Origin of the sequence: Bacillus sp. 2205SS5-2 (assembly GCF_037024155.1) — a bacterium.
GTDB lineage: Bacteria > Bacillota > Bacilli > Bacillales > Bacillaceae_K > Bacillus_CI.
Genome location: NZ_JAYKTS010000009.1, coordinates 57,672 through 115,342, shown reverse-complemented (window position 1 = coordinate 115,342; position 57,671 = coordinate 57,672). Strand labels below are relative to the sequence as shown.

The 57,671-nt window shown below is 38.6% G+C and carries 56 protein-coding genes and 2 pseudogenes (2 of these 58 cut by a window edge); all 58 read right to left on the bottom strand.

What is annotated here, in order from left to right; translation table 11 throughout:
* Positions 1-1,485 carry the 5' portion of a ribonuclease J gene (locus U8D43_RS08585; protein WP_335870772.1) on the bottom strand. The gene continues 183 nt to the left of window position 1, outside the view, so 1,485 of the gene's 1,668 nt are visible here — the first part of the coding sequence; its start codon is at positions 1,483-1,485; its stop codon lies beyond the left edge, outside the window.
* 414 nt (positions 1,486-1,899) lie between these two features.
* Entirely contained in the window at positions 1,900-2,760 is an 861-nt protein-coding gene (gene dapA, locus U8D43_RS08580) for a 4-hydroxy-tetrahydrodipicolinate synthase (RefSeq protein WP_335870771.1), read from the bottom strand.
* A 15-nt stretch (positions 2,761-2,775) separates the two neighbouring features.
* Entirely contained in the window at positions 2,776-4,026 is a 1,251-nt protein-coding gene (gene dapG, locus U8D43_RS08575) for an aspartate kinase (protein ID WP_335870770.1), read from the bottom strand.
* A gap of 113 nt (positions 4,027-4,139) precedes the next feature.
* Complete coding sequence (gene asd, locus U8D43_RS08570) at positions 4,140-5,183, bottom strand: aspartate-semialdehyde dehydrogenase (protein WP_335870769.1); 1,044 nt, start codon at positions 5,181-5,183, stop codon at positions 4,140-4,142.
* Between the two features lie 162 nt (positions 5,184-5,345).
* On the bottom strand, positions 5,346-5,939 hold the full coding sequence (dpaB, locus tag U8D43_RS08565; protein ID WP_335870768.1) for a dipicolinate synthase subunit B: 594 nt from the start codon (positions 5,937-5,939) through the stop codon (positions 5,346-5,348).
* A gap of 2 nt (positions 5,940-5,941) precedes the next feature.
* Entirely contained in the window at positions 5,942-6,829 is an 888-nt protein-coding gene (gene dpaA, locus U8D43_RS08560) for a dipicolinic acid synthetase subunit A (protein ID WP_335870767.1), read from the bottom strand.
* 550 nt (positions 6,830-7,379) lie between these two features.
* Positions 7,380-7,619, bottom strand: a complete 240-nt coding sequence (locus U8D43_RS08555; protein ID WP_335870766.1) for a YlmC/YmxH family sporulation protein — start codon at positions 7,617-7,619, stop codon at positions 7,380-7,382.
* A 242-nt stretch (positions 7,620-7,861) separates the two neighbouring features.
* Positions 7,862-9,094 (bottom strand): M16 family metallopeptidase, encoded by a 1,233-nt coding sequence (locus U8D43_RS08550; protein WP_335870765.1) that lies wholly within the window; start codon positions 9,092-9,094, stop codon positions 7,862-7,864.
* A 71-nt stretch (positions 9,095-9,165) separates the two neighbouring features.
* Complete coding sequence (locus U8D43_RS08545; RefSeq protein ID WP_335870764.1) at positions 9,166-10,128, bottom strand: polysaccharide deacetylase family protein; 963 nt, start codon at positions 10,126-10,128, stop codon at positions 9,166-9,168.
* 111 nt (positions 10,129-10,239) lie between these two features.
* On the bottom strand, positions 10,240-12,357 hold the full coding sequence (gene pnp, locus U8D43_RS08540) for a polyribonucleotide nucleotidyltransferase (protein WP_335870763.1): 2,118 nt from the start codon (positions 12,355-12,357) through the stop codon (positions 10,240-10,242).
* Between the two features lie 235 nt (positions 12,358-12,592).
* The gene (gene rpsO, locus U8D43_RS08535) at positions 12,593-12,862 is read right to left on the bottom strand and encodes a 30S ribosomal protein S15 (RefSeq protein WP_335870762.1); all 270 of its coding nucleotides are present in this window, start codon (positions 12,860-12,862) and stop codon (positions 12,593-12,595) included.
* A 128-nt stretch (positions 12,863-12,990) separates the two neighbouring features.
* Positions 12,991-13,941, bottom strand: a complete 951-nt coding sequence (gene ribF / locus U8D43_RS08530) for a bifunctional riboflavin kinase/FAD synthetase (protein ID WP_335870761.1) — start codon at positions 13,939-13,941, stop codon at positions 12,991-12,993.
* Between the two features lie 19 nt (positions 13,942-13,960).
* Positions 13,961-14,872, bottom strand: a complete 912-nt coding sequence (truB, locus tag U8D43_RS08525; protein WP_335870760.1) for a tRNA pseudouridine(55) synthase TruB — start codon at positions 14,870-14,872, stop codon at positions 13,961-13,963.
* A 129-nt stretch (positions 14,873-15,001) separates the two neighbouring features.
* Positions 15,002-15,358, bottom strand: coding sequence for a 30S ribosome-binding factor RbfA (rbfA, locus tag U8D43_RS08520; RefSeq protein WP_335870759.1), 357 nt, complete (start codon positions 15,356-15,358; stop codon positions 15,002-15,004).
* A gap of 21 nt (positions 15,359-15,379) precedes the next feature.
* Positions 15,380-15,658 (bottom strand): DUF503 domain-containing protein, encoded by a 279-nt coding sequence (locus U8D43_RS08515; protein WP_335870758.1) that lies wholly within the window; start codon positions 15,656-15,658, stop codon positions 15,380-15,382.
* Positions 15,658-17,757, bottom strand: coding sequence for a translation initiation factor IF-2 (gene infB, locus U8D43_RS08510; RefSeq protein WP_335870757.1), 2,100 nt, complete (start codon positions 17,755-17,757; stop codon positions 15,658-15,660). The genes U8D43_RS08515 and infB overlap by 1 nt, the downstream gene beginning before the upstream one ends.
* 19 nt (positions 17,758-17,776) lie before the next feature.
* On the bottom strand, positions 17,777-18,079 hold the full coding sequence (locus tag U8D43_RS08505; protein WP_335870756.1) for a YlxQ family RNA-binding protein: 303 nt from the start codon (positions 18,077-18,079) through the stop codon (positions 17,777-17,779).
* A gap of 10 nt (positions 18,080-18,089) precedes the next feature.
* Positions 18,090-18,359 (bottom strand): RNase P modulator RnpM, encoded by a 270-nt coding sequence (gene rnpM, locus U8D43_RS08500; RefSeq protein WP_335870755.1) that lies wholly within the window; start codon positions 18,357-18,359, stop codon positions 18,090-18,092.
* Positions 18,360-18,371: 12 nt separating this feature from the next.
* Positions 18,372-19,496 (bottom strand): transcription termination factor NusA, encoded by a 1,125-nt coding sequence (nusA, locus tag U8D43_RS08495; RefSeq protein WP_335870754.1) that lies wholly within the window; start codon positions 19,494-19,496, stop codon positions 18,372-18,374.
* 29 nt (positions 19,497-19,525) lie between these two features.
* A complete protein-coding gene (gene rimP / locus U8D43_RS08490; RefSeq protein ID WP_335870753.1) occupies positions 19,526-19,996 on the bottom strand; it encodes a ribosome maturation factor RimP in 471 nt (156 codons plus the stop codon).
* 160 nt (positions 19,997-20,156) lie between these two features.
* Positions 20,157-21,560 (bottom strand): annotated as a pseudogene (locus tag U8D43_RS08485) (PolC-type DNA polymerase III); the annotation flags it as partial.
* Between the two features lie 1,285 nt (positions 21,561-22,845).
* Positions 22,846-25,767 (bottom strand): annotated as a pseudogene (locus U8D43_RS08480) (PolC-type DNA polymerase III); the annotation flags it as partial.
* Positions 25,768-26,054: 287 nt separating this feature from the next.
* On the bottom strand, positions 26,055-27,749 hold the full coding sequence (locus U8D43_RS08475) for a proline--tRNA ligase (RefSeq protein ID WP_335870752.1): 1,695 nt from the start codon (positions 27,747-27,749) through the stop codon (positions 26,055-26,057).
* Between the two features lie 197 nt (positions 27,750-27,946).
* Entirely contained in the window at positions 27,947-29,206 is a 1,260-nt protein-coding gene (rseP, locus tag U8D43_RS08470; protein WP_335870751.1) for an RIP metalloprotease RseP, read from the bottom strand.
* Positions 29,207-29,224: 18 nt separating this feature from the next.
* Positions 29,225-30,370 carry a 1-deoxy-D-xylulose-5-phosphate reductoisomerase gene (dxr, locus tag U8D43_RS08465; RefSeq protein ID WP_335870750.1) on the bottom strand — a complete coding sequence of 382 codons (1,146 nt, stop codon included), beginning with the start codon at positions 30,368-30,370 and terminating at the stop codon, positions 29,225-29,227.
* A 12-nt stretch (positions 30,371-30,382) separates the two neighbouring features.
* Positions 30,383-31,171, bottom strand: a complete 789-nt coding sequence (locus U8D43_RS08460) for a phosphatidate cytidylyltransferase (RefSeq protein WP_335870749.1) — start codon at positions 31,169-31,171, stop codon at positions 30,383-30,385.
* Positions 31,172-31,966, bottom strand: a complete 795-nt coding sequence (gene uppS, locus U8D43_RS08455; RefSeq protein WP_335870748.1) for an undecaprenyl pyrophosphate synthase — start codon at positions 31,964-31,966, stop codon at positions 31,172-31,174.
* Positions 31,967-32,591: 625 nt separating this feature from the next.
* Positions 32,592-33,149 (bottom strand): ribosome recycling factor, encoded by a 558-nt coding sequence (frr, locus tag U8D43_RS08450; protein ID WP_335870747.1) that lies wholly within the window; start codon positions 33,147-33,149, stop codon positions 32,592-32,594.
* Positions 33,149-33,874 carry a UMP kinase gene (gene pyrH / locus U8D43_RS08445; RefSeq protein WP_335870746.1) on the bottom strand — a complete coding sequence of 242 codons (726 nt, stop codon included), beginning with the start codon at positions 33,872-33,874 and terminating at the stop codon, positions 33,149-33,151. The genes frr and pyrH overlap by 1 nt, the downstream gene beginning before the upstream one ends.
* A 251-nt stretch (positions 33,875-34,125) precedes the next feature.
* A complete protein-coding gene (gene tsf / locus U8D43_RS08440; RefSeq protein ID WP_335870745.1) occupies positions 34,126-35,007 on the bottom strand; it encodes a translation elongation factor Ts in 882 nt (293 codons plus the stop codon).
* Between the two features lie 117 nt (positions 35,008-35,124).
* Positions 35,125-35,832 (bottom strand): 30S ribosomal protein S2, encoded by a 708-nt coding sequence (gene rpsB, locus U8D43_RS08435; protein WP_335870744.1) that lies wholly within the window; start codon positions 35,830-35,832, stop codon positions 35,125-35,127.
* 149 nt (positions 35,833-35,981) lie between these two features.
* Positions 35,982-36,515 carry a hypothetical protein gene (locus U8D43_RS08430; protein WP_335870743.1) on the bottom strand — a complete coding sequence of 178 codons (534 nt, stop codon included), beginning with the start codon at positions 36,513-36,515 and terminating at the stop codon, positions 35,982-35,984.
* A gap of 8 nt (positions 36,516-36,523) precedes the next feature.
* Positions 36,524-36,823, bottom strand: coding sequence for a hypothetical protein (locus tag U8D43_RS08425; protein ID WP_335870742.1), 300 nt, complete (start codon positions 36,821-36,823; stop codon positions 36,524-36,526).
* 26 nt (positions 36,824-36,849) lie between these two features.
* Complete coding sequence (locus U8D43_RS08420) at positions 36,850-37,596, bottom strand: FliA/WhiG family RNA polymerase sigma factor (RefSeq protein WP_335870741.1); 747 nt, start codon at positions 37,594-37,596, stop codon at positions 36,850-36,852.
* A 312-nt stretch (positions 37,597-37,908) separates the two neighbouring features.
* Positions 37,909-38,166, bottom strand: coding sequence for a hypothetical protein (locus tag U8D43_RS08415; protein WP_335870740.1), 258 nt, complete (start codon positions 38,164-38,166; stop codon positions 37,909-37,911).
* A 14-nt stretch (positions 38,167-38,180) separates the two neighbouring features.
* Positions 38,181-38,666: a chemotaxis protein CheD gene (locus U8D43_RS08410; protein WP_335870739.1), complete on the bottom strand. Its 486-nt coding sequence runs from the start codon at positions 38,664-38,666 to the stop codon at positions 38,181-38,183.
* A 3-nt stretch (positions 38,667-38,669) separates the two neighbouring features.
* On the bottom strand, positions 38,670-39,302 hold the full coding sequence (locus U8D43_RS08405) for a chemotaxis protein CheC (protein WP_335870738.1): 633 nt from the start codon (positions 39,300-39,302) through the stop codon (positions 38,670-38,672).
* Positions 39,303-39,312: 10 nt separating this feature from the next.
* Positions 39,313-39,759 (bottom strand): chemotaxis protein CheW, encoded by a 447-nt coding sequence (locus tag U8D43_RS08400; protein WP_335870737.1) that lies wholly within the window; start codon positions 39,757-39,759, stop codon positions 39,313-39,315.
* Between the two features lie 258 nt (positions 39,760-40,017).
* A complete protein-coding gene (locus tag U8D43_RS08395) occupies positions 40,018-42,075 on the bottom strand; it encodes a chemotaxis protein CheW (RefSeq protein ID WP_335870736.1) in 2,058 nt (685 codons plus the stop codon).
* A 13-nt stretch (positions 42,076-42,088) separates the two neighbouring features.
* Entirely contained in the window at positions 42,089-43,180 is a 1,092-nt protein-coding gene (locus U8D43_RS08390; protein WP_335870735.1) for a protein-glutamate methylesterase/protein-glutamine glutaminase, read from the bottom strand.
* A 3-nt stretch (positions 43,181-43,183) separates the two neighbouring features.
* The gene (locus U8D43_RS08385; RefSeq protein WP_335870734.1) at positions 43,184-44,047 is read right to left on the bottom strand and encodes a MinD/ParA family protein; all 864 of its coding nucleotides are present in this window, start codon (positions 44,045-44,047) and stop codon (positions 43,184-43,186) included.
* Positions 44,044-45,180 carry a flagellar biosynthesis GTPase FlhF gene (flhF, locus tag U8D43_RS08380; RefSeq protein WP_335870733.1) on the bottom strand — a complete coding sequence of 379 codons (1,137 nt, stop codon included), beginning with the start codon at positions 45,178-45,180 and terminating at the stop codon, positions 44,044-44,046. Before flhF ends, U8D43_RS08385 begins: the two co-directional genes overlap by 4 nt.
* Positions 45,177-47,216 (bottom strand): flagellar biosynthesis protein FlhA, encoded by a 2,040-nt coding sequence (flhA, locus tag U8D43_RS08375; RefSeq protein ID WP_335870732.1) that lies wholly within the window; start codon positions 47,214-47,216, stop codon positions 45,177-45,179. Before flhA ends, flhF begins: the two co-directional genes overlap by 4 nt.
* 32 nt (positions 47,217-47,248) lie before the next feature.
* Positions 47,249-48,331, bottom strand: coding sequence for a flagellar biosynthesis protein FlhB (gene flhB, locus U8D43_RS08370; protein WP_335870731.1), 1,083 nt, complete (start codon positions 48,329-48,331; stop codon positions 47,249-47,251).
* Entirely contained in the window at positions 48,328-49,110 is a 783-nt protein-coding gene (gene fliR, locus U8D43_RS08365; protein ID WP_335870730.1) for a flagellar biosynthetic protein FliR, read from the bottom strand. Before fliR ends, flhB begins: the two co-directional genes overlap by 4 nt.
* Positions 49,111-49,114: 4 nt before the next feature.
* Positions 49,115-49,384: a flagellar biosynthesis protein FliQ gene (fliQ, locus tag U8D43_RS08360; RefSeq protein ID WP_335870729.1), complete on the bottom strand. Its 270-nt coding sequence runs from the start codon at positions 49,382-49,384 to the stop codon at positions 49,115-49,117.
* Positions 49,385-49,398: 14 nt separating this feature from the next.
* On the bottom strand, positions 49,399-50,064 hold the full coding sequence (fliP, locus tag U8D43_RS08355; RefSeq protein ID WP_335870728.1) for a flagellar type III secretion system pore protein FliP: 666 nt from the start codon (positions 50,062-50,064) through the stop codon (positions 49,399-49,401).
* Positions 50,057-50,731, bottom strand: a complete 675-nt coding sequence (gene fliO, locus U8D43_RS08350; protein WP_335870727.1) for a flagellar biosynthetic protein FliO — start codon at positions 50,729-50,731, stop codon at positions 50,057-50,059. Before fliO ends, fliP begins: the two co-directional genes overlap by 8 nt.
* A gap of 23 nt (positions 50,732-50,754) precedes the next feature.
* Positions 50,755-51,117 (bottom strand): chemotaxis protein CheY, encoded by a 363-nt coding sequence (gene cheY / locus U8D43_RS08345; protein WP_335870726.1) that lies wholly within the window; start codon positions 51,115-51,117, stop codon positions 50,755-50,757.
* 22 nt (positions 51,118-51,139) lie between these two features.
* Positions 51,140-52,330: a flagellar motor switch phosphatase FliY gene (gene fliY / locus U8D43_RS08340; protein ID WP_335870725.1), complete on the bottom strand. Its 1,191-nt coding sequence runs from the start codon at positions 52,328-52,330 to the stop codon at positions 51,140-51,142.
* Positions 52,317-53,315 carry a flagellar motor switch protein FliM gene (fliM, locus tag U8D43_RS08335; RefSeq protein WP_335870724.1) on the bottom strand — a complete coding sequence of 333 codons (999 nt, stop codon included), beginning with the start codon at positions 53,313-53,315 and terminating at the stop codon, positions 52,317-52,319. The genes fliY and fliM overlap by 14 nt, the downstream gene beginning before the upstream one ends.
* Before the next feature lie 37 nt (positions 53,316-53,352).
* Entirely contained in the window at positions 53,353-53,784 is a 432-nt protein-coding gene (gene fliL, locus U8D43_RS08330; protein ID WP_335870723.1) for a flagellar basal body-associated protein FliL, read from the bottom strand.
* The gene (locus tag U8D43_RS08325; RefSeq protein WP_335870722.1) at positions 53,774-53,992 is read right to left on the bottom strand and encodes a flagellar FlbD family protein; all 219 of its coding nucleotides are present in this window, start codon (positions 53,990-53,992) and stop codon (positions 53,774-53,776) included. The genes fliL and U8D43_RS08325 overlap by 11 nt, the downstream gene beginning before the upstream one ends.
* A gap of 42 nt (positions 53,993-54,034) precedes the next feature.
* Positions 54,035-55,252, bottom strand: a complete 1,218-nt coding sequence (locus U8D43_RS08320; RefSeq protein ID WP_335870721.1) for a flagellar hook protein FlgE — start codon at positions 55,250-55,252, stop codon at positions 54,035-54,037.
* A gap of 79 nt (positions 55,253-55,331) precedes the next feature.
* Positions 55,332-55,721 (bottom strand): TIGR02530 family flagellar biosynthesis protein, encoded by a 390-nt coding sequence (locus U8D43_RS08315; RefSeq protein ID WP_335870720.1) that lies wholly within the window; start codon positions 55,719-55,721, stop codon positions 55,332-55,334.
* A gap of 12 nt (positions 55,722-55,733) precedes the next feature.
* Positions 55,734-56,366, bottom strand: coding sequence for a flagellar hook assembly protein FlgD (gene flgD, locus U8D43_RS08310; protein WP_335870719.1), 633 nt, complete (start codon positions 56,364-56,366; stop codon positions 55,734-55,736).
* Between the two features lie 9 nt (positions 56,367-56,375).
* Positions 56,376-57,560, bottom strand: a complete 1,185-nt coding sequence (locus U8D43_RS08305) for a flagellar hook-length control protein FliK (protein WP_335870718.1) — start codon at positions 57,558-57,560, stop codon at positions 56,376-56,378.
* Positions 57,561-57,590: 30 nt separating this feature from the next.
* A protein-coding gene (locus U8D43_RS08300; protein ID WP_335870717.1) for a MotE family protein crosses the window boundary here: on the bottom strand, positions 57,591-57,671 show its final stretch. 510 nt of this gene lie beyond the right edge of the window; only the last 81 of its 591 coding nucleotides appear in the window; its start codon lies off the right edge, out of view — the gene reads right to left on this strand; it ends in the stop codon at positions 57,591-57,593.

Sequence of the window (57,671 nt, the reverse complement as noted above, 5' to 3'; positions counted from 1 at the left end):
TCTTACGTACACAAAACCTCGTGAAATAATTTCAGGACCTGATACCATTGATTTGTTTCTTCGGTTTAATGTGACCACAACAATGAAGATGCCATCTTGTGATAATAATTTTCGATCGCGAAGGACGATGTTTCCTACATCTCCTACACCTAAACCATCAATTAAGACATTCCCAGCAGGTACTTTTCCACTTACCCGCATTTTCTTTTCTTTGTATTCAACAATTTCACCTTTATCGACAAGATAAATACGGTTTTTAGGGATGCCAGTTTCTTCAGCTAGACGTGCATGACTTCGAAGCATGCGATATTCCCCTTGAATTGGGATAAAATATTCAGGCTTCATTAAATTAATCATCATTTTCAAATCTTCTTGACTTCCGTGACCAGATACATGAACTTTTCTAGAAGCAGTTAACACATTTGCACCAGCTCTGTACAACATATTAATCGTTTTAGAAAGAATGAGTTCCATGCTTGGTGATGGCGTAGCGGCAATAAAAACCGTATCGCCTTTCTCAATATTCACAAGTTTATGACTTTGTTTTGTCATTTTTTGGAGTGCCTCTAATGGTTCCCCTTGATTTCCGGTTGCTAAAATCACAATTTCTTCTTTTTGGTAGTGTTTCGCTTCTTCGATTGGAATAAGAATACCTTCAGCTACGTGTAGATACTCTAATTGAAGCGCAATTTCAAACACCCGTTTAATACTTCTTCCAACGACTGCTACTTTCCGTTGGTTGGCCGCCGCCGCATCGAACACTTGCTGAATACGAATCAAGTTACTTGCATAACACGAAACAATGATTCGTCCCTTTGACGAGTGAAAGGCATCGGATACTTCGCTTGCAATCACCGTTTCAGAAGTCGTGTAGCCAGGTCGTTCTGCTTCTGTGCTATCAGAAAGAAGACAAAGGACACCATTTTCTCCAATTTGTGCCATTTTCCCAATATCAGGCTTGTACAATCCTTGTGCTCCTTGATCAAATTTAAACTCTCCAGTGTGAACTATACTTCCTTCCGACGTGTGAATACATACGCCCACTGAATCTGGAATGCTATGAGTAGTTCTAAAAAACGTAACACTAACTCCATCAAAAAATAGCTCAGTTTCAGAATGAACGGTATAAAATTTTACATCATCTTGGAAAGCATCTTCTTTTAAACGTGCTTTTGCTAAAGCGACGGTTAATTTCGTCCCATATACAGGAGCCGACACTTTTTGAAGAACATAAGTTAGCGCACCAAGAGCGTCTTCATGCCCATGAGTTAAAAAGATTCCCTTTACTCGATCTTTATTTTCCTCTAGGTAGCGAATATCTGGAATGACAATATCAATCCCGAGCATTTCATTTTCTGGAAACATCAGCCCTGCATCCATCACAAATATCTCATCGTCTACCTCAATAACGTACATGTTTTTTCCGATTTCTCCTACTCCACCAAGAGGTATAATCTTAATGGAATCATTCTTTCTCTTTCTCACTCTGTTATCCTCCTCTGTTGACATCCCCGATCTATAATCAGTTGCTCTTATTATACTTGAAATTATTTTACCATTACAACCAAATTCAGCTAAGTATGGCAATTGACTGAACAATTGATTCATTCTTGACAGCAAAGAACATTGATTTTGCTAGTCTGAATAGGATTTTTTAATTCGCTTTAAAAAAAGGAATACTTAGGCATATAAATATTATATAGCTTATCCCTAAAAAATCTGTCATAAATCCTTAGTAGGATAAAAATAGCTTTTTTTATGGTAGACAATGGCGACAGGAAAACAGTCACTGTCTACATGTTGCTTTGTACTATAATAATCTTGGATATCTTCCGTTTAACGGATTATATACTGTTGTGAAAGCAGCCTTATAAAAAGCTTGGCATCGAAGCCAAGCTTTTAAAGCAATGATTGAAGTTTATTCCGTTCTGTTTCTGTTAGGGCAACAAGAGGCAACCTTACTGGGCCAACATCCATCCCTCTCAATTGAAGCGCCGTTTTGACTGGGGCTGGACTGGGTTGAGCAAACATTCCGTTCATTATCGGTAATAGCTGTTGATGAGATTTTGCGGCAGATAGATAATCCCCTTTCAAGAAAGAATCCATCATGTCTTGCATTTCATTTCCGATAATATGGGCTGCTACTGATACAACTCCCACTCCCCCTACAGCTAGCACGGGCAGTGTTAATCCATCGTCTCCACTATAGAGATGAAAATCATCAGCCGTTCCAGCGATAATTTCAGTCATCACACTCAAATCTCCACTTGCTTCTTTCACCGCAATAATATTCTCAATTTTAGAAAGGGCAATCACAGTTTCTGGGGAAAGATTCGCAACCGAGCGTCCTGGCACATTATACAACATTACAGGTAAACTGGTTTCCTTGGCAATGGCATTAAAATGTTCGTATAGCCCTTTTTGAGATGGCTTATTATAATACGGTGTGACGAGTAACACACTGTCAATTCCAGTTTTTTCTGCTTTTTTCGTGAATTCGATTGAGGCATACGTATTATTACTACCGGTTCCAGCAATGACAGGCACACGCCCCGCAACAACCTTTACGACATGTGAAAAAAGCGCTAGTTTTTCTTCTGCTGTTAACGTAGGAGATTCTCCGGTTGTACCTGCTATTACTAAAGAATCCGACCCATTCTCAATTAGGTAGTTGACTAGTGCTGTTGTTTTTTTAAAATCAATGTTTCCTCTGTGGTCAAACGGTGTGACCATTGCGGTTGAGATTCTACCATAGTTCATTCTCTTTACACTCTCCTATTCATCTTCCAATTGATCTGGCTGCATTATCAAAGTTTCTTGTAGTTGAAAAACATCATGAAGTGCATTTACCGCTTCAACAAGATCTTGATTCTTGACTAAAACCCAAATCGTTGAATGACTATCTGCGGATTGAAGGATACGAATGCCTTTTTCAGACAAAGCAGTGACGATAGTAGACGTTACTCCAGGTACACCTGTCATGCCAGCACCAACGACTGCAACCTTTGCGCATTCATATTCGATCAGCGGTTGATGATTCAGTTTGGTTAATATTTCTTCTGCTTTTTCAATCACTTCCGCAGCAACGGTGTACACCACTCCCGTTGGAGAAATATTAATAAAATCTACGGAAATATTGGCGGCAGCCATCGCTTTAAATACTTCCGATTGCAAGTTGTATTGATCTTTTTTAGCAAATACTTTAATTTGTGCGATATTTTTTACATGCGCGATACCTGTTACAGGTCTAATTTTTTGATCGACATCAATTTCACGCTTTTCCCAAGATGTTACGAGTGTTCCTGAATCGGCAGAAAATGTAGAACGAATTCTGATTGGAATCTGGGCTTTCATCGCGATCTCGACCGCCCGCGGGTGAATAATCTTCGCTCCTTGATAAGCCATATTACAGACCTCGTTATACGTAACGACGGAGAGGGCTCGAGCTTTTTTAGTTAAGCGTGGATCAGCTGTCATTAATCCGGTCACGTCTGTAAAAATATCAATATACTCAGCCTCTACCGCCACCCCAAGGGCAGACGCAGATGTATCACTTCCACCTCGTCCGATTGTTGTAACATCTCCACTCTCACATGCACCTTGAAAACCCGCTACAACAACCACATCATGTACGGTTAAAGCTTCTAATAGTCGTTCTGTTTTCATGTCAAGAATCTTGGCATTTGTGTGATCACTATTGGTATAAAAGCCAGCTTGTGCACCAGTTAATGCTTGTGCAGATATACCTTGGTCAATCAGCCGTTCCACGAACACTAAACTAGAAATGATTTCTCCACATGATAGAAGCAAGTCTTGTTCTCTTTTGGTTAATGTGGTGCTGTTTCCTCCAATAAGGGAGAGAAGAGTATCTGTAGCATATGGATCCCCTTTTCTTCCCATAGCGGAAACCACCACGACGACTTTATAGCCTTCATCTACCGCTTTTTTCACATGCAAACAAGCTCGTTGCCTTCCATCTTCCTCTTTAACCGAAGTTCCCCCAAATTTTTGTACAATCAGCTTCATTTTTCCACCTCTTTTTTGAGTATTATTTTCAATGGCAGCATGGCACATAGAGTAGGATAAATAAACTACAATAATTGGGTAATTACATCTTTATTAAAGACTGCCGAAAAAGATTATAGTAAGTCTAGTTTCACAAGACTCTCAGCGATTTGTACAGAATTAAACGCAGCTCCTTTTAATAAGTTATCCGAAACAATCCACAAATGAAAACCCGTTTCATCATCTAGGTCACGACGGATTCTACCAACAAACACTTCATTCTTGCCCACAGATTGAGCTGGCATTGGGTATACTTGCTGCTCTGGTTCATCCTCTAACACAATACCTGGAGAATGTTGTAGTAGTGTTTGGATGTCATTAAGGTTTACCCCTTTTTGTTCAAGTTCAATATATACTGATTCAGAATGACCTGTTTCAATAGGTAAACGAACACATGTCGCGGCTACTTTGAGGGAAGGCATATGCATAATTTTTTTCGTTTCATTAATCATTTTCATTTCTTCAAATGTGTAGCCATTTTCAGTAAAGGAGTCAATTTGAGGAATAGCATTAAACGCAATTTGGTGATGTTTATTCCCGTTCTTCACCGGTAGCACTGTTGCCATTACCTCTTCTTCATTTAATATATTCCTTGATTGATTATATAGTTCATCAACTGCCGCTTTCCCTGCACCTGAAACAGCTTGATACGTGCTTACAACTACTTTCTTAAGGCCATATTGACTGGATAAAGGACCCAGTGCAACGACCATTTGAATTGTGGAGCAATTCGGGTTCGCAATAATACCCTTGTGGTGATGTAAGTCCTCTTCGTTTACCTCCGGAACAACAAGCGGAACCCCTTCGTCCATCCGAAAAGCACTCGTGTTATCTACGACAATCGCCCCGCGTTTAACTGCTTCAGGAGCAAATTTTTTGGAAATTTCTCCTCCTGCACTAAATAATGCAAGATCGACACCGTCAAATTTTTCAGGTGTTGCTTCTTCTACAATCAATTCCTGCCCGCTAAATTCAATCCTCGATCCGGCTGACCGCGCCGAAGAGAGTAAGGTTAATTTTCTTATAGGGAAATTCCTCGCTTCAAGGGTTGCAATCATTTGTTGTCCTACCGCTCCAGTTGCGCCAAGTATGGCTACATGGAATCCTGCTGAATTCATATTTATTTTTCTCCTTTCAATTCCTAATTCAAACAAATAATCTAAATATTGCGCCAATATTTCAATATAATTGAACATAGTTTATCATAGTCTGTTAATTTAGGATAACACTTTTTTATTGTATTCGCAGGAAAGACGACCCATTATGAGTCGTCATTTATTCTAATCGAGATATTTTTCTACGATCACAGGTTGTAATTGTTTTCCTTCAAGAGCAGCCTCTACCGTATATTGAAGCGTAGTCATTCTAGCTACCATCGATTTGGGTTTATTCTCAGGTGCATCTTGACCGAATGGAATAAAGTAAATATCTTTTGTTGCCATTAATCTCATTAAATTGGGGCCATTTAGACCCAGTGCATCATTGGTTGAAATTCCCAATACGACCGGCCGATGGTTTCGAAGGGTCGCTTTTGCAGCCATCAATACAGGTGAATCGGTCATGGCATTCGCAAATTTACTCATTGAGTTTCCGGTAAGTGGAGCAATAATCATACAATCGAGTGGCAGTTTAGGTCCAAGTGGTTCAGCCTTTACGATTGTATCCACTACTTTATGACCGGTAACATCTTCAATTCGCTGAATCCAATCTTCTCCATCTCCAAATCGAGTAACCGTATTTTTCACAGTTGAAGAGACAACAGGTATCACCTCTACTCCTAAATTGACGAGATTTTCGATTTCTGGAAAAACTGCATCATACGTGCAATGTGACCCCGTTAAGCCGAATCCTATTCTTTTTCCTTTCAAATCCATTTTCATTCTCCTTTCCACTGCTCAAGAAGTAAGGTTGACAAGACATTCGCTAAAATTTGCCCTGCCGTTTTGGGTGCTACAATTCCCGGTAATCCAGGCGCTAACAACGCTTTGATACCTCTTTTATCCGCATAACGAAAATCGGTTCCACCTGGCTTTGAAGCAAGGTCAAGGATTAAGGTGTGGGTAGGCATCTTACTAATAGAGGTTGCCTTTACGACTGGAGCAGGAATCGTATTAATCACTATATCAGCAACACTTACCTCTTGATCAAGATCATCCAAGCGGAAAGGGATAAGACCCATTTCCGTAATTCTTGCTAGGTGCTCTGTTTTCCTCGCGCCGACCCGCACTTTGGCACCTAGGTGGTGAAACGTGCGTGCAACACTCATGCCAACTCTACCTAAACCTAACACTAAACAAGTTGATCCATGAATTGTAAAATCAGTATGCTGAATTGCCATCATAATGGCACCTTCTACGGTAGGAATGGAGTTGTATATGGCTACATCATCTCTTTCAAACAGTTGAACAAGATTTCGCTGAGTATTTAAGGTTAATTGGGTTAAATAATCATTTGAAATTCCAGAATATATTGTACAATGTGGTGGAGTTCGTTCTAAAAGCTCTTGGGTAAGCTGAGCTTTTTCATTGGAAAAGATCGTATCAACTTCTCCCGTTAAGTTTGTGCCTGGTACGGGTAAAATAATGGCATCAATGGCACTAAATTCTACTTCGTCTAACCTTTCTTTCACTGCTCCCGTAAAAGCATGGTCTAATTGCTCAAACCCTACTAACGAGAGCTTAGCATCCAATTCGGTGAGCTTACGAATGATCTCGAGTTGACGAGCATCTCCACCTATGACTGCGATTTGCATTCCAGTCAACATCAATGCATTCACCTTCTTTAAATGTAATCACTTCTTCCGAGTGCATATCACTTCAACATTGTATGTATTCTTCGATCAATGGGTGAATAGGATTTAGAGGAATTCTCTCGAAGCAAGCAAACATTTTATAGAGTTACTACCTTAACAATTAATAGGTTTTTGTCTTTTCTGAAGGTTATTTTCTAATGAAAAATTCTTCATTACTAGATGAAAAGTAAGAAATCCATCGAAAAAACCTTCCTGCCTGTATTTTCATTGTGTCAAGAGCAATAAAGAATACCAACATAACCTTTCTGAAAATTCACTAAATAATAGGATATTTACAGCGATAAATATACATTTTCTACAATGTTCTGTGTTTTTCAGAACAAAATCACAACCATAATGGAGGTTTCTAATTGATTGTTAAAACAAATTTCAAGATTGATACGATAAGATCCTAATTAAGTCAATAAATTTTGATAAACTCTTCAAAGAATATCTTCTTCCGCTTTCTCCTGACAGAAAAAAGTCCTTTCTATTTGAAAGGACTAAGAGATAGGTAATCTTTTTATTCATGTTCATTAATTTCTAATATGATCATATCCGTTCCGATTGTACGAATACGATGCCACGGTACACGAGTTTCGGCATTTTGCTTCCTAGCAAACCATTTGCCCGATGGAATGATTAACGAAGAGATTTGGCCAGTTTTATCATCAAATTCTAAATCAGTTTGCCCTAATATCCCCATTCGCTCAGCTTTCTTATAGTCGACAATCTCTTTTCCACTTAATTCACTCAGTCGCATACGTCTCCCTCCATTTTCACCTATAGTTTATATGTATACCGAAGGAAGCTAATTTAGACTATTCTCTATTTAGAAAATGGAAGGTTCCTGCCTAACTGCCACGACAAGCATCGAATTGAGGACTAACCTAAGGCGTTATTCCCACATGACAACTCTTATCTAGTCTGAAAAAAAACACCCATTTCGGGTGTTTTTACGAGTTTATGGACGCCATTAAGAGTTTCGATATTGAACTTAGCTCCTTACTGGACTGGTAATTCTCCTGTTGGTGAAATTAGAGCCAAGCAATAGTCTGTTGAAAAAATATCTATCGCCGTTTTATTTACAGACGCAATACTTACTGCATCAATTTCTTCCACTACTTCATCTAATGTTCGATGTTTTCTTAACAATAATTCGTTTTTTCCGTTACGACTCATTCGACTATTGGTGCTTTCGAGGCTTAGCATTAAATTTCCTTTTAGCTGTTCTTTGCTATTCACTAATTCTTTCTCAGTGATCCCCTCTTTTGTCAACGTCTCTGTGGTTAACCTAATCGTCTCATACAACTGCTGCAATTGCTTAGCGCCTGTGCCAGCATAAAGAGTAACCATCCCACTATCTTGGTATGAAGAATGGTACGAAAAGACTGAGTAGGCTAATCCCTTTTGCTCACGAACATCTTGAAAAAGTCTAGAACTCATACTTCCACCTAAAATATTATTAAGAACAACTAAACTGTAAATATCCTTATGACCGACTTTAAATCCTTCATACCCTAAACATAAATGGGCTTGCTCAGTTTCTTTTTTTCGTGAGAGATGATTTTTGTGGAACACAGGCTCCCCAATACTTTCCGACCGATTTCCTCCAGTATACTCCCCAAATAATGCTTCTACTTCCTTAATAAAGGACTCCTTAACATTACCTGCTATGGAAATAACCACATCTTCAGGTGTATACATATTATGTACATACTCTTTGAGCGTCTTGCTCGTAAAAGTCGCTAATGTTTCTTCCGTACCTAAAATAGGATAGCCTAGTGGATGATTTTGGTATATAGCTTTACTTAACAGGTCATGGACTATATCATCCGGCGTATCATCATACATTTTAATTTCTTCATACACAACATTTTTTTCTTTTTTTAGTTCTTCTTCATCGAAGGATGAATGAAAAAACATATCTGATAGGATGTCTAATGCGTAAGACGCATGGTTATCTAAAACCTTTGCATAGTAACAAGTATACTCTTTAGAAGTAAAGGCATTCACTTGACCACCTATGCTATCAAACGATTCCGCAATTTCTCGTGCAGTGCGATTTTTCGTTCCTTTAAAAAACATATGCTCTAAAAAATGAGAAACGCCATTATTATGTTCGTTCTCATTAATAGAGCCTGTACCAATCCAAATACCGATCGCTACTGATCTAACCGTCGGAATTTCTTCTAGTACAATTCTTAGTCCATTTTGGCAAGTATATCTCTTTATCAATTTCTTTCCTCCTGTTCTTGCTGAAAAAACTACGAAAACTCTTTAATATTCTTAAGTTCTCCAGAACGCGATTATTTATTTGTATTTAACTGGATAATTCTTTCTTCTTTCAGAAGCTGAGAAACCGTGCCCATTCGCAGGTTTTTCTTTTTTATAGCTAAAATTATCTCTTCTAGTGCATTAGCTGTTGGCTCAGTCGGATGCATTAGAATCATTGCGCCAGGATGTACTTTTTTCGCTACACGCTCTATAATAACGCTTACAGCGGGTTTTTGCCAATCAATCGTATCAACACTCCATAAAATCGTGCCCATATGCAGGTCAGAAGCAATCTCTACCACTTCATCGCGGAAGCTTCCGCTTGGAGGAGCAAACCATTTTACGCGTTTCCCCACCGTCGATTCAATAATTTCGTTGGTTTTAATTAACTCCTTTTTAATAGAAGCGGAGTTCAAAGTTTCCATTTTAGGATGACTATAAGAATGGTTGCCTACTTCATGGTCAGTATCCGCAATCATCTTCGCTAAATCTGGATTTTCTTTCACCCATCTTCCTTCTAAGAAAAAAGTGGCGGAAACATGGTGTTTATCTAGTATTGCTAACATTTTCGTCAAATGTTCATTTCCCCACGCTACATTTATTAAAAAGCTTACCATCGGCTTTTCGGGATTTCCTCGATAGATAGGTGCTGGGGGTAAATCAGTTAAGTGTACTTTCGGTGTAATTTGTTGGAACACAAGCAACTCTTCCTGATATTCTCCTTCTTTCTTCATTTTCTCAATGGAACCCTCAATATCTACTTTCATTCCATTGTATCCAGGGGTTTTCTTCCAAACGGGATCAATGAGTGCATCTTTCGGTGGAATATAGTAATTTTCTGCCTGATCTTCAATCAAGGACACTATACTATCTTGCTTTTGAACAGGTTCTTCAACTGTATTTAGCGTTGTTACATAGCTATCGGTCCATGGATTGGTTACCACCAACCAGCCTACAATGACAATAAGAAGCATACTAATCGATTTTCTCAACATTTTTATCCACTCACCTCCCCTAACACTTTATGTGAAAAAGGGACAAGGTAGAACTTATTTAAACTCATGACAAAAAAATCAGCCGAACTATTCGGCTGATTAATTATGTTGTTAGCTTTGTTGTTCTTCTTTTTCTTTTTGTTCTCGAATAACTGCTTTACGAGATAGATTCACTCTACCTTGGTTATCAATGTCGATAACTTTAACTAGTAATTCGTCACCAAGTGCCACAACATCTTCAACTTTGCGAACGCGTTCTTCAGCAAGTTCAGATACATGGACTAGGCCATCTTTTCCAGCAAAAATTTCAACGAAGGCTCCGAATTTCTCTATTCGTTTTACCTTACCTAAGTACATTTGTCCGACTTCCACTTCACGGACAATATCCTCGATGATTTTCTTTGCTTTCTTATTCATATCTTCATGAGTAGAAGATATAAATACTGTACCATCTTGTTCAATATCGATTTTTACTCCAGTTTCATCAATAATTTTATTGATTTGTTTTCCACTCGGTCCAATTACGTCGCGAATTTTATCTGGATTAATCGCCATCATCAAGATTTTTGGTGCATAAGCTGATAGTGACGTACGTGGATTTTCAATGGTAGCTAACATGGAATCCAGGATTTGCATACGTCCTATTTTAGCTTGTTGTAGGGCTTCTTCTAAAATATCACGACTTAATCCGTCAATTTTAATGTCCATTTGCAGAGCGGTCACACCTTTAGATGTACCAGCCACTTTAAAGTCCATGTCACCAAGATGATCTTCCATTCCTTGAATATCCGTTAAGATAGAATAATGTTCACCCGATTTGATAAGTCCCATTGCAATTCCAGCAACTGGTGCTTTAATCGGTACTCCTGCATCCATCATTGCCAAAGTACTCGCACAAATACTTGCTTGTGAAGTTGAGCCATTGGACTCTAATACTTCCGAAACAAGACGAATCGTGTAAGGAAAATCTTTTTCATTTGGAATTACGGGTTCTAGAGCACGCTCTCCTAGAGCACCATGTCCGATTTCACGACGGCCTGGCCCCCGTAGAAATCCTGTTTCTCCAACTGAGAACAGTGGAAAATTATAATGATGCATAAATCGCTTTGTTTCTTCAATTCCAAGACCATCAAGGATTTGGACATCACCAAGTGCACCTAACGTACATATACTTAATGCTTGGGTTTGACCACGAGTAAATAATCCAGATCCATGAGTTCTAGGAAGCAAGCCAATAGATGAGGATAAAGGTCGAATCACATCCAAGCCACGACCATCTGGACGGACTTTATCTTCTGTGATTAAGCGTCGAACTTCTTGCTTAGTTAGCTTGTCCAACACTTTTTTAACTAGTTTTAGGTCTTCATCAGTTGCTTCATTCTCTACAAACGCTGCAACAACTTCATCCTTAACAAGTTTAATGGCTGCATCTCGTGCATGTTTTTCTTGAACTTGGATAGCCGTAAGTAAATCCGCTTCACACATCGAGCGAACTTCTGCTTCTAAGTCTGCGTCAATTTCAAACAATTTGATGTCGATTTTTGCTTTGCCTACTTCATCACGAATTTGTTCTTGAAAGGCAATTAATTTTTTTATTTCTTCATGTCCAAACATTATCGCTTCAAGCATGGTTTCTTCCGGAACTTCATTTGCTCCTGCCTCAACCATGTTTATTGCGTCTTTTGTTCCAGCGACAATTAAGTTCATCGAACTATTTTCCATTTGATCTACTGATGGATTAATTACAAACTCTCCATCAATTTGTCCAACAACAACCCCTGCAATTGGTCCTTCAAAAGGAATATTCGAAAGTGTTAAGGATAGTGATGAACCAAACATTGCAGCCATTTCAGATGAGCAATCTTGATCCACACTCATTACCATACTAATAACTTGAACTTCATTCCGAAATCCATCTGCAAAGAGCGGACGAATCGGTCGATCGATTAAACGACTCGCTAAAATTGCTTTTTCACTCGGACGTCCTTCTCGTTTAATAAATCCACCTGGAATTTTTCCAACAGCATAAAGACGCTCTTCGTAATTAACGGTTAATGGGAAGAAATCAACTGGTTTGGCTTCCTTTGAAGCTGTGGCTGTGCTTAGAACAACCGTATCTCCATAACGCACAAGTGCAGCACCGTTCGCTTGCTTTGCCAATTGTCCTACTTCTACAGAAAGAGTTCTTCCAGCCCAATCTATTGAAAAGTGTTTCTTTTCTTGTTCCATTTACAAACCCCTCTCTTCAATTTTCACTTAATGTTAATAACATTTCAGTATACCATGTTTAAAGATACACGAATTTATTCTTATGTATAAGTAGTTTAATCAAAAGAAGTAGTAACTTATACCTTTACTTTTATCTTTTGGGAAAATCTATGAGAAAAACACCAAAAAACGGTAAAAAACCGTTCATTTTTTTTGCTAATAAAAAAGCGGGAAAAATCCCGCTTCTCTAAGTAGACTATCGGCGTAAACCAAGCTTGTTGATTAATTCACGATAGCGTTGTACTTCTTTATTACGTAGGTATGTCAATAAGTTACGACGACGACCTACCATTTTTAAAAGACCGCGACGTGAGTGGTGGTCCTTCTTATGAGTACGTAGATGCTCGTTCAAGCTGTTAATCTCTTCAGTAAGGATAGCAATTTGAACTTCTGGAGATCCAGTATCATTGTCGTGAATTTTGTATTCACCAATTAGTTCGTTTTTACGTTCTTGAGTGATAGCCATCCTGTTCACCTCCTATGTTTTCATTGTAATCCCCGATTACCTCGCAGGCGTTGGAGAAACGATCTGCCAAGCAATGGTTCAATATCATACGACTATTAGAATAACTCTTTTTGAAGAAAAAAGCAAGTCTAGTGCTTATATTTTTCAAAAAATTGATTTGCGGTCTCTTTGTCTTTTTCTATTTGATCAATAAGTTCATTGATTCCATTAAACTTCTGTTCTGATCGAATTCGATCATACCATTTCAGTTGAATTTCTTCACCATAGATCGAATGATCAAACGTAAATATGTGCACTTCGATCGTTAATTTTTTTTCATCTGGATGCTTAAATGTAGGCTTGTATCCAACATTACAAACTCCATTATACCATGTATCATGCACTTTTATTTGAACGGTATAAACTCCAGTATTGGGGAGGAGATAGTTATCCTCTTGTTCAATGTTGGCAGTAGGAAAACCAATTTTCCTTCCGCGTTTATCACCATGTACGACGGTTCCTTTTGTTCGGTACGGTCGACCCAATAAAATATTAACTTTTTCCATATCCCCTGAAGCTATACTCTTTCTAATCAAAGTGGAGCTTACCTTTTCCTCTTTTTCAGTCAATTTTGGAACAACGGTTTGGGAAAACGCTTGGCGAGAATGAAACGGAAGTGATTCCATTGTGCCTTTCCCTAAACGACCATATGTATAGTCAAAACCCGCCACAACATGCTGGACATGGAGAGAAATAATGTATTGATCTACATATTCTTGCGGGCTTAACCCTGCAAAATCTGATGTAAAACGAACAACAAACGCCAGATCGATTCCTAGCTGTTCAAACACTTCCAGTTTTTCATCTAGTGGTGTGATGTATCGTACATGTTGATGCTTTCTACCTAACACCACAGAAGGATGTGGGTCAAATGTCATCACGGCCGTTTTCAAGTAATGTTTCTCAGCATATTTTTTAGCTGATTCTATTACTTGTTGATGACCTTTATGCACCCCGTCAAAATAGCCAAGTGCCATCACAAGGGGTGGGAAATCCTCTTTCTTCATACTATGAGGATGATGAACCGTAATTGTTTTCAAGATTAATCACCTTACTTCACTAGTCATTAAAAAGAACTTTTATTGGTTTGATGAACGCTGGTTTGGTTGGATGTTTTTGGTAGATAGCCAACGCTCTACCTTCATACATTAGTGTGACTTTACTGTTATTTTCTGGCCATGCTTTTGGTACTTCTAACACGGCACCATTTTTTACTTTCTCTGCTAATGTATCACTTAATTCAAGATACGGCAAATGAACTATCCCTTCTTCAAGGGGTAGAAGAACCTGTTCAATCGTCTCTTCTTTCACCATTTCCTCTAATTTTTCAAGCGTGATACACATTTCTTTAGAAATTGAAGCCGAATTGGTTCTTACTAACTTAGACATATGAGCTGGATACCCTAATTTCTCTCCCATTTCTACTGCAAGAGTCCTGATGTAGGTTCCTTTACTACATGCTGCGCGAAAACGAAAGGTAATCGTTTCTCCCTCAAAATGTTCACGGTCGTCAAGTAGCTCTAGTTGATGAATTGTCACTTGTCGAGAAGGTCGATCTACTTGAATACCTTGCCGTGCGTATTCATATAAACGTTTTCCATTGACTTTGACAGCTGAAAACATCGGGGGAGTTTGCGAAATTTCTCCGGTTAAACTTTGAAGCACAGACAGAATTTCTATCCTTGAAATACTGTGGGTGATTTTTTTCTCTTCTACCTTATCACCAGATGCGTCCTCTGTTGTAGTAGACCAACCGATCGTCACTTCGCCTTCATAAACCTTCCCAGAATCTGTTATGTATTCAGCAATTTTCGTTGCTCTACCTAAACAGATTGGGAGAACCCCTGTGACATCGGGATCTAACGTGCCAGTATGGCCTACTTTTTTCATCTTCAAGATTTTCCGAACTTTATAAACACAATCATGGCTGGTAAGTCCTTTTGGCTTCCAGAGTGGTAAAATTCCATTCAATGAGATCACTCCTTCTGATAAATTCCTTATGAAAGTTTCTTCAAGATTAGGCATCCTTGAAGATCCTATCCCTACAAAAAAGGATGCCTCGATACAAAAACAACCTTTTGTAAGAGGAGCATCCTTTGTTTATTCTTCTACTTTTGGTTCAGTAGAAATTTCTTTTAAAATACTTTCAATCTTATTGCCATAAGTAATAGACTCATCAAATTCAAAAATAATCTCAGGCGCTCTCCGCAAACGAATTCGATTTCCTACTTCAGAACGGATAAATCCTTTTGCTTTTGTAAGTCCCTTTAACGTGTCTTCTCTTTGGTTTTCATCACCTAGTACCGTAATATATACTTTGGCTTGTTGTAAATCACCCGATACTTGTACATCCGTTACTGTGACAAAACCGATGCGAGGGTCCTTAATTTTACGACCGATAATCTCGCTGAGCTCTTTTTTCATTTGCTCGCCGACTCGATTGGCACGAAGGCTCATCACTGTCACCTCTTTTTTCAATTATAGCCATTCTGTTTTAGTCGTGGTTCTTTCCCATTCTGGAAAAGAGTCTAAAAAATGAAGGGCATGTTGAAGCTCACGCTCTGCTGCTTTTTGACTAGAAGCCACAGTTACAATGGCAATTTGTGTCCGTTGCCAGAGATCTTGAAAGCCAACTTCTGCGACAGAGACGTTTGCTTTTTGTTTAAGCCGTGTAAGCGTTCGCTGTAACACGGCTCTTTTTTCTTTCAGTGAATGCGTGTTATGAATCATAAATTCACATTCGGCAAAGCCGATCATTAACGCGTCACTTCCTCCATAATATAAGCTTCAAATACATCGCCTTCTTTAATATCGTGGAAATTTTTCACCGTAATTCCACACTCGTATCCACGAGCTACTTCTTTAGCATCATCTTTGAATCGTTTGAGTGCGTCTAATTCACCTTCAAAAATTACGATTCCATCACGAATCACACGAATTCCACTACTACGGGTGATTTTCCCTTCCGTAACATAGCTTCCTGCAATGGTACCGACTTTCGATACCTTAAAGGTTTGACGAACTTCTGCTTGACCGATGACTTTTTCTTCAAATTCAGGGTCTAGCATCCCTTTCATTGCCGCTTCGATCTCTTCTATCACTTTATAAATAATGCGGTGTAAACGAACATCAACGCCTTCAGCTTCAGCTGCACGTTTGGCATTAACATCTGGGCGGACATTAAATCCAATCACAACAGCATTAGATGCTGCTGCAAGAGTAATATCGGATTCATTGATCGCTCCAACGGCTGTGTGAATCACTTTAATATTGACACCTTCAACATCAATTTTGTGTAAAGCTGCTGCCACAGCCTCAAGCGAACCTTGAACATCTGCTTTTAACACGACGTTCAACTCTTTCATTTCGCCTTGCTTCATTTGTTCAAAAAGAGTATCAAGAGTCACACGTGATTTCTCGCTTCGTTGGGCTTGTAAAGCTTGTTGCGCACGAGTTTCCCCAATTTGACGAGCTTTTTTCTCATCTGTGATTACAGCAAAACGATCACCAGCGTGTGGGACATCATTTAACCCCGTAATTTCAACAGGAGTAGATGGTCCAACTTCTTTCACACGACGACCAATGTCATTTACCATTGCTCTTACACGTCCAAAGGTATTCCCTACTACAATTGGGTCACCAATCTTCAAGGTGCCATTTTGAACGAGTAATGTGGCCACTGATCCTTTACCTTTATCTAGCTCAGCTTCAATAACTGTACCGACAGCAAGACGGTTTGGATTAGCTTTCAATTCTTCAACTTCAGTAACAAGAAGTATCATTTCAAGTAAAGTGTCAATACCTTCACCTGTTAAGGCTGAAAGAGGGACAAATATAGTATCCCCGCCCCAAGCTTCTGCCAATAGTCCGTGTTCAGATAATTCCTGCATCACGCGATCTGGGTTAGCAGCTGGCTTATCCATCTTATTCACAGCGATAATAATTGGAACCTCTGCTGCTTTAGCATGATTGATGGCTTCAACCGTTTGAGGCATCACACCATCATCTGCTGCTACCACAATAATCGTAATATCGGTAATTTTCGCTCCACGTGCCCGCATAGTTGTAAATGCAGCATGACCAGGTGTATCAAGAAAAGTAATTTTTTTACCTTGTTCTTCCACTTGATAAGCACCAATATGCTGTGTGATACCACCAGCTTCGCCTTCTGTTACCTTCGTATTCCGAATAGAATCTAATAACGTCGTTTTCCCATGATCTACATGACCCATGATTGTGACAACCGATGGACGCTCAATGAGTGCTTCCTCATTATCTTCTGTAAAGTACGTTTCAAGGTCTGTTGTGTCAATTAAAATTTCTTCTTCAACCTCTACGCCGTATTCCGCACAGATTAGTTCGAGACCATCTTTATCTAACTGTTGGTTAATAGTTGCCATAACCCCAAGCATAAATAATTTCTTAATGATTTCTGCCGGGTCACGATGTAATTTCTTTCCTAATTCTGCAACCGAAAGTGATTCAGTAAATGTGATTTTTTCTGGAAGTTCTCTTTCTTTTCTTGGAGTAAGATTTGGTTTAGGTTGATTTCGCTGAACCGGTCGCTTGTTTTTTCTGTTTCGTTGATTGCGACCTTTATTATTATTTGAATTAGTTGGTTTGTTTTGAGTTGATTTATTGTCATTTTTCGGCATAGACATCACCTTTTCTTTCTTCGGTGCATCTTCCACCGGATTTACTTTAGTATATTTTTGATCAAGCTTTTGAACCATCGCATCATCTAATGTCGCCATATGGTTCGATACTTCAATGTTCATGTTTTTCAGGTTACTTATAATATCTTTACTAGATACATTATGTTTTTTTGCATATTCGTAAACACGTGTTTTACTCATATGTTCACCCCCAATGATATTAATCGAGCAAAGTGAATAGCTTGTTAGCAAACCCATTGTCGGAAAGGGCGACCACAACACGAGCTTCCTTGCCAATGGCGTGACCTAACGTTTCTCTATTATTGACAAGCTTTACAGGTACACCATATGTACGACATTTATCTTGCACTTTTTTAGCCGTATTTTCAGAAGCATCTTGTGACAAAATGACAAGCTTAGCCCGTCCGCTTCTTACTTCTTTTATGACCAACTCTTCCCCGGAAATCACTTTTCTTGCTCGATTGGCTAGTCCTAATAACGAAATCCATTGAGCTGTTTTCATATGTACGCCTCTACCCCTCTTCAACAGCTTGTAAAAGCTCATCATATACAGATTCTGGAATGTTCGTGCCTAGATGACTAGCTAAAACGTTTTTCTTTTTCGCTTTTAATATGGCTTGCGTATCTTTTGATACATAAGCCCCTCGTCCGGATTTTTTCCCGGTAAGATCAATTGATACTTCTCCTTCTTTTGAACGAACGATTCGTATCATCTCTTTCTTTGGCTTCATTTCACCTGTTGCCAAACATTTTCGCAACGGTATTTTTTTTCGAGAAGTCATTGTACTCACCTCTTACTCGGATTCATCAAAAAAGAAGTCTTCTTCATCGGATTCGGTACGATCGGATTGAAGTAAAGCTTCCTCTCGCGGATAGATTCCTAACTCACGCGCATCGGTTTCGCTTTTTATGTCGATTTTCCAGGCAGTAAGTTTGGCAGCTAATCTAGCATTTTGACCTCTTTTACCAATAGCAAGTGAAAGCTGGTAATCCGGAACTACAACAGTCGTTGCCTTTTCTTCTTCTTTCACTTGAACATCTAGTACTTTAGAAGGACTTAAAGCATTTGCCACAAAAACAACTGGGTCTTCAGACCATTCAACGATATCAATCTTTTCACCTTTTAGTTCATTGACAATCGCTTGAACTCGTGAACCTTTTGCTCCAACACATGCGCCTACTGGGTCCACTTCATCATTGTCTGCATGAACAGAAATTTTCGATCGGTCTCCCGCTTCACGCGCAACAGACTTTAGCTCCACAGTCCCATCAAAAATCTCTGGTACTTCTATCTCAAACAGTCGCTTAAGCAATCCAGGATGCGTTCGAGATACAAAAATTTGTGGTCCTTTGGTCGTTTTTTCTACCTTGGTTATAAACACCTTAATACGATCATGTGGTTTATATTTTTCATTTGGCATTTGTTCGCTCACAGGTAATAGGGCTTCAATCTTCCCTAAACCAACATAAATATAACGATGATCCAAGCGTTGGACAATACCTGTCATGATATCTTCTTCTCGGTCAATAAACTCGGCATAAACGATGCCCCGTTCTGCTTCACGGACACGCTGAGTCACCACTTGCTTAGCAGTTTGAGCGGCAATTCGACCAAAATCCTTTGGTGTTACTTCTAATTCGACAATATCATCTACTACATAGTTAGGATTCATACTTTTTGCCTCTTCAACTGAAATTTCCAATCGTGGATCAAATACTTCATCAACGACTTCTTTCCGAGCAAACACACGCATCGTACCATTGTCCATGTTTAGATCAACACGTACGTTTTGGGCCTGGTTGAAATTCCGCTTATAAGCTGACACTAATGCTGCTTCAATTGCATCAATAAGTACCTCTCGAGAAACCCCTTTATCCTTCTCTAAAATAGTAAGAGCATCTAAAAATTCTGTGCTCATTTGTTTGTTATCCCCCTTCTATACTTTCCTTAGGAGAAAACAATTGCAAATCTTGCTTTTGCAACTTTCGCCTTAGGGATTTGCACTTGTTTTTTTCTAGTTTTAATTGTAACTTCAATTGTAAGAGCTTCTTCACTGTACTCAAGAAGTTTACCTTCAAACGTTTTTTCTCCATCAATGGGTTCATATGTTTTAATATGAACGTTTTTTCCCACCGCTTTTTCAAAGTCAGCTGGGTTTTTTAACGGTCTTTCTGCACCCGGTGATGACACTTCAAGAAAATAATTGTGTTGAATAGGATCAAGTTCATCTAACTTTTCACTAAGCTTTTCACTAACTAGACCGCATTCTTCAATTTCTACACCTTGTTCTTTATCTATAAATACGCGAAGAAACCAATTGCTTCCTTCTTTTACGTATTCCGTGTCAACCAATTCTAAGTTCATTTCCGTTAAAATTGGTGATACGAGCTCTTCTACGATATCCGTAATTTTACTCATATTTACCTCCTGGTTAAATAATAGAACTGGAACCAAGAATAAAAAAGTCTCCCAGCAAACACGAAAGAGTGGGGGGACCCCACTCTTTCATTTAGAGTTATCTCTAGTATTTCCAATAAAACTATACCATATCCACTATTTTTATGCAAATAAGACCGCACTAGAAGAGGGAAAGCTGATTCTGATCTGGCAAGGATTCTAAGCAACCATGATTATCTAAATACTCAATGATGGTTTTCGATACTCGACCTCGTTGTTGCAAATCTTCTTTTGACAGAAATTCTCCTTCTTGACGGGATTTCACAATGTTAACAGCCGCATTTGTACCTAGTCCTGGTATCGAATTGAATGGAGGAATTAACGTATTGTCTTCAATCAAAAATTGGCTGGCGTCTGATTTATATAAGTCCACCCGTTGAAAACTGAATCCTCTTTCACTCATTTCAAGTGCTAGCTCTAGCACCGTTAATAAGCTCTTTTCTTTTGGTGCTGCGTCTAAGCCTTTTGCTAAAATCTCTTCTACGCGAGCGCGAATTGATTGGGACCCTCTGACCATCGCATCCACATCAAAATCTTCTGCTCTTACTGTGAAATAGGCTGCATAATATAGGAGAGGAAGATGTACTTTAAAGTAGGCAATCCTTACAGCCATTAACACATAGGCTGCAGCATGCGCTTTAGGGAACATGTACTTGATTTTTTTACAAGAATCAATATACCAATTCGGCACATTGTTTTGCTTCATTTCTTCCTCCATCTCTGGTTGTAGGCCTTTCCCTTTCCGAACAGATTCCATGATTTTAAAGGCCAAAGACGGTTCAAGTCCTTGATAAATTAAATACACCATAATATCATCTCGACATCCAATTACTTCACTAAGGTTACATGTTTTATTGTGAATTAGCTCTTGAGCATTTCCAAGCCAGACATCTGTCCCATGAGAGAGACCAGAAATTTGGACAAGCTCTGAAAAGGTGGTGGGCTTTGTGTCTTCTAACATTTGACGAACAAATCTCGTACCAAATTCAGGTATACCAAGGGTTCCTGTTTTACATAAAATTTGATTTTCGGTTACTCCGAGTGATTCTGGTCCACTAAAGATTTTCATTACTTCTGGATCATCTGTCGGTATGGTTTTTGGATCAATTCCCGATAGATCTTGGAGCATCCGTATAACAGTGGGGTCATCATGACCAAGAATATCTAGTTTCAATAAATTATCGTGTATAGAGTGAAAATCAAAATGAGTCGTTTTCCATTCACTGTTTTTGTCATCAGCTGGAAATTGAATAGGTGTAAAATCATAAATATCCATATAATCTGGAACTACAATGATTCCACCAGGATGTTGACCAGATGTTCGTTTCACACCGGTACATCCGCTAACTAGGCGATCAATTTCAGCCCCTCTAGGCTGCAAATTATGATCTGATGTATAACCTCTTACATAACCATAAGCAGTTTTATCAGCTACCGTTCCAATTGTTCCTGCACGATAGACATATTCTTCACCGAATAAAACCTTCGTATAATTATGAGCCCGAGGCTGATACTCACCAGAGAAATATGATGATAGGTAAGCATTTGAAGTAATCTCCAGCTTTTCCCCCACCTCACACCGTACGTGACCCTTTCAGTGTCATACGGCGTTCCATCGTTAACGTTGTCGTAGTTACTCAGCTAAGCATTGGATTTCCTACTTCCGTTCTTAACTGACTTAGTTTTTTATTGCTTTTAAATCAAAAATATCAAGTAATAATTAGCCTGTCCTCAATTGGTGGAATTCCAAGTGATCCCTATCGCCATTGGTTTTAGGTATTATTATCCTTCTTTTCAGAATGTAGTTCGTAGTTTTTAAGTCTTTTTCTTGCTATTGCTACAAGCTTTTTAGTATACATCCTTTGTAAATGTTTATTGGTATATCCATATGTACCTTTTGTTTTGCTCCCTGTTGTATTTTTGATATTTCGATATGCTAGTCTAATGTTCTCCTCCAATATGATAAGATCATATTGGTTTTTATCGAATCTACTATTAGCACTTTCTTCATATAAACTATCCAATTGGCCTTGCATACCAAAGTAATCCTTGTTTCTCAACTTTTTCATCATTAGGTCAGTTAACTAATCACTTTGCTCTCGAAAGCTTTCGTTTCTTTAAGTCTTACTAGAACCTGACTTTTGTAGGTTTGTTTCGACGTTAACGACTAATGCCCTTCCCTCAAGAACGTTTTATCCTCAGACTTATTGATTATTCAGTCTTCATAGGCATTCTTGTAAGCGGTACTACGGCATCACTGCCACTTCCGTAAATCTATGTTATTTCGGTTACTTTTCCATAGAAACACTTTTAACGAAGTGCAACCTTCTGATGTGTCGGAAGCTTCTCACGTTCCACTATTTCTATCTGTACATAATCTACTTAGGTCCCCCCTAAATCCCGTTGAGCTGGACTGTGCCTGTAACACAGTATGGATTTTCATAACCAAACGCTTACTCATCCACACTCAAAATTCCTAATAGGAACCAAACCATTTCTGGTATGTGACATTTACGAGAAGTCAATCGAGGGTTCGTCCCAGTTATTCTACTGATGCTAACCATATAGATTTTATAGACACCAGACCTATCGTCCACAGAAGCTTTATAGCTCCTTTTCCTCAACCTTGCTGTTAGGGTGGCCTTCAGCCTACTTTAGCGGGCTTCAAACAAAAGTTGTTTTTGCAATACTCCTTATGCCTGCCGCAGCTTCAGTGAGTGTGTTTCAGGGCGTTACTCCATCATTCCACACTTGGAAATAGCAGTTCTCCTAGCGTTAATGCTAGTGACTAATCTTTTCAATTAGCAACGTGACGCACTCAAATCAATATCCGGAACCTTATCTCCTTTGAAACCAAGAAACGTTTCAAAAGGGATGTCATGTCCGTCTTTTGTATAGGCAGTCCCACATTTTTCACAATCTTTATTCGGCAAATCAAATCCCGATCCCACTGAACCATCATTAAAGAAATGAGAATATTTGCAACTAGGACAAACGTAATGTGGTGGGAGTGGGTTCACTTCCGTAATTTCGGTCATAGTTGCGACAAACGAGGACCCTACCGACCCGCGCGATCCTACAAGATAGCCATCATTTAGCGATTTTTTCACGAGTTTGTGAGAAATCAAATAGATGACTGCGAAACCGTGGCCAATAATGCTTTTTAATTCTTTCTCAAGACGAGCTTCTACAAGTTCAGGCAACTCTTCTCCATAAATGTCTCTCGCCATTGAGTAACTCATTTCTCTAACCTCTTCATCTGCCCCTTCAATTTTCGGTGTATATAATTCATCTCTTATAGGTTTAATTTCTTGGATTAAGTCAGCCACTTTGTTCGGATTCGTTACAACAATTTCTTTAGCTACTTCTTTCCCTAAAAATGAAAAACAATTGATCATTTCATCAGTGGTTCGAAAATGAACCTGAGGAAGTGAGTGACGATTAAGCGGATTGGCTCCCCCTTGAGAGTTGATAAGAATTTTACGATAAATATGATCATTAGGGTCTAAATAGTGTACATTCCCGGTTGCCACAACTGGAATGTCTAACTTTTCACCCAGACTAACAATATTTTTAATGATATCTTCTAAATTTTGTTCACTTTGAACTAAATCTAGTTCAATCAAGTGTTGATACACTTCTTTTGGGTGAACTTCTAAGTAATCATAAAATCGAGCAGTCTCCTCTACTTCTTCAGGTGACTTTTGCATCATTCCTTCAAAAACTTCACCCTTATCACACGCCGACCCTATAATTAGGCCCTCACGATGCTTTTGTAAAAGTGAGCGAGGAATTCGAGGCACGCGAAAAAAGTAATCAATATGCGAGGTCGAAACAAGTTTGAATAGATTTTTTAATCCTACTTCATTTTGAGCAAGTATCGTACAATGATTGGGTCTTGATCGTTTAAAACTCTCGCCTTTTCCCATGTATTGATTCATCTCATCATGATAGTTGATTCCCATTTCATCCGCATCTTTTAGCATTCTCAACAAAAGATACCCTGTGGCCTCTGCATCATAAATCGCTCGGTGATGTTGGGTTAAGTCAATGTCGAATTTCTTGGCAAGCGTATTTAATCGATGATTTTTCATTTCTGGATAGAGTAATCGACCGAGCTCTAATGTATCAATAACTGGATTTGATGCTTTATCTATGCCTGCTTTTTGGTATCCTACGTTCAGGAAGCCCATATCGAAAGTGGCATTGTGAGCAACGAGAATGTTATCCTCTGTCCAAGCATGAAACTCTTTTAGAACTTGCTGTATTTCTGGAGCATCTCTTACCATATCATCTGTGATTCCGGTTAAATTAATGGTTGTAGCAGACAACGCGTGATGTGGATTAGCAAATCGTTCAAATGTATCAATTACTTCTCCGTCATGAATCTTAACGGCGGCAAGCTCTATAATTGTATTGTATACCGCAGACAAGCCTGTTGTTTCCACGTCAAATACGATATAAGTTCCCTCTGTTAAGCGTTGATGAGACTCATTATAGGCAATTGGAACTCCGTCATCTACGAGGTTCGCTTCTAAACCATATAATATCTTTATGTCATGCTTTTGACCCGCACTATATGCTTCTGGGAAGGATTGAACAACTGCATGATCAGTCACAGCAATCGCTTTATGTCCCCATTTTTTTGCTTGGGCGATCAATGAACTAACAGATGTAACGGCATCCATTTGACTCATAGGTGTATGAAGGTGAAGTTCTACCCGCTTCTCGTTTTGGGGAGCCGTATCTTGTCGAAGAACTGGGGTGATTTGATTTAGGTCATTCGCAATCATCACAAGGTCACGAACAAACGTATCATTTTGAATGCTTCCTCTTGCTCTAACCCACATTCCTTTTTTCAAATTACTCATTACCGCAGCGTCTTCTTTATCACGAGAGAACATTTTCACCATGATCGAACTCGTATAATCGGTCACTTTAAAGGTTAGAAGTGTTCTACCACTTCGTAATTCTTTCGTTTCTGCATCAAATACATACCCTTCAACAGCAATTCTTCGCTCTTCATCGTATATTTCTTCCAATTTGCGGAATTCGGCATCATCCTTAATCGTTAACCCTATCATCACAGGTCCTGAAGGTGCTGCTTGATTGGCATCTTGTTCTTCTCGTTTTTGCATATCCACCAGAGCTTGTTTCCCGCGCTCTTCATCTTCTATCTTTTTTTGCTTAAGAAAATTTTCGTATTCATCGTTCTGCTGCTCTTGAGCAATGGTAGTATCAATTGTCAAAGCAGGGAATCCATATTTTGTAAGAATGGATGTGATCATGTCAGCATACTTCTTTTTTACTTGGGTTGCCTCTAAATCATTGGAAGCTGTGATTAGCAACTTATTTCCATGAAGTTTCGGAATTTGTTTGCTTAATAATGAGAAAATCGGCGGTGAAATTCCTTGAATATCTTGTATACACTCTCTCCAATAATCCGAAAGAAGTTCTTCTTGAAACTTTTCATCTTTTACCTTCAATGAAAACCCAACAGACGTTGCGACATGTTTAAATGTATGTTGAAGCGAATCTGAGAATCGTGTAAATACATCAAACGGAAGAATCTTTTCGATTTGAAAATAAAAATGCATCGTTCTGGCTTTCTTTTCGACAATTAAACGGATAATTTCAGCTTGATTAAAATGCTTCACGATCGCATCTTCAGTAAGTTGCAATTGTTGCAATAACACTTGGAAGCGTTCTTTACCGGTAAGACTTGTGTTCATTCTTCACTCTCCTATCATTCACATTCTAGTTTTCATATTAAAGAAATCAACTCTATAAAGCAATTTCAAGCTAGATCATTGTCCCGAAAAAAAGCCAGACCTTATTAGTATTTTACATATACTAATAAGGTCTGGACCCTTTAATCAAGGTAGTTTTCGCAAAGATCGTTGCTGTATTTACTTTAATAGAGAATCTTTTCGTATACATGTTTGCAATTTAGTCTAATTTTAGATGGATTCTTCCATTGACTATTAAAGTTTATCACCGACAATGTATTCGAAAAAGTCTAAATCAATTTAGATAGAGCGGACATGAGTTCATTAGTGTGAACTTCTAGGGCCTCTCCCGTCTCTCTCACTTTCACTTCAACTATTCCTTCTGAAGCTCTCTTTCCAACCGTTACTCGTAAAGGGATGCCCAATAAATCTGAATCTGCAAATTTAACACCAGGTCGTTCTTGGCGGTCATCCATCAACACATCAAGCCGACTACCCTTCAGTTCAGCATAAAGCTGATTAGCCACAGTCTTTTGATCTTCATTTTTATAATTAATAGGGATCACATGGATTTGGTATGGAGCTAAATTCGCTGGCCATAGTAATCCTTTTTCATCATTAAATTGTTCAGCGACCGCTGCCAAAGTTCTTGAAACTCCTATGCCATAGCATCCCATTAACACCGCTTGAGAGCGACCATTTTCATCCAAAATATTCGCTTTCATTGCTTCACTGTAGCGTGTTCCTAGCTTAAACAAATGGCCAACTTCAATCCCTTTGGCAAACTTAATGATCCCTTCTCCGTCCGGTGAAGGATCACCCTCTTGAATAAAGCGTAGGTCTGCATATTGATCTATATTCAAATCTTGCTCCGGCTGAACATTCGTATAGTGGTAACCCTCTTCGTTAGCTCCACATACACCATTCACAATATTTTGAACAGCTGTATCTGCAATCACTTTTAAATTTGAAACGTTAACTGCACCGATAGAACCGACGGAACAACCCATAACTTTTTTCGTATCTTCTGCACTAGCTAATTCAACTACCGATGCACCAAGAGCGTTTTTCACTTTAATATCATTGATTTCGTGATCGCCTCTTGCTAAAACGAGGACAAATTCCTCATCCACATTAAACAAAAGCGATTTAATACACTTCGTTTCCTTAATATGAAGAAATGTGGAAACTGCTTGGATTGTTTTCACATCCGGAGTATGGATTTTCATCCGTTCTTTAGGCTGTTCATTACTTATTTCATAGGTCATGATGACCGGAGCCATTTCTACATTTGCTGCATAATTAGAGGAATCCGAATAAGCAATCGTGTCCTCTCCTACTTCGGAGAGCACCATAAATTCATGAGTATCTTTTCCACCCATCGCACCAGAATCAGCAATTACTGCTCGGTAATCAAGACCACAGCGCTCAAATATATTGCAATAAGCCTGGAACATGCGCTCATACACAATATCTAAACTCTCTGCTGAACCATGAAAAGAATAAGCGTCCTTCATTAAAAATTCTCTGCCTCTTAATAGTCCAAAGCGCGGACGTTTTTCATCTCTAAACTTGTTTTGAATTTGAAATAACGTTAGCGGAAGTTTTTTATAAGATTTGACTTCGTCCCTAATTATACTTGTAATCACTTCTTCATGTGTAGCTCCAAGTGCGAACTCTCTACCATGACGATCATGTAGCCGCATCAATTCAGGCCCATAAGTTTGCCAACGACCTGACTCTTGCCATAATTCCGCCTGTTGGAGTGCTGGCAAAAGCAGTTCCATGGCACCAGCGTCTTCCATTTCCTCACGGATAATTCCCTCTATTTTACGTAGAACTTTTCTTCCAAGTGGTAAGTAACTATACACACCGCTTGCGTTTTGGCGAATAAATCCAGCTCGTAAAAGAAGCTGGTGACTCGTAATTTCTGCATCCGCTGGTACTTCCCTTAATGTAGGGATTAGCGTCATACTTTGCTTCATATTATGTCCACCTCAATAGTTTGGTAAATTATTTGTAGGTTTTTTTTGCAAGAATGATTGCTTCTAGCGTAAATCTATATATAACGATAAAGATAGGTTTAGTGCCTCTTTCGTATGATTTTCATCAGAAATCATACGAAAGAAATTGTAGTCACTAAATTTCCGATTCAAAAGCAACATAATTTACGAAAAGAACTTTATTGTAAAAAGAAACGTTGAATATCATTCCATGTAACAACGAGCATTAATACCATGAGTAAAGCAAAGCCCACAAAATGAACCATTCCTTCTTTTTGACGATCAACTGGTCGTCCTCTTAATGCTTCGACCACAAAAAACATTAATCTTCCACCATCAAGTGCAGGTATCGGTAGTAAGTTCATGATACCAAGGTTAATGCTTAAGATTGCTCCCCATCTCATGAGGTTAAAAATTCCCGATTGAGCAACAATATCAGTTGAGTGATAGATGCCTACTGGACCAGATAAAGCATCAATTGAAAACTGTCCTGTCACTAGTTGACCTAATAACCGGAAGATTTCAATCGTCCATCCATAAGTTTGAGAGAAACCATTCGTAACGATGCCTATCGGATCCTTGGCTAAAGCAGGATACACTCCAATTTTCCCAACCGTCCCATTTTCATATTCCACACCTTCAGGAATAACAGGAATAGTCTCTGTTCCAGCATTACGTTGGATAACTAAAGATAATTCTTCACCTGGTTTATCTTCAACGATGGCCACAATATCTTTCCAAGAGGAAATTTCTGAACCATCTATGCTAATGACTTCATCACCTTGTTTCAACCCAGCTTCCTTCGCAGCACCATCAGAAGTAAGTTCACCTAGGATAGGTTCATCAACTGGGACCCCTTGTAATAATCCCAGTAATACAAAAATAACAAAAGCAAGGATGAAGTTAAATAATGGGCCCGCAAATATTGCCATCGCTCGTTCTGATAGTTTCTTAGATGCAAACTGACGATCCCAGGGGGCAATAATGGTCTCTACACCATCTTCTACTAAGACCGCTTTTCGAGAAAGAGTATAGGTTTTTCTCTCTTCGGAATCCTCTTCATAGCCGGTCACAAATAATTTATGCTCAATATCCGCATTCTCTACTTCCATCACAATTACATTCGAATAGCGATCTTTATTGTTTAAAATCACTTTTTCTACTTCTTCCTGTTCATTAAGAAGTAGTCCAACCCGGTGTCCTGGTTTAATCTCGATCATTTCGGGATCTTCGCCTGCCATACGAACAAATCCACCTAGTGGTAATAAACGAATGGTATAAACAGTTTCTTCTTTTTTATATGAGAACACTTTTGGTCCAAAACCTATCGCAAATTCCCTTACTAAAATGCCCGCTCTTTTTGCAAAGATGAAATGCCCTAATTCATGAAAGAACACAAGGGCTCCAAAGATGACAATAAAGGCTAATATAGTTTCCAAATAGAATACCACCTTTTCTTATAGAAGTGATTGTACAAAATCTCTCGTACGTTGATCGACATGTTCAATCGTCTGTAAATCCGGAGAGTTAATGTTTTCATGTTGATTTAATGCGCGTTCAATGACATCCTCAATTTGTAAAAACGATATTTTTCTTCCAAGAAAGGCTGCTACAGCCGCTTCATTGGCAGCATTTAAGACCGTAGGATACGTTCCACCTGCATTTCCAACATCATATGCAAATTGTAAGCAGCGAAAGCGGTCAAAATCCATTGTTTCAAAATGAAGCTGATGAAAATCTTCAAGTTTCAATCGCTTCCCAGTTAAGGGTAATCGATCTGGAAAGGTTAGTGCATATTGGATTGGTACACGCATATCAGGGGACCCTAATTGAGCCATCACCGATGTATCGTGAAATTCGACCATTGAATGTATCACACTTTCACGGTGTAATAGCACGTCAATATTCTCATAGGGCAAGTCGAAGAGCCAGTGTGCTTCAATCACTTCGAGTCCCTTGTTCATCATCGAAGCTGAATCAATCGTAATTTTCGCTCCCATTGACCAATTAGGATGTTTGAGTGCATCTTCAACAGTTACATGTTTCAATTCATCTCTTGATTTATCTCGAAAACTACCACCTGAAGCGGTAATTATAAGACGTTCAATGTTTTTTTCCCGCTCTCCTTGAAGACTCTGAAAAATGGCGGAATGCTCACTATCAACCGGGAGTAGGGTAACCTTGTTTTTTCTCGCTTCTTCCATGACAATATGGCCTGCTGTAACCAGCGTTTCTTTATTCGCTATCGCAACGGTTTTTTTCGCTCTAATCGCCTCAATTGTCGGTTTCAAGCCCACGCTTCCGAGGACGGCATTTACGACCATTTCACTTTGACTATGTAGGGCAACCTCAATTAATCCATCCAAGCCAGAAACGAACGTTACATTATCAAATTCACGTTTAAGCATTTCTGCATCTTCTTTACATTGAACGGAAACAAGAAGAGGACGAAATTCTTGAACCATTTCCTGAACACGTCGGATATTTCGCCCAGCTGATGCGGCGACCAATCGAAATTGTTCAGGATGGGCTCTAATAACCTCAAGCGTTTGATAGCCAATTGAACCTGTTGCTCCTAAAAGGCTTATATTTCGTTTATGCAAGGCCTGTTCCCCCTAAGAAATGATATTTAAAAAATGGAGTAGCGGAATGACAAAGAGCAAACTGTCAAATCGGTCTAAAATCCCTCCATGTCCAGGAAGAAGTTGTCCAGAATCTTTCACTTCATAATGACGCTTTAAAGCAGACTCTACTAGATCCCCAATTTGTCCAAAAAAGGAGAGAATGGCTGATAAAATCAGGATTTTTGGAAGCGGAATATCGAACACAACAAGGCCGAAGATTAAACCGACCAAAAGTGCACAAACCATTCCACCAATCGATCCTTCTATGGTTTTATTTGGAGAAATATCTGGCCATAATTTTCTTTTTCCGATACTCCTTCCAATTATATAGGCACCCGAATCAGTAGCCCACACGAGGATTAATGCAAAAAATACATATTCTACTCCTGCCAAACTGGTTTCAATTAAATAATAGAACCCAATCCCAACATACAAAATCGCCATCACAGAAAAGGCTACATCATCAAATGTAAATCGATTTCTTGTAACAACAGTGTAAGTTAAAAACAATAAAATCGCCAGGAGAGCGAGTTCAATTTTTGTATAGCCAAGTTCCTCGATTACTACAGTATATTTCGATGGGATTAAAAAAATCCATAAAAGAGCAATCGAAATAATTCCAGGGATGGATCCTATTCTAAGATTTCTCATTTTTAACGATTCGTACAAACCGATCGTTGCGATTAAATATGTTAACAAAATAAATGGCATTTTACCAATTACCACAAAGGGAATAAAAACACCCATGGCAATGATAGCCGTTATCGTTCTTTGCTTCATTTATGATTCCTCACTTTTAAGTCCGCCAAATTTTCTTGACCGTCCTTGAAAATCTTCAATAGCTTGATATAAGTGTTCTTCTTTGAAATCTGGCCACAGAATATCTGTAAACCAAAACTCAGTGTACGCAAGTTGCCATAACATAAAGTTACTGAGACGAATCTCTCCACTCGTACGAATTAATAAATCAGGATCAGGTAAGGTGCTTGTCATCATGTAATTAGATAAGACATCTTCCGTAAGATCTTCTTCCTTTATTATACCATCTTTCAAATCATTTAAGACATTCTTCATTGCAAGCATAATTTCAGCACGGCTACCATAATTCAAAGCAAAATTCAATTGTAATCCAGTATTTTTCTTTGTTTTTTCGATAGCATTTCTAACAGCTTTTAAGGTATGAGGTGGCAAATTATGATGCTCACCCATCATGGTTACTTTCACATTCTCCTCTATTAACTCAGGTAAAAACGTCCCTAAAAATTCTTCCGGAAGCTTCATTAAATAGTCTACTTCCATTTTCGGACGTTTCCAATTTTCTGTTGAAAAAGCATATAAAGTTAGAGCTCCAACTCCCAATTCATTGGAAAGTGAAGTGATTTTACGAACCACTTTCATTCCTTCATGATGACCGGCGATCCGGGGTAAAGCTCGTTTCTTTGCCCATCTTCCATTTCCGTCCATAATAATGGCGATATGCTGAGGAACCTGAAATTTTTTAATTTCGTTGAAACGATCCTCTGAGCGTTCTATGGATTTCTTTCCATAGTTCCACAGCTTAAATTTATCTAGCATATTAAATCCTCCAAGTAGTACTTCCTAATGTTTGCTGTTCATCTACCTTATCATATCAAAAATCCTTCAAGATATCTTTAAAAGTTCAATTTTCATGTCAGGAAATAGCTGCATCCTTACCAAAAGATCACTTAACGGATTCGATCTGAATTCTGAGAATGAAGGTTCACAACCAGAAATACAAAAGCCTTCTATTTATGAACAGAAGGCTTTTTCTAAATAAAAAGCGCAAGGCTCCCGCTTACCGGCGACCAGCATAAGACAAGGACTGACATGAGGCGCACTTTGCCTCCTGTCAGGGTTTGTCTTATGACCTCGAGCCGGTGGGTGCCTGGAGCTGGACAGATAAAAAGCGCAAGGACCCCGCTTACCGGCGACCAGCATAAGGCAAGGACTGACATGAGGCGCACTTTGCCTCCTGTCAGGGTTTGTCTTATGACCTCGAGCCGGTGGGTGCCTGGAGCTGGACAGATAAACCAATGTTCAACCATTGCAAAATATTTTTTTGCAAGAAACACTTTTCATATCCAATATATTATCAATTCTCAATGATCAGAGGATTCTTTCATGAATTATAGAGTAAATAAATGAAAACCCCCTACAGGTAGAGGGTTTTCATTGTTTGTTATACTTCTAGAATTTCTTTTTCTTTATCTTTAGTTATGCTGTCAATTTGCTCGATATGAGAATTGGTTAAATCTTGCACATCGTCCGAATAGCCGCGTAGATCATCTTCAGTTAACTCACCATTTTTTTGTAGTTTCTTAAGATCATCATTCGCATCACGACGCACGTTACGGACCGCCACTTTTGCTTCCTCTGATTCCTTTTTCACAAGCTTTACTAACTCTTTCCGACGTTCTTCCGTTAATGCAGGAATAGAGATCCGGATAATCGAGCCATCATTTGATGGGTTCAACCCTAAATCAGCTTTCAAAATCGCTTTTTCAATATCTCCCAGAATAGATTTATCATAAGGAGTTACAACAAGTAGTCTCGCTTCAGGTACTGAAATAGAAGCAACTTGATTGATCGGCGTCAGCGCACCATAGTAGTCTACGGATACTCCTTGTAATAAAGCAGCATTAGCACGTCCAGCACGAAAAGTTGATAATTCACGTGTATAAGCTTGAACTGCTTTGGTCATTTTTTCTTTAACGGATGTCATTACTGTTTTCGGCATTACTCTTTCCCCCTAACAATAGTTCCGATGGTATCACCCATGACGGCACGTTTAATATTTCCTTTTTCCATAATCGAGAAGACAATAAGTGGAATATCATTGTCCATACAAAGAGAGGAAGCAGTTGAATCCATCACTTCTAAGCCTTCTTTCAATACATCTAGATATGAAAGCTCATCATATTTGACAGCGTCTTTATCTTTTTTAGGATCTGCAGTATACACACCGTCTACGTTGTTTTTAGCCATTAATATGACTTCAGCTTCAACTTCTGCTGCACGTAATGCAGCCGTTGTATCTGTCGAAAAGTAGGGATTACCTGTACCCGCAGCAAAAATAACGACTCTTTTCTTTTCCAAGTGACGAATAGCTCTTCTACGGATATACGGCTCGGCAACTTGACGCATATCAATCGATGATTGCACTCTTGTTTCGATCCCAATTTGCTCAAGACTATCTTGAAGCGCTAGCGAGTTCATGACAGTCGCTAACATACCCATATAATCTGCATTGGCTCGATCCATGCCCATTTCGCTACCAATTTTACCTCGCCAGATGTTTCCACCACCAACGACAACAGCTACTTCCACGTTTAGTTCTGCAATTTCTTTAACCTGCTCGGCTATGGATTCTATCACAGCAGGATTGATTCCAAATCCATCTTCTCCTGCGAGTGCTTCACCACTTAATTTTAAAACGACCCTTTGAAATTTCGGAATGCTCATAGGAACCTCCAATATGTATTTTCTTCTTATACGACTCTCTTCGTAAACATTATCACGGTTTAGTCTAATATTAGCTAATATCCTTCATTTTGATGTTGATTCCCATCAAAAACAGACGAAATAATGTCCCAAATCAAAGCTAATTCACAGTGCACAGACAGGTTCAAAAAGCACCAAGGTTTGCGAAAACAGTTTCTTATAAAAGAGGGAACACCCCGTGTTCCCTACAATGTATCGATTTGATCGACGAATTATTTTTTCACTTGATTCATAACTTCTTCAGCGAAGTTATCTTGTCGTTTTTCGATTCCTTCTCCAACTTCATAACGAATGAAATCCGTTAAAGTAGCACCTTTAGATTCAACGAATTGGCGTACTTTTTGATCTGGGTTTTTAACAAATGATTGATCAAGGATACATACATCTTCGAAGTACTTACCAAGGCGACCTTCAACCATTTTCGCAACAATTTTTTCAGGTTTCCCTTCATTTAGAGCTTGTTGTGTTAACACTTCTCGTTCACGCTCAACTTCATCTTGAGAAACTTGATCGCGAGAAACATATTTAGGATTCAAAGCAGCAGCATGCATAGCAATGTCTTTTGCCGCGGCAGCGTCTGTAGAACCTTCAAGAACAGTTAATACACCAATACGTCCGCCCATGTGTAAGTACTCACCAAATGAATCGTTATCTGTTTTTGTACGAATAACAAAACGACGAAGCGTGATTTTTTCACCGATCTTCGAAATTGCTCCGTTAATATATTCTTTTACTAATGTGCCGTTTTCCATTGTTTGCTCAAGAGCCTCTTCTGCATTAGCAGGTTTTTGAGAAAGCACATGTTTCGCTAACTCTTTAACAAGAACTTGAAAGTTTTCGTTCTTTGCAACAAAGTCTGTTTCAGCATTTACTTCTAAAATGACAGCTTCATTGCCTTCGCTCAAAATGAAAGTAGTTCCTTCAGCCGCGATACGGTCTGCCTTTTTAGCTGCAGAAGCAATTCCTTTTTCTCTCAAGAAATCAATCGCTTTTTCCATATCACCATCTGTTTGAGTTAGAGCTTTTTTACAATCCATCATTCCAGCGCCTGTTTTTTCACGTAATTCTTTAACCATCTGTGCAGTAACTGCCATAATAATCGTCCTCCTTATTTTTCATATGTAGCACTATTTTCGCCTTTTTCTAACTAACCTATTCTTAAAAAAAGGTGATAAGGGCTAATCCCTCTTATCACCTTTTCAAATTCAGAATTACTCAGCTGTAACCGCTGCTTCTTCACCTTGTTTTGACTCAAGAATGGCATCTGCCATTTTACCAGTTAATAGTTTAACAGCACGAATCGCATCATCATTAGCCGGAATTACGTAATCAATTTCATCAGGATCACAGTTTGTATCAACGATACCTACGATTGGAATGTTTAATTTACGTGCTTCTGCAACTGCAATGCGTTCTTTGCGAGGGTCAATGATGAATAGTGCATCAGGAAGCCCTTTCATGTCGCGTACTCCACCCAAGAATTTCACTAAGCGTTCATGTTCTTTCTTCAATTGAACGACTTCTTTCTTTGGAAGTACTTCAAATGTACCGTCTTCTTCCATTTTTTCAATGTTTTTAAGACGTGTAACACGTTTTTGAATGGTTTCAAAGTTTGTTAACGTTCCGCCTAACCAACGTTGGTTAACAAAATACATACCAGAACGTTCAGCTTCATCTTTCACTGATTCTTGAGCTTGCTTTTTTGTACCAACGAAAAGAATTTTTCCATCGTTAGCCGCAACCTCTTTCACGAATTTGTATGCTTCTTCAACCTTTTTAACTGTTTTTTGAAGGTCGATGATATAAATGCCGTTACGCTCAGTGAAGATATATTTCTTCATTTTTGGGTTCCAACGGCGAGTTTGGTGTCCGAAATGTACACCAGCTTCTAGTAATTGTTTCATAGAGATTACTGACATGTGTGTGTTCCTCCTAATTGGTTTTAAATTTCCTCCGCTTAGTTCATATTTAAGTAGAACTATCGAAATAGCACCGACTACTTAAATCCCTAAACGTGTGTAGTCACACCATGGAATACTATAGCATAATTCGTCGCATTGAGCAAGAGCTATTTATCGTTCTTTCGAAATTTCAATAATAACTGAATTTCTGTTTGCCCTTTATTAAGAACTTTAGCAATTTTTGCGCTATCTAATCCTTTTTTATCTAAGAAGAGGACTTGACGTACAAATGGATCCTCTTCTTTTGGAATAGATTCCTCTATTTCTTCAACATTTGGACGTTTTTTCTCTTTTAATTCCATTTTTAGGGGGGATGGTTTATAAGCAGCTATCGCCTTGCTTCTCGGTGTGGCTTTTTTTATCAATGGATTTTCGATATCGGTAAAACTCCCTGGTTCTTCCTCTTTAAGTCTCTCTAGAGTTTTGACCCGATGAGTGGTTTGTACTCGCTCTATAAACGCTTCATTTTCTTCTTTCATTTCTAACAAATAGGAGGAAATCACATCCTCCATCTCTTTGACAATCTTTTTTTGTTCTCTTTCCAGTTCAATTAAACGATTTTGCCGAACGAACAACAGGATAATCAAAAAAAGACAAAAAACTATTAACATAAATAGAATTACAAACAAAATCTTGGTCATTTTTTCACCTATCCAGATAAATCTATTTGTTGACCTTTGAAGGGATGAGGAATGGCATCAACCGCCTCCTCTTCCCGAGCCTGCTCATGTGATTCCGCTTGTTCTTTCATTCCTTCACTATGAGTAGAAATGTGAGAAGGAGCTTGATTTTCATTCACTCTTTTTCGGTTTTGTTCTAGCTTTTTTCGTTCTTCCTCTTGCAGTTGGGATTGCATAATTTGCCCTTGTTGTTGGTGCTGCTCTACCACTTTTCCTGCCTCGAAGGTTTTCGGTAAGGCAATTTGCATTTCAAGCGCTTTTAAAGACATAATTATCTCCTCTTTTCAACCGAAAATCACATTATTAGTTTGCGTAACTTAACGATCGCCTTCGAATGAATTTGAGAGATTCTTGAAGTTGATAAAGACAGTACTTCTCCAATTTCGGTTAAGGTAAGTTCTTCTTTATAGAATAAACTTAATACAATCTGCTCTTTTTCAGTTAGTTGCTTAATAGTGTTAAGAAGTTCAACAATTTCTTCTTCTTTCACCATCGCATCTTCAGGTAATATAGTATCTTCATCTTGAATCACAAATGTCCTAGACTCGGAATCATCTTTTTGAATTTGTTCATCGATGGAAAGCACACTCGCAAAAAACTGTTCATGAAGGGTTGAATACACATCTTCTTCTGGTATTCCTAATTCATTTGCGATTTCTTCTGGTCTGACATGGCGCAACAACTTTTGTTCCATTTCAATCATCTTTGCTTCCATTTTCTTAGCTCTTTCCCTCGCACTTCTAGGTAGCCAATCCTCTTTTCTCAAACCGTCGATGATCGCACCACGAACACGAAAAGAGGCATATGTATCAAATTTCAAATCTCTGGTGGGGTCAAATTTATTGAGTGCATCTAAGAGGCCCATTAATCCTAAGCTCTTAAGGTCATCTTTGGAAACATTCTTTGGCAAACCCGTCGAAATGCGCTGAACATGATAGGAAACAAGAGGTATGTATTTTTTAATGAGAAAATCACCAGCTTGAGGATCCTTAGTTCCCTTCCACTGCCTCCAACAACGTTGCTCATCAGTGTCGTTTGTCATAAATCCGCCTCCTTGCCGATGTTCGTTTTGATAATCATTAGTATGTCTGAAGAAGCCATTGTCAAAGCAGGTAGTCTTTCCCACGATAGTAAAATATCTATGCTTCTTGATAACGAAAATCTCTTTTCTCATACTTTTTTGCTTAGCAAATAAACGAGGTTGGATTCAATTCTTTTTTATTTCGGGTTAGAAAAGATACGAAAAGAGCCTTACGAAAAGAAGACTCGAAATCAAGTTGCATCAAAATTATAGACTGACACGCAAAGCAACGACCTGTATGTAAACAGACTTAGTAAAAGAACTCTATTCATTTTAAAGGTGCTGAATTGATTCTGCAACTTGGTTACTCGTGAGGGATTCTCCGCTCTCTTTTCCTTCATTATTTTTAGATTCTAGATTATCGATATCTTTTTGACAATAAGAGATACACCAACGAAGAAAATAAACCAGTAGAAAAAATGCTAAAGCTGACAAAGTCGATTCCATTAATAATATTGTTGGATTTTTATGGTACAAACCACTTAAAAAGTAGACTGTAAAGGTGAATAACGAGACCCAACAATTCGCCAAGATGCTTCCCGCCATTAGATTTCCTTTACTCCTAGATTGACGGTCCTTATATGAAGGATACTTGTAGCAGGTGAAAACTCAATGGTTCGACCATTACTTCCTCCGACATCCTCCGCAAGTAGAGGAATATTTAGAGATCTTAAATTTTCTTTTACCGCTTCTACATTTCTTGGTCCAATTCTCATTAATTCTGTTTGAGCAGATAATTTAAACATTTGCGAACCACCTGCAATTTTCGCTTTCATTCTCGTTGATTTGGCACCTTTCAGTTTAAGTTGTTGGAGTAGTTCAGGAATCGCTGTATCAGCAAATTTCGCTTTATTGGTTGACGATCCAATGGACGATTGCGGAAGCATTATATGAGCTAATCCTGCGATTTTGCTGAGCTCATCATAAAGAATAATACCGACACACGATCCAAGTCCTGAGGTACGAATCACTTCATCCCCTTTAACGATATTCATATCTGCGATCCCTACTTTAATAATTTCTGTTTTCATGGATTACGATACTCCAAGCGCTTCAAATATAATTGAGAAGGAATTTGGATCTGGTAGGAGAAAGAAATGACCTCTAACCACTTCATTCTCTGCTAAATGATCTTCCTTTAAAGCCGTATCAATCACGATGGCATAATCACTCTCTTGAGATACTTCGATCAAGCCATACGAGATTAATGCACCAACCATGTCTATACTTAAGGCCGGTACCGTTGGATACAAATTTAAGTTTGTAAAGTCCGATAATGACGATAAATAGCTACCAGATAGAATATTTCCTAACTCCTGCATAGCAGATAATCCTAGTTCAGAGTAGGGAGGAGATTCAAAATTAAAGTTTGGATCTCCTGTCATTGATTGTATGTATCTTGAAGCTTCCTCCAAAGGTAGGATGAAAAACATACTTCCTGGAGCATCTCCTTCAATTCGTAAAAATATGCTCACGGCCACAGAATCTGCTCCCCCGGCCATATCCATCATTTCATCAAACGAAACGATTTTCACACTTGGTACCTTCATATCGATTTTTTTATTAAGTAATGTAGAGAGAGCCGTAGCTGCATGGCCTGCTCCAATATTCCCGACTTCTCTTAAAATGTCAAGGTGGAGAGGTGTGATTTTCTCTTCAAATCCCATCGAATCATCCTTATACAGTTGAATTTAGTACTTTTTCTAATTGCAATAAGATTAACAAGCGACGATCAATTTTTGCTACACCACTAATATAGTCTGTTTCTATCGTACCAACCACTTCAGGTTGCGGTTCAATGCAATCTAGAGCAATATCGAGTACATCATTGGCTGAATCCACGATAAAACCAACTTCATTTTCTACTAATGAAACGATGATGATTCTCGTGCTATCAGAGTATTCCTTAACTTCCAAGCCAAAATGCTCACCTAAATCAATGATTGGTGTAACGACCCCACGAAGATTAATAACGCCTTTAACATAACTTTTTGTTCTTGGAACCCTTGTAATATGGGTTAGCTTTTCAATAGACCGAACTTGCGAAACGGGAATGGCATATTCCTTTTCCATCAGCTGAAAAACAATTACTTTTATCTCTTTATGAATGGTTGCTTCACTCATGTAGATTCCTCCGATCGTTGTTTATCTAAGGTTTTTTCGTATTTAATGTTATTTTTGATCGAATAACTGAATGAAAAAGGTTATTTTCATTCAGCTGTTTTCGCAAAGATTGTGGCTTTTCGAATTAGCCCTCAATTCGTGATGAAAAGTGACTTCGGGCAGCATTTTTAACCCGAAATGAGGAATGAAAAATTTTTTTCATTCGTTTTTATATACTAGAGCATCAAAGTATGCGAAAACAAACTGACAAAAACAATCTTATTTAATTAGCGCATTGCAATCTACAATTAACGCTACTTGTCCATCACCCAATATAGTTGCACCTGAAATCGCAAATACATCATTTAGGTAATTGCCAAGAGATTTTAATACAATTTCTTGTTGCCCAATAAAAGAATCTACAACAAGCCCTGCCATTCTATCTCCTTTTCTTACAATGACTACGGAAAAGAATTCTTCTTCAATGCCTTCGGTTGGTACATCAAATACATCTTGTAAAAAGACCAGAGGAACAACCTTCCCTCTAAAATCTATTACTTTTTGATTGTGAGCATTTAGTATTTCGCCTCTTTTGACAATTGCAGTTTCAATAATCGATGAGAGCGGAATCGCATATTTTTCCTTCTCTAATTCCACTAACATAACTGAAATAATTGATAGGGTGAGAGGTAGCTGTATCGAGAAAATTGACCCTTCACCTTCTTTGGAATCAATAGCTATTGAACCACCTAACGACTCTATTGTTGTTTTCACAACATCAAGCCCCACCCCACGTCCTGAGATGTCAGAGATGGTTTCAGCAGTGGAGAAGCCTGAAGCCATAATGAGCTCATACACTTGTTTATCGGTTAAGGTTGAACCAGTTTCTTCTGACACGACTCCCTTTGCTATCGCTTTTTGCAACACCCGGTCACGGCTGATTCCTGCACCGTCATCAGTGATTTCAATAAAGACATGGTTACCACTATGATAGGCTTTTAGATTGACGGTTCCTACCTCTGATTTCCCATTTTTCTGACGAACTTCTGGTGTTTCAATACCATGATCAATCGCATTTCGTATTAAATGAACAAGTGGATCCCCAATCTCATCGATAACGGTTCGATCTAATTCTGTTTCCGCCCCGATAATATCTAAATCAATTTTTTTATTTAGATCTCTCGCTAATTGTCTAACCATGCGTGGAAAACGATTAAAGACTGTTTCTACAGGTACCATGCGCATATTCAAAATGATATTTTGTAAATCTCCTGAAATACGCGACATTCTCTCAACAGTCTCGTTTAATTCTGAATGATTTAAATCATTTGAGATTTGTTCAAGTCGACCTCGATCAATCACAAGCTCTTCAAATAAATTCATCAATATATCCAGTCGCTCAATATTCACGCGGATAGTCTTATTGCCTCCAGCTGCCTGTTTTTTATTTGAAACAGGTGTATCCTCTTGTTTTTTGAGATTAGAAGATTGTGTATCTTTGACAGACATCGCAGGAACATCGTGAATTTTTTCATTGGATGTTTTTCCACCGTCAACATCTAAGGCCAAGTCTTTAGGGGTAACAAGATGAATATTCACTTTCTCAACTTCTGACACTTTCATGACTTTTTGTTGTAAATCCTCTGGTGAGTCCTTAGTTACAACAGTCACGATGAATTGATGATCAAATTGCTCTTCTTCTAATTGATCAACAGTAGGGTTAGCTTTTATGACATCGCCAAACTTTTCAAGCACCTCAAACACCATATAAACTCGAGCGGCCTTTAATAGGCAATCCTCACGTAATGAAACAGTTAATTCAATACACTGAAATCCTTGATCTAGGCTTTGTTGAATGACGGTTTGTTCAAATTGATCGTATTCATTTTTCACGGTTGGTTCCACGTTATCCGCAAGAGCTACTGAAGTCTGGGCTTTTGTGATGACCTGAGGCTGTTCTCCGTTTTCAATAGCATGAAGCCGCTGAACAATTTCATATACATCTCTTTTTCCATCTCCACCTTCAGCAATGGACATCACCATCGCTTCTAGGTCGTCCGTTGCGACGAAAACAACATCAAATATTTCAGGAGTCACATGAATTTTTTCATTTCGAATACCATCCAACACATTTTCCATATTATGAGTTAAACTTGCTAAGTCTTCGTACCCCATTGTAGCTGACATCCCTTTTAAGGTATGAGCGGAACGAAAGATTTCATTTACTATACTTAAATCAGTGGGGTTTTTTTCTAACAATAATAATTGTTGATTACAATTTTGTAAGTGTTCTTTGCTTTCTTCAATAAAGACTTCCAGATATTGATTCATTTCCATGAGTTCCTCACCCCTATGGCATATACTTCATAATTGCATCTGCAATATGATTTAATGGCTCTATGTCGTCTATCATGTTCGTGGATACTGCTGCTTTTGGCATTCCGTAGACAATACTTGTTGCTTGTGATTCAGCAATTGCTTTCACAGAACCACTTCTCTTCAATTTTATCAGACCTTGCGCTCCATCTGAACCCATTCCTGTCATAATTACTGCAATTTTGTCGAAATTTCTAATCTCGCTAATAGATTCAAACATAACATCTACTGATGGTCGATGCCCGTTTCGTTGCGCTTCTATTTTATCTAGACTCACAGCTAACCGTGATTCCATCTTTCTCACTTTAAGATGATACCCACCAGGCGCAATATAGGCGATTCCTTGTTGTAGTACCTCTCCATCTTCTGCCTCTTTTATTTCTATTTGTGACAAAGAATCTAGGCGTTGAGCTAAAGAACGAGTAAAACCAGCAGGCATATGTTGGACAACGACAATCGGTGCAGGTATTCCTTTAGGTAAAGAGGTTAATACTTGTTGCAATGCTCTAGGTCCACCTGTACTTGTTCCAATGCAAATGATTTTTTGGGTTTTAGATTGACGAGTGGTTGGTTTCAATTTATTATATACTTTTCGATCCGTACTCACGTTTTGGTTAAGGATCTTTTTAGGTAGTAAAGAAGAATGATTTGCATGTAATTTTGAGATTTGTATCTTGCTTGCCTCTACTAGTTTGGCAACGATTTCTTCTTTCACTTTGTATAAATCTAGAGAAATGGTTCCAGACGGCTTAGCGATAAAATCAACTGCTCCGTGGCTCATCGCGAGCACTGTGTTTTCAGTCCCAGTGGTTGTAGTGCTTGAGAGCATGATAACCGGAACAGGGCATTCCTTCATGATTTGTTTAAGGGCGTCAATCCCATTTAATATAGGCATTTCTACATCCATCGAAACTACATCTGGTTGTAACAGTTTAATTTTTTCAATAGCATCCATTCCGTTCCTCGCAAAACCAACAGGTTCAAGTAGAGGATGCTCTGAAATAAAATCATGAATCAATTTGCGCATGAAAGCAGAATCATCGACGATAAGTACTTTTTTTCTCATCCTTTACTCCCCGCCTCTAGAAAAAAGTATTTTAAGTTTTTCAACGAAGGATGGCTTATTTGGCAGAAGATGATGAGCGATGGGATCATTTACATAGAGCGTTACGATTCGCTCTATCCCTAATGATGCAGCACTTTTAGGGTATTGTAGACAAAAAGGAACTTGCTCCCTAACAGCTCTCCCAACATTTGGATCTTCTACAATCGTCCCTAAAATTGAGACATGTTTTCGTAAAAATTTATCTATGACATTTTGAAAACGACGGAGTGTTTCATTCCCCTGAGATATTTGCTGTGCTCTATTACATATAACGCTCACCTTTTGCTTACCCTCTCGAAAGAAAATAAACTTCATAAGTGAATAGGCATCTGTAATAGAGGTTGGCTCAGGTGTGGTAATAAGTAGGATTTCATCCATCGTCATGATTAAGTCAACACTTTCTTTTGATGCGCCCGCTCCCATGTCAAATAAGATAAAGTCATACGTTTCTTGTAACAACCGCATCCCATCTGTGAATATTTCGAATTTATCTTCAGACCATTCCACAAAAGATCGCAACCCTGTTCCACCAGCAATATACGAGATGCCTTCTGGTCCTTCGGTTACGATGTCTTTAATATCGGCTGTTCCGTCCAACAAATCCATAATGGTTTTATTGGTGTTTTTCCCCATTAATATATGAATATTTCCCATCCCTATATCTAAATCCATTAGAAGGACCTTCTTGTTTTTTTTCGCAAGATGAGTACTAAAGTTTAATGCGATGTTTGACTTTCCAACACCACCCTTACCGCTCACAACTGCAATTGTACGAGCCCTCGATTGCAGCTTAAGTTTCGCTCTCAATCCTTGTGCTTGATCCTTCATTTTGGAAACCCCTTAAAAAGAAGTTGAATAACTTTTTCAGCGTCCGCTTGTACAATGTCATCTGGTACATCTTGCCCGTTCGTTAAATACGCCGCGCCCTTCTGATATTTTTTGAGGAGATTGAAGCTGGATCCATAGGATGAGGTCTCATCCACTTTTGTGAAAATAAATTTTTGAATGTTCAATTCGGAAAAATTCTCAATGATTGCTTCCAAGTCAGATTCTTTTGAGGTTAAGGATAAAACCAAAATGGTCTCCATATCCGCTGCAAAATCAATTATTTTTGTAAGATCTTGAATATATTGGATTTCTCGATAATTTCTGCCAGCCGTATCGATAAAAACCATATCCGCATCTTGATGCTTTTCGACCGATTTTGCATAATCTGCTCGGTCATAAACTACCTCCACCGGTACGTTCAACAACTGTGCGTAAGTTTTCAACTGCTCAATGGCAGCAATACGGTAGGTATCCGTGGTCATAAAGGCAATCATTTTCCCATGTGCCAAAACAGCCTCTGCAGCAATCTTGGCTAATGTTGTCGTTTTTCCAACTCCAGTAGGACCAATAACGTTTATATATTTTTTGGAATAATCAATTCCTCCAAAGTCAAATGATGACATTTGTAAACGAAACCATTCTTTCGACAAGGATTCTACCTCTTTGGGAATCTCAGACGTATTCTCCAATTTGCTAAGAAGAAAATCTCCAAGTTCATTCAGTGAATCTTGGTGAATCCCTTGGGATTGAAGGTACATTAACATTTCTTGAATTCCCTTCGGGTACTCTGCGTCCGTTGTTGCAGGGAGATGAGATAAATGTTGAATCATTTGTTTTAATTCAGTGAATTCTTTTTGAAAAGAGTCGGTTTGAACCTTCTCTTCCTTGAATTCTACAGCCGGGGTAAGTTTGGTAGCAACGTCCCTACCCTCCGTTTGCTTTGGTTTAATTCTTTTCTCAAGATTCGTATCTAAGGCCGCAATAACCTCTATGTTTTTCTTTTTAAATAGACCTAAAAATCCTCCTGTATAGGCCACCTTTGAATTAATAATAACAGCATCATTTCCCAGTTCCATGCGGATTTTTTTCATGGCTTCAGGCATTGTTGGCGCAATAATTTTTGTTACTTTCATTCCATATTCACCACCCCTAGGCTCTGGACCTCTACGTTTGCTTCTAATTCATTATAAGAAAGAATAGGTACTTGCGGGAAATATCGTTCTGATAGCTGCCTCATATACATACGAATCGCTGGCGAGCATAGTACAATGGGAGACTGTTCAATTAAGGATAACTGTTCAACTTGATGAGCAAGTGCTTCAAGTATTTTTTGTGAATCATTCGGGTCTACCGATAAATAATTGCCATGGTCTGTTTGCTGGATACTATCTGCAATCACTTTCTCGACTCTTCCGGAAAGAGTAACTACTTTCAATGATGTTGACGATTGATCCATGTACTGAGTAGTAATTTGACGTGCCAACGCTTGACGAACATATTCCGTTATTAAGTCGGTATCCGATGACAGTTTGCTATAATCCGCTAATGTTTCAAAAATGATAGGCAAGTTTCGAATGCTTACATTTTCTTTTAGTAATTTGGCTAATACCTTTTGAATTTCGCCTACTGATAGAGGCGTAGGTGTAACCTCTTCTACCAAAATTGGATACGATTCTTGCAAATGATCAATAAGCTGTTTTGTTTCTTGTCGACCCAATAATTCATGAGCATTCATTTTAATCATTTCTGTAATATGCGTCGAAACAACAGAAGGTGGATCTACGACTGTATAGCCCATGATTTCAGCTTGCTCTTTCTGATCTTCAGAAATCCACTTGGCCGGCAATCCAAAAGAAGGTTCGACTGTATCAATTCCATCTATCAGATCTTCTTCTCCACTTGGACTCATGGCTAAGTAATGATCTAGTAAGACTTCCCCTCGAGCCATTTCATTTCCTTTAATCTTCAAACGGTATTCATTAGGTTGAAGTTGGATATTGTCTCGTATTCGTACTACTGGAATGACAAGCCCTAGCTCAATCGCTAATTGTCTTCGAATCATTACGATTCGGTCCAGTAAGTCCCCTCCTTGGTTAGTGTCTGCTAATGGGATTAACCCATAACCAAATTCAAACTCGATCGGATCAACATTTAATAAGGAAACCACACTCTCAGGGTTTTTCAATTCTTCTGTTTCTTGCATTTGTTCTTTTTCTTCTTCTAATTCTTGAACAGGAGAGGCTGGTCTTCCTACCATATATCCGCCAAATCCTAGTATACCTGCGATTGGTATCGTTAATAGATCATTTATTGGGGTAGCAATCCCTAATAATAAGATTGTAATCCCTGCTACATACATCATAATAGGCTGCGACAGGAGTTGTTCCATGATATCTTGTCCAAGGTTTCCATCGGATGCTGCTCTCGTTACTACAATTCCTGTAGCCGTCGAAATCAAAAGGGCGGGTATTTGGCTAACTATCCCGTCGCCCACTGTAAGTAGGGAGTACTTCGTAGCTGCTTCCATAATCGGAAGCCCCTCTTGAACAGCACCAATGATAATACCGAAGATCAAATTGATTAAAACAATGATAATTCCTGCAATCGCATCACCTTTGACGAATTTACTAGCACCATCCATGGCTCCGTAAAAGTCCGCTTCACGACCCACTTTTTCACGACGCTCTTTTGCATCATGCTCTGAAATCATGCCGGCATTTAAATCTGCATCAATACTCATCTGTTTCCCCGGCATCGCGTCTAATGTAAATCGTGCGGCAACTTCAGATACACGCTCAGAACCTTTCGTAATCACCACAAATTGTATGATTATGAGGATTAAAAAAACAACCAAGCCCACAAGAACATTACCACCAACAACAAATGTACCGAAAGTTTCAACCACTTCTCCAGCTTCTCCCCGGCTCAAGATAGATCTTGTTGTGGAAACATTTAAAGCTAGGCGAAATAATGTTAATAACAATAATAAGGACGGAAAGATTGAAAATTGAAGGGGCTCCTGCATATTCATTGATGTTAGTAATACTAATAGTGCGAGTGAAATATTGATTATGATAAAAATACTTAGAAATAAAGGCGGGAACGGAATGACCAGCATGGCAACGATTAAGATCACACTGGATAGTACGGTTAAATCTTTTGCTGCCAATTACATTCACTCCTCACTATTTGTACCAAAAATTAAATGTTATTTTGTATACGATAAACATAGGCAAGCACTTCCGCAACTGCTTTAAAAAATTCTTCTGGTACGCTTTCGCCAATCTCTGCATTGTCATGTAAAGCACGAGCTAATGGACGATTTTCGACCATGATAATATCGTGTTCAGAAGCAATCAATTTTATCTTTTGTGCGACAAAATCTACTCCTTTAGCAACGACAATTGGCGCATCAGCTTTTGCTTCATCGTACTTCAAGGCAATAGCAAAATGAGTAGGATTGGTAATGACGACATCCGCTTGAGGAATCTCTTGCATCATTCTTCTTTGCGCCATTTCTCTTTGCCTTTGTTTGATTTTTGATTTGATGAGAGGGTCACCCTCGGAATTTTTATACTCATCTTTAATATCTTGTTTAGACATACGAATATTTTTCTCGAAATCATATTTTTGATACAAATAGTCGAATGTAGCTAAAAACAATAAGGCGACAGACGCACTAATACCCATCTGAACGGTTAAACTTAACATGATTTTCACAGAGGTAGCAGGACTTTTAAAAGATAATGTTAGGACCTCATCAATTCGTGAATAGAGCACAATAAAGGTTGCCATTCCGACGAAAGTGATTTTCAGAATCGATTTTAATAGTTCGACAATTGCCCTCATAGAAAAAATCCGCTTAAATCCTTTGATGGGGTCAATTTTCTCCAATTTAGGGGTTAAAGGTTCAGCTGAAAACAGAAAGCCTATTTGCAAATAATTCCCCACAAAAGCGGCAATCATAGCTACTAGCATGATGGGTCCCATTAACAGCATCATTTGCCCAAAAATTTCAACGGCAATGGTCTCAATCGTGTTGACGGATAAGGGCATAAACAAATAATCTTCAAAGGTATGATGAAATAAAGTGAAAACAATTCCTCCAAAAAAACTTCCACCAAAAGTAAAAAATAGAAAAACAGCTAACAATACGAAAGCTGTATTCATATCCTGGCTTTTAGCGGTTTGCCCTTTCTTTCTAGACTCTTGTCGTTTTTTGGGTGTTGCCTCTTCTGTTTTTTCACCAGAGAAAAACTGCAGATCTAAGGATAAATAGGTCATTCCTGATAACTCCCTAATAACACCATAAATTCTCTCATTGTTACAAGCATCAATTCAAAAAGTTGCCCTATTAACGCCATCATTACTCCCATTACAATAAATAAGACGACAAAACTGACACCAATTTTTATCGGGAAGCCTACAACAAAGATGTTTAATTGTGGGACAGTCCGTGCAACTATACCAAGAGCAATATCGACTAAAAATAGTGTTGCTACCACGGGAGCTGCCATTTGAAATGCGATGGCAAATACTGCGCTAAATGAAGTGATCATGTACTCCGCTAACGCAGGATCTTTAAAAGGCAACCAAGCCTGATTTAAGGGAATAAACTCGTAACTATAATAAATGCCATCTAACAATAGATGGTGGCCGTTTAAAGCAAGTAACAATAATAGTGCGAACGTATATAAATATTGACCCGTAATGGGCGTTTGTCCTCCTGTTTGTGGGTCTACAACATTTGCGATTGAAAATCCCATTTGAAAATCGATAAAACCTCCAGCAATTTGGATGGCAGAGATAATCATATAAGCTGCGAAACCGACAAGAAGTCCCACCATTGATTCTTTTAGGATAAGAAGAAAATAAATCCCATCAATCGGTATCGGTTCAGCAGCGACCACATAATACATTATCCAGGCAATGATGGCAGAAAAACCAATGCGATGTTGAGCTGGAATCGTTCGATAAGAAAACAACGGCATTGTCACAAAAAAAGAGGCTACCCTCACAAAGATCAAAAGGAAAACAGAAAAAATTGGCACTATTTGATCCATGCCACTATCCTACAAACCGTGTTAAATTCGTGAAAATTTCTGTTGTATATGACAACAGGAAGGATAACATCCATGGACCAAAGAAAATAACCCCAACCATTACTGCAACAATTTTCGGGACAAAGGCTAACGTTTGTTCTTGAATTTGCGTTGTTGCCTGAAAGATGCTCACAAGTAGTCCTACTACAAGAGCTAAAAGAAGTAATGGAGCACAAACTATTAATGTTGTATAGACTCCTCGCTCAGCGAGAGAGATGACCATTTCTGCATTCAATCAATTTCACCTACTTAAAAGCTTTGTAATAACGATTTAATCACTAAATACCAGCCATCCACTAAAACAAATAAAAGGATTTTAAAAGGTAAAGAGATCATAACAGGCGGAAGCATCATCATTCCCATACTCATCAACACACTAGCCACCACCATGTCTATCACTAAAAAGGGAATAAAAACCATAAACCCAATTTGAAAGGCGGTTTTGATTTCACTAATGGCAAAGGCTGGAACTAAAGATGTTAGTGGAATATCTTGAATGCTGTCGGGTTTTTCCGCTTTTGAATAAGCTAAAAACAGCTCCAAATCTTTTTGCCTAGTATGTTTACTCATAAAATCTTTAAAAGGAACAGCTGCTTTCTCATAAGCTTCCTCTAAAGAGATGTCTTCATTAAACAACGGAGTCAAAGCTTCGTCGTTTACTTGTTGTAATGTGGGAGCCATAATAAAAAACGTTAAAAACAAGGATAACCCAATAAGCACCTGATTAGGAGGCATTTGTTGGGTTGCTAAAGCTGTTCGAACAAAGGATAAGACAATCACAATTCGAGTAAAACACGTCATTAAGATTAAAATACTTGGAGCCAGAGATAAAACCGTTAACAAAAGCAGAAGTCGAACAGATGAGGAAACCGTTTCAGGAGAACCTGTATTAAAAAGTTCCATCACTTCATTCATCTTGTTTTTTCTCCTCTTTATTGAGTTCGTTTAACATGTTTTTTCTCCCTTTTTTCATTTCTGCTAACTGGGAAGACATTAAAGAACCAAAAGAACTCTCTGACTCTTCCTCTCTTTTTTTCCATTGACCTTTAGTTAAAAACTTAGTTATGGGATTGTTAGCCTGCAACACTGTATCTTGGGTTTGCTGAAATGAGTTAATAATTTCTTGGTATTCACCTTGATTATCAATTTCCTTTAACAAAGTAATATCCTCTCCAACACCCACTACAAGAATTCGTTCTCCCACCTTCACGAGTTGAACAGAGCGATTTCCACCTAAAGGCGTACCACCCAAGTTATGTATTAGTTTCGTCTGTTGGAAAGCTCGACTCCTTTGATTAATAAATCGTAACAACAAATAAATTAAACCCACGACAAAAATAAGAGCGAAAATCATCTTAATAAAATCCCACACTGAAACACCAGGTCCTGCAACGATCTCATTATCTACAGGTGTAGGGTCAGAATCGATTAAATCCTCTTTGCAGCCCTCAGCATTAGGATTTAGAAAGCAATCATCAACAGTGGGGTTTACGTAAGCTTGCGGGTGAGGTGTTCCCCACCCGATGAAGCTCGCTATTAATATGGCAATAACAATCCTATGAATGTATTTTATAGTCAACACAAATGCACCTTCTTGTTGCTCAATTATGCGAGAGTTTTACCAATCGCTTCTAAAACACGATCTGCTTGAAACGGTTTAACAATAAAATCTTTTGCCCCAGCTTGAATGGCATCTATTACCATTGCTTGTTGTCCCATTGCAGAACACATAATGACACGGGCACTACTATCAATTCCTTTTATTTCCTTTAAAGCTGTGATACCGTCCATTTCTGGCATTGTAATATCCATTGTGACTAAGTCTGGTTTAAACTCTTTATACTTTTCAACGGCTTGTGCCCCGTCTGCTGCCTCTGCCACAACATCATAGCCATTCTTCACTAGTATGTCCTTGATCATCATTCTCATAAATGCTGCATCATCGACGATTAATATTTTGTTTGCCATTTGTATTACCCCCAAAGAATTCTCATTTTAATTTTTTTAGACGATCGCTTTGACTAACAATGTCTGTAATTCTAACGCCAAAGTTCTCATCAATTACAACCACTTCACCTCTAGCGATGAGGCGGCTATTCACCAATATATCCACAGGTTCACCCGCTAATTTATCTAGTTCTATAATCGATCCCGAAGATAATTCTAATATATCTTTTACCGATCGATTAGTTCTACCAAGCTCAACTGTCACCTGTAGAGGAATATCAAGCAGCATATTTAAATTTTGCGCTTCATGCTCTTGTAATTGCGGTGTTCCAAAGGATGTAAAGGCAGCAGGTTGAACCTGAACGCTTTCTCCGTTCCCCAATCCTCCAAAATGTTGAGGAGCGTGAGGTTTTCCCAATGGCTGTGTTTGTGGTGTCGGTGTTATTGTCCCCATTGGTTCTAGCGATGCTGGAACTTGCTGTTGAGCCGCTCGAATTTTCGCAGTTTTTGGCGGATTCTCTTCTATTGTATCGGATTTTGTCTCGTTTGTATTGCCCTGGTTTAATAATTCATCTACTAAACTTTTCGCAAAGGTAAGTGGAACCAGTTGCATAATATTTGAATCAATCAAAGACCCAATTTTTAGTGAGAAAGAAATTTTAACGAGCATATCCTGGTTAGGTATATTTTCGGAACCTTCTCCTCCCGGCAAGTACATCAAATCAATGGTCGGAGGTGATATGTCGATTTTTTTCGTAAATACGGTCGACATTGAGGTAGCAGCAGATCCCATCATTTGATTCATTGCTTCTTGAACAGCACTTAATTGAATCTCACCGAGATCAGACGAAGGATTTAATCCATCCCCACCTAACATTAAATCGGCAATAATCGCTGCGTCAGATTGTTTAATGACGAGTAAATTCGCTCCTATAAATCCTTCCGTATAATGCACTTGGATGGCCACATAGGGTTGTGGAAACTCATCTTGTAGATTCGCCTGTTCAATCACCGTTACTGTGGGCGTTGTGATTTCTACTTTTTGGTTTAGCAAGGTTGAGAGCGCTGTTGCTGAGCTTCCAAATGAGATATTCCCTATTTCACCTAAGGTATCTTGTTCGAAGCTAGATAAGTATTCTTCGACCTTTATATTCGGTTTACTTTCTGCTTCATCTGCTGTTCCGCGAAGAAGAGCATCAATTTCGTCTTGTGAGAGCATATCACTCATCATCATCGTCTCCCTTCTTCAAAGAATCAAGAACTTGTACAGCTAATTTTTTGCTTACTTTACCAGGTTGGGCTGTGAATTTAGGGACATCCCCGACTTTTACTACCAGTGGTGAATCAATCTTTTGATTAAGCTCAATGACATCCCCTTTGTCCAGCATTAGAAAGTCTTCAATTGAAATTTGGGAATTCCCCAATTCAGCAACAACCGGCACAAACGCTTTTTTAATGCGTTGTTGTAGAGCTTCCACCTCAATGGGCTCCCGCTCTTTTTTTTCCGTTTGCATCCAATAATGAACCGATAGTTTCGGAATAATCGGTTCCAAAACCACATGAGGGATACATATATTAATCATTCCACTCGTTTCACCAATGATGGTTTCTAGAGATATGACCACAACGGTTTCATTTGGAGATACCATTTGTAAGAATTGAGGATTGACTTCAAAATCCGATAATAAAGGATCAATATTAGCAATAGTCGACCAAGCTTCTCGAAGGTTTTCGAATGCTCGGTCAAACAAGTTAGACATAATTTTTGTTTCAATTTCAGTCAAATTATCTACCTTATTCACACTTGACCCTTTTCCACCCATGACCCTGTCCATCATGGCATAGGCGATATGTGGGTTAACCTCAAATAGTATCCTCCCTTCTAGAGGAGGGACTTCAAATACATTTAATATCGTCATCTTCGGTATGGATCGGATAAATTCTTCATATGGAATTTGATCCGCTGACGCGACCGTTATCTGAACATATGTCCGTAGTTGCGCAGAAAAATAGGTCGTTAATAGTCGCGAAAAATTTTCGTGAAGGCGCGTTAAACTTCTTATTTGGTCCTTGGAAAAACGAAGAGCTCGTTTAAAATCATATACTCTAACTTTTTTCTCTTCTTCTTCCTTTTTGAAATCATCTGCACTCATTTCACCCGTTGATAGAGCTGATAATAGGGCATCAATCTCATTTTGAGACAACACTTCACTAGACATCCCTCTTCACCTCCTTATGTGTGGTAGAAACAATGATTTACTGAATGATGATGGAGGTGATATAAACCTTTTCAACCTTTCCTTCTTGCATTAATTGATTAAATTTACCTGAAAGCAAATTTTCAATTTTTTGTTTCCCTTTTTTACCACGTATATCTTCTGCGTTTACTTCGGATAATTCTTCAATAATAATATTTCGAATCTGGAAATCACGTTTTTCAATTTCTTCTTTCGCTTTCTTATTTTCAGTCTGAATTTTAAACGAAATGCGCACAAAATCATCACTTAATAAATTAGTAGTCAGTTCAGGTATATCCACAGAAGCCTCTAATATTTCCTCAATGGTCGGTTCCTTTTCTTCCGCTGACCCCTTAGTATTCAACAATAATACGAGCACTATCACTCCAACTAATGTTATGGTGACTAACAATATAAACATAATTCTTACTAATTTATTTTTAGGTTTCATCTTTATCCTTCACCCTCTCAGTCCCAAGGAGGTTCACCCGTTCATAAAATTCAAAAATCTTGTTTACGATATCCTTTTCATTTTCTTTCACAACATATTTTTTCCCGTTCGTTAACGTAATCGTAGTATCCGGTAATATTTCGATTGTTTCAAAGTAGACGGCATTCAACCAAAAAGTTGAACCATTTAAACGCGTGACATGTATCATCCTCTTTACAGAGCTACCAAATTAGCTCTTCCCTCCCTTGCCTTAACGTTTCAAGTTTACGAGCTCTTGTAAAATTTCATCTGAAGTTGTGATGATTCGTGTATTGGCTTGAAAACCACGTTGAGCTACAATCATTTCTGTAAATTCTTCGGAAAGATCGACGTTAGACATTTCAAGAGCTCCAGACTGTAAACTTCCTCTTCCTTCTGCAGCTATTCCATAATTCGGAAGTCCTGAGTTATTTGAGGCTTGATACATATTATTTCCCATTTTTTGCAATCCAGCTGCATTCGAAAACGTAGCGACAACAAGCTGATTCAATACACGAACTTCACCATTTGAGAAGATACCATTCACTTCACCAGAAGATCCGATATTAAAACTCTCAAGATATCCTTCAGAATTTCCATCGATTGTATTCACATTTGCCGAAGATGTCGAATCGAACTGGGTCAACTGACTGAAATCAAGGTCAATGCTTTGTGGAGTCGCCGCATTATTACTAAGATTCATAGCGAGTGACAAATTTCCACTCGTATAGAGTCCTTTATTCGAAAAAGAAATGGTTCCTGCATTTCCTGCCGTTAAGGTTACTGAAGGGTTCGCTGATGCAACGGTATACCCCCATGAATTATTGCCATTATTAGTTAAGGTCAGCTTTAAGTCAATATCTTGTCCAAGTGAATCTTTCACTTTATAATCAATGACGACAGGATTAGTAGAATCGGATGCTTTTAAGTTTCCATTAAATGAAGCATTTGATGTCGAGGCAGGTTCCATCGTAGTATCCGTATCTATGACTATATCTGTCATTGCACTACGATTGACGTTCCCGTTTGCATCCGCTTCATATCCTTGCACTAAACTTCCACTACCTGTAACGAGACTACCATTAGAGTCTAAGTAAAAATTCCCAGCCCGAGTATAGCTTTCTCCATTACCCACTCGAGTGACAAATAGTCCATCTCCAGAAATAGCCACATCGAGGGTTCTTCCTGTTGTTTGAAGGCTTCCTTGCGTATCAATGATATCAATACTCGCTAAGGTCCCTCCAAGTCCGATCTGTTTGGCATTTTGTCCTCCCTTATTTTCCGTTGCACTACTTGCACCTGATACTGTTTGATTCATTAAATCCTGAAATGTCACGCGTCCTTTTTTAAATCCATATGTGTTCACGTTTGAAATATTATTACCGATAACATCCAGTTTAGTTTGAAAATTTTTCATCCCACTAATTCCAGAGTACATTGAACGAATCATTTTATTTTCCCCTTTCGACTTAAGCTGCTTCTGTCAATCCGCAGCCACCGGCTTCCAATTATGGTCCAGCCAATACTAATTATTGATTTAATACAATCGCGCCATCGATATTTGTGAAAATTTGAGCAGTTGCTTCTTGACGACTCATAGCGGTAATAACCGTTTCATTTTTAGCACTAACCACTAAAGCAGCATTTTGTAAAATCACGAGAGATTCATTTACGCCCTTTGATTTAGCTAACGCCACTTTATCTTCAATGTCTTTCCACTCTGACGAAGAAATCTGAATATCTCGCCTTTCCAAACGTTGATTGGCATGCTTACTAAGCGTAAGTGATGTTTTAGGCTGAATAGCCGCCTGTAGATGATCTGAAAATGGAATTTCTACTTTTGTAGATAAAATGTTTTTAGTCGAATGATGTCTGAGAGCTGGCTGCGTTGACTGTGTATGTAAATATCGCTTGTCCAAGCCGACACCCCTTTATTCAATTTTTGTTAATTGACTTACTTCAATCTTTTTATTATCCGGAAAGTGAATCCAAATCTTTCCTTCTTTATTTGATACCGATAACACAGATCCTTCTCGTTCAACTCCTGAGACATCTGTCCAAGAAACCTTTTTTCCGATTAAATGGCTAGCTTCGACTAAAGAGTTTTCAGTTGAACCTGAAAAAACTTCACTAATATTCGCCGGAGTTAGCTTCGTTCCGTCCTCTAACGTGAATTCAACAGAATCTCCATGAAACTTTATGCCCATCACCTTCCCACTTCCTTCCAAAACAGAAATAGAATCAGAGTCAATAGCTTCATCCACCTTATGCCAAGCGACTGTTTTTCCTACAAATTGGTTATACGAGATTAATTGATTTTGTTTTTGTACATCTACAAAACTATCCATCGATTTCCCCATATTTTGCATCTGTTCTAGTGATGAGAAGGTTGCCATTTGAGCAATAAAATCTTTATCTTGCATAGGATTCATTGGATCCTGATTTTGAAGCTGAGACATTAAAATTTTTAAAAAATCGTCTTTTCCAAGGATACTCCCATTCGTTTCTCGTTGCTTTGCTTGATAAGAGGAGAGGAGAAGATTTGAGTCGATTGCCTTTGTCATGATCATCACCTAAATTTCTAGATTTAATAAAAAGTCTTTAAAACTCTCAAATGTTGATTCATCTTTTGAAGGTTCTTCATGATTCGATTGCTCTTTCTGTTGCTGTTGTTGCTTTGCATGTCCATGTTCCTTTTTAACTTCATCACCTAGCATCTGCTGTACCTCGATTTTTTCGACAGAAAGGTTTTGTTGTTGAAATGACTGCTTTAGGGCGTGTAATTGCGAATCGATTAGGTCTCTTGCCGCTCCACTAGAAGTTAAAATACGAGCGGTGATCATACCGTCCTTTTGCAATAATTCAATGCGTAAACTTCCCAGTTCTTCTGGATAAAGCTTTATTAGTAATTTATTCATATTGGGCATTTTTCCAAACTGGGCACGCGAGAGTATTGATGAGAACTCTTTCACAAATGTTTCATAGGTCGGGCCTGCATCCACATTTTTTAAATGTAGCGAGAAGGATTCCAGTTTAGACAGTGATGCAGGAAGGAAGATACTTGGTAAAGACAAGGCTTTTTCTTGTACTAGAGGCCTTGAATCCGGTGTACTCACTTCATCTGCTGTAGGTAAAGTTCTCAAAGATTGAAAAACTTGTTGCAGCAATTTTTCTGAGGGCTGACTCTTCACTACTTCTGCCTCAATTTTCATTGTAAGTTGTTCATACTCTTGTTTAAATCCCTTTAAGTTAAGAAGTGGGCGATGGTTTTCACTTTGTTTTTCCACCAAATGAATCATGACTTTCATAACTTGAATAGGAACTTCTAAGCGTTCACTCTTAGCCGCTGACCATTTTTCAATCGGCTGTTCATTCAAAATTTGTACTAGATATTGAAGTTGTTCTTCCGCTGAAAGCTCCGACATCTCTTCACTAATTGAAAAGGTCTGAAAGACGTCTTGAATAGCTTGCATTAGCTCATCGATAGAGATATCAAGTATAGTAGAAATCTCCTCAATATCCGGATACTCCGTTTTTGACTCGTTTACGTGGCTTGAAACCTCAATTTCTTCTTTTAGGAGTTGAAGAATCGCGTCTAACTCAGAGTTATTATTTGATTCTATTTCTGTATCGACTTCTGTTGTTGCTATGGTGATAAAGGATAAGAAAGAAGAATCAGTCATGAGTTCCTTAGTTGGAGAATCCCCGTTTTTAAACTGCAGTGATTGAACCAAAGATTGAGTTGTACCGAGCTTCATTTTATTCACCCCCTTTCAATCACTAGTACGTTAAGAATCTGTTTGGACAGATAGTTTTTCTGTAAACTTTGCAGCTTCATCTGGTGGTAATTTCTCCAAAATCTTAGCAAG

Bases quoted from the DNA above. Each gene is read 5' to 3' on its own strand.
- U8D43_RS08430 (WP_335870743.1), bottom strand. From the start codon at position 36,515: ATGACCAAGATTTTGTTTGTAATTCTATTTATGTTAATAGTTTTTTGT.
- U8D43_RS08515 (WP_335870758.1), bottom strand. From the start codon at position 15,658: ATGATCGGCTTTGCCGAATGTGAATTTATGATTCATAACACGCATTCA.
- fliM (WP_335870724.1), bottom strand. From the start codon at position 53,315: ATGTCTAGTGAAGTGTTGTCTCAAAATGAGATTGATGCCCTATTATCA.
- infB (WP_335870757.1), bottom strand. From the start codon at position 17,757: ATGAGTAAAACACGTGTTTACGAATATGCAAAAAAACATAATGTATCT.
- flhF (WP_335870733.1), bottom strand. From the start codon at position 45,180: ATGAAAGTAACAAAAATTATTGCGCCAACAATGCCTGAAGCCATGAAA.
- U8D43_RS08555 (WP_335870766.1), bottom strand. From the start codon at position 7,619: ATGCGACTGAGTGAATTAAGTGGAAAAGAGATTGTCGACTATAAGAAA.
- U8D43_RS08320 (WP_335870721.1), bottom strand. From the start codon at position 55,252: ATGATTCGTTCAATGTACTCTGGAATTAGTGGGATGAAAAATTTTCAA.
- U8D43_RS08385 (WP_335870734.1), bottom strand. From the start codon at position 44,047: ATGAAGGATCAAGCACAAGGATTGAGAGCGAAACTTAAGCTGCAATCG.
- dapG (WP_335870770.1), bottom strand. From the start codon at position 4,026: ATGAAGCTGATTGTACAAAAATTTGGGGGAACTTCGGTTAAAGAGGAA.
- uppS (WP_335870748.1), bottom strand. From the start codon at position 31,966: ATGCTAGATAAATTTAAGCTGTGGAACTATGGAAAGAAATCCATAGAA.
- tsf (WP_335870745.1), bottom strand. From the start codon at position 35,007: ATGGCAGTTACTGCACAGATGGTTAAAGAATTACGTGAAAAAACAGGC.
- rbfA (WP_335870759.1), bottom strand. From the start codon at position 15,358: ATGAGCCTTCGTGCCAATCGAGTCGGCGAGCAAATGAAAAAAGAGCTC.
- asd (WP_335870769.1), bottom strand. From the start codon at position 5,183: ATGAATTCAGCAGGATTCCATGTAGCCATACTTGGCGCAACTGGAGCG.
- U8D43_RS08390 (WP_335870735.1), bottom strand. From the start codon at position 43,180: ATGAGAAAAAAAGTACTTATCGTCGATGATTCTGCTTTCATGCGCAAA.
- dpaB (WP_335870768.1), bottom strand. From the start codon at position 5,939: ATGGATTTGAAAGGAAAAAGAATAGGATTCGGCTTAACGGGGTCACAT.
- dpaA (WP_335870767.1), bottom strand. From the start codon at position 6,829: ATGTTGACTGGAATGCAAATCGCAGTCATAGGTGGAGATGCTCGTCAA.
- flhB (WP_335870731.1), bottom strand. From the start codon at position 48,331: ATGACCTATTTATCCTTAGATCTGCAGTTTTTCTCTGGTGAAAAAACA.
- frr (WP_335870747.1), bottom strand. From the start codon at position 33,149: ATGCCGAAAACAGTAATGACATCCGTTAAAGAAAAAATGACCAAAGCA.
- cheY (WP_335870726.1), bottom strand. From the start codon at position 51,117: ATGGCAAACAAAATATTAATCGTCGATGATGCAGCATTTATGAGAATG.
- rpsO (WP_335870762.1), bottom strand. From the start codon at position 12,862: ATGGCTATCACTCAAGAACGTAAAAACGAACTAATTGGTGAATACAAA.
- U8D43_RS08410 (WP_335870739.1), bottom strand. From the start codon at position 38,666: ATGAAAACAGAAATTATTAAAGTAGGGATCGCAGATATGAATATCGTT.
- U8D43_RS08475 (WP_335870752.1), bottom strand. From the start codon at position 27,749: ATGAAGCAAAGTATGACGCTAATCCCTACATTAAGGGAAGTACCAGCG.
- fliP (WP_335870728.1), bottom strand. From the start codon at position 50,064: ATGAATGAAGTGATGGAACTTTTTAATACAGGTTCTCCTGAAACGGTT.
- pnp (WP_335870763.1), bottom strand. From the start codon at position 12,357: ATGGAACAAGAAAAGAAACACTTTTCAATAGATTGGGCTGGAAGAACT.
- U8D43_RS08460 (WP_335870749.1), bottom strand. From the start codon at position 31,171: ATGAAGCAAAGAACGATAACGGCTATCATTGCCATGGGTGTTTTTATT.
- U8D43_RS08420 (WP_335870741.1), bottom strand. From the start codon at position 37,596: ATGACAAACGACACTGATGAGCAACGTTGTTGGAGGCAGTGGAAGGGA.
- pyrH (WP_335870746.1), bottom strand. From the start codon at position 33,874: ATGAGCATTCCGAAATTTCAAAGGGTCGTTTTAAAATTAAGTGGTGAA.
- U8D43_RS08425 (WP_335870742.1), bottom strand. From the start codon at position 36,823: ATGTCTTTAAAAGCGCTTGAAATGCAAATTGCCTTACCGAAAACCTTC.
- fliY (WP_335870725.1), bottom strand. From the start codon at position 52,330: ATGATGATGAGTGATATGCTCTCACAAGACGAAATTGATGCTCTTCTT.
- U8D43_RS08545 (WP_335870764.1), bottom strand. From the start codon at position 10,128: ATGTTGAGAAAATCGATTAGTATGCTTCTTATTGTCATTGTAGGCTGG.
- U8D43_RS08505 (WP_335870756.1), bottom strand. From the start codon at position 18,079: ATGAAAACAGCTCAATGGATTTCGTTATTAGGACTAGCCAATCGAGCA.
- dapA (WP_335870771.1), bottom strand. From the start codon at position 2,760: ATGAACTATGGTAGAATCTCAACCGCAATGGTCACACCGTTTGACCAC.
- fliR (WP_335870730.1), bottom strand. From the start codon at position 49,110: ATGGATCAAATAGTGCCAATTTTTTCTGTTTTCCTTTTGATCTTTGTG.
- U8D43_RS08405 (WP_335870738.1), bottom strand. From the start codon at position 39,302: ATGGGATTTGAAGAGAAAATCACACCTCTCCACCTTGACATTTTAAGA.
- rnpM (WP_335870755.1), bottom strand. From the start codon at position 18,359: ATGACTTCTCGAAAAAAAATACCGTTGCGAAAATGTTTGGCAACAGGT.
- flgD (WP_335870719.1), bottom strand. From the start codon at position 56,366: ATGACAAAGGCAATCGACTCAAATCTTCTCCTCTCCTCTTATCAAGCA.
- fliL (WP_335870723.1), bottom strand. From the start codon at position 53,784: ATGAAACCTAAAAATAAATTAGTAAGAATTATGTTTATATTGTTAGTC.
- nusA (WP_335870754.1), bottom strand. From the start codon at position 19,496: ATGAGCACAGAATTTTTAGATGCTCTTACTATTTTAGAGAAGGATAAA.
- U8D43_RS08325 (WP_335870722.1), bottom strand. From the start codon at position 53,992: ATGATACATGTCACGCGTTTAAATGGTTCAACTTTTTGGTTGAATGCC.
- U8D43_RS08400 (WP_335870737.1), bottom strand. From the start codon at position 39,759: ATGAGTGAAGCAACCATTCATAAAGAGATAAAAGTAATTGTTTTTCAG.
- rpsB (WP_335870744.1), bottom strand. From the start codon at position 35,832: ATGTCAGTAATCTCTATGAAACAATTACTAGAAGCTGGTGTACATTTC.
- rimP (WP_335870753.1), bottom strand. From the start codon at position 19,996: ATGAGTAAAATTACGGATATCGTAGAAGAGCTCGTATCACCAATTTTA.
- U8D43_RS08305 (WP_335870718.1), bottom strand. From the start codon at position 57,560: ATGAAGCTCGGTACAACTCAATCTTTGGTTCAATCACTGCAGTTTAAA.
- U8D43_RS08395 (WP_335870736.1), bottom strand. From the start codon at position 42,075: ATGGAAATGAATCAATATCTGGAAGTCTTTATTGAAGAAAGCAAAGAA.